Origin of the sequence: Dyadobacter pollutisoli (assembly GCF_026625565.1) — a bacterium.
Classification (GTDB): Bacteria; Bacteroidota; Bacteroidia; order Cytophagales; family Spirosomataceae; genus Dyadobacter; species Dyadobacter pollutisoli.
The window spans coordinates 7,207,713-7,265,383 of sequence record NZ_CP112998.1 but is presented as its reverse complement, the minus strand read 5'-3'; the positions used below and the strand labels follow the sequence as shown (position 1 = coordinate 7,265,383).

Here is a 57,671-nt window from a genome sequence, read left to right as displayed (position 1 = left end):
TTTTAAATGAAATGACTTTGGCCTCGTCAATGCCTCGTATCCAACGGTTGACAATGTACATCCTCTTCCTGAATTCTTAACTCCTGTCCAAGCCAGGGCAGGATCCAGGTAATCGCAGCGGTTCATAAACCATGTGCCCGTTTCAACCTGCTCACCTATTTGCAAAGCAGCATCGATATCAGTCGTCCAAATAGATGCAGTAAGCCCGTACTGGCTGTCATTCATCAGCTGAATAGCCTCCTCGTCACCGCTCACAGGCATTATACCCACCACCGGCGCGAAAGTTTCCTCCGTCATTACTTCCATCGAATGATTGACATTGACCAAAACCTGCGGGGCCAGATAAGGAGTGCCTGACTGGTGTGAAGGAAAAAGCTGAGTATCAATAAGGGCAGTTGCGCCTTGTGCTATCGCCTCGTCAATTTGTTTTTGGGCAAATGCGGCTGCAGAAGTCCTCACCATCGGGCCCAATGTAGTCTCGCTATTGGTCGGGTCGCCTAATGTGTAAGTTTTGGTCAGTTCAGCAAAAGCGCTCACAAACTCCTCATACACATTCTGATGCACATAAATACGTTCAATTCCGCAGCACGATTGCCCCGAGTTAAAGAACGAGCCATCTACCAGATTTTCAACAGCATCTGCCAGGTTAGCGTCCGCACGGACATAGGCAGGGTCTTTGCCTCCCAATTCCAGACCACCAATGATAAATCTCTCGTTAATAGCCTTCTGCACCGCATGCCCGCCTTCCACAGAACCGGTAAAAGCTACATAATCAATGCGTTGGTCGCCAATAACCTGCGCTACCTGATCGTGGCTCAAATGCAGATACTGAAAAACACCTTCTGGCAAACCTGCATATTCAAAAGCCGCCGCATAACGTTCAGCACACAACGGGGTTTGCTGCGCATGTTTCAGTATCACCGCATTTCCCGACATAATTGCAGGGATAACCGAGTTCACTGAAGTCAGGTAGGGGTAATTCCAGGGAGCTACCACGAATACTACGCCCAATGGATCGCGGCGGATAAAACGCTTAAAACCCGGAATTTCGTCCACTTCAACGTCCGCCAAAGCCTTACCTGCGACGGAGATCATATAATTGGCACGTTCCTGAAAACCTTTACGGATTTCATTGGCGGTGTAACGTACCGGGCGTCCCATTTGCCAGGTCAGTTCCAGGCCAATTTCGTCAGCATTGTTTAAGAAATATTCGAGTGCTTTCCGGCATACCGCCTCACGCTCGGCCAACGAAGTTTTACGCCACTCCTTCTGTGCAGCTACTGCCTTATTTAATGCTGTTTCAACCGCTGCGGCATCAGCCAGCGTACGTTCAACGTACACCGAGCCGTCAATCGGACTGATCGTTTTTTGAGTCGACATAGTTTTTGGGAGAAGAAATGAGATTTCTTCTTGCTCTAAATTAAAGTGGTGTTACGTATGCAGAAGTGATACCTCCGTCAACCAAAAAGTCTGTTCCGGTAACAAATGACGACTCGTCCGACGCCAGGAACAATGCTGCATAAGCCATTTCTTTTGCCTCACCGAACCTGCCCATAGGAATGTGAACGAGGCGGCGTTGTTTCTTTTCTTCGGTGTTCAAAAATTTCATCAGCAGTTCGGTACGCAATGGCCCCGGGCATAATGCATTCACACGGATGTTCTCACGTGCGTGAATGATCGCGAGTTCACGTGTGAGAGCAAGCACGGCACCTTTACTCGCGGTATACGCCACCTGCGGAGTAGCCGCGCCGAGGATCGCTACGAACGAAGCCGTATTGATAATAGACCCGCCGCCTGCACGCTGCAATGCCGGTATGCCATATTTGCACCCTAGAAATACACCTTTCGCATTGATGTTCATAGTCAGGTCCCAGATCGCCTCTTCGGTAGTCATGGCGTTGTCATCGTCGCTGTGCATGATACCTGCGTTGTTGAAAATGATGTTCAACTTTCCGAACTTCTCTTCTGCAAACGCCACGGCCGCCTCGTTGTCGGCAGCTTTGGAAACATCAGAATGCAGAAAAAATGCTTCCCCGCCATTTTTGACAATTTCATCTGCCGTTTCCTGCCCGGCGGCATCATTTACATCAGTTACCACAATTTTGGCTCCTTCTTTTGCAAACAAAAGTGCTGTCTCGCGGCCAATTCCGCCACTACCACCAGTGATAAGGGCAACTTTATTTTCTAAACGCATCGGGTTTGTTTATTAACGGTTAATATGATTTATAGTAATTTGAGTTCGGTATTAGTTAAATTGACAAAGTGGAAATCGTCGGATAAAACCGCAAATTGGCGCTCATTTAATAGCATCCTACATTCGCACAAACAGGTGGCCCCGCTGGGGCCAAACATCCGATGATCAATCTTGCATTCTAGATACAGGGAGCCGCTCTGCGGCTAGCATTTTGCTCCGGAGGAGCATCCTAACCTTCATCTACAAAATCAAACAAATATTTTTCGTCAAATTCAATCTCGAATTTCTTTAAAAAATCAATGTATTCTTGTTGAAATTTCCTCTTCCGGTGATGCTCTTCCTGATTCAAAATGTATTTGACAACCGAGTCAATGTGCAAATGGGAATATGAGAACACACCGAATCCTTTCTGCCATTCAAATTTATACTTTGTCCATTGTTTTGCATTAATGAATTCGTTGCTTTCAACCTTAATTTCTTTAATGAATTCTGAAATTGAGTACGCAGGTTTAAACCCAACAAAAATGTGTACATGATCTGGCAGACAATGGACTGCCAGCATCTTCGCTTTTCGGTTTTGAACAAGGCCAGTGATGTATTTGTGCAATTCTTCTTTATGTTCCTTTGGAATTAGAGATTGTCTGTTTTTAACCGAAAAAACAAATTGCAGGTAAATTTTCGAATAAGTGTCTGCCATATTTTTTGATGATTAGTGTGTGACATTGAAATTATATAACAAGGAACCTTATCCGGCGTCTGTTGCAACATCTGCATTGCAATAAACAGGCGGCCCCGCCAGGGCCCAATACGAATAAATCAATTCCCCAATTCTACAAACAGGGAGCCGCTCTGCGGCTTGCATTTTGCTCCGGAGGAGCAACCTGTTTGTAGAAAAACGGTATGGTTTATGGATTTTTTGGCCCCGGCGGGGCCGCCTGTTTGTAAAACATCTCCCCGTTCTCCCATTCATATCTGTTCAAAATACCGCCTTCTTTCCCAATCCGTCACCGTAGTGTCGTAGGCTCTTTGTTCGGTTTTGAAAAAATGGGTATAATGGGCTACTACTTCGCTGCCGAATGTGTTTTTTGCAAATTCGCTATGCTCGAACAAAGCCGTCGCCTCGGCTAATGTATAGGGTACTCTCGGCAAATGCGCGGCGGCGTAAATGTCCCCGATGAAACATTCCGGCGGTTCAATTTTATTCTTAATTCCATCCAAACCCGAGCCCAGGGAAGCAGCAAAGGCCAGGTATGGATTACAATCCGCACCCGGAATCCTGCATTCAATGCGTAGGCTTGCCCCACTTCCCACCACCCGAAAACCCGCCGTACGATTATCATAGCTCCACGCAAGCCGCGTTGGCGCCCAGGAACCATCCACGAAACGCTTATATGAATTCACCGTCGGGGCGTAAAAAGGCATGACGTCAGGCACATGCTTGATCCAGCCACCCAAAAACCAACGAAACAGATCCGACCCTTTCACCGGGCCAAACTGCTGATCGCCTGCAAAAGCATTCTCTCCGTCCTTCCACAAACTCATATGAATGTGACTGCTGGAACCGGCCTGGTCGGTCGCGAACTTCGCCATGAATGTCACCGACAATCCCATCGCGTCAGCCACTTCCTTCATACATTGCTTGTAAACAATGTGGTTATCGGCCATAGGAAGCACTTCCGAATATTTTACATTCAATTCGTGCTGCCCCAACCCCCATTCTCCCTTGGAAGTTTCAACCGGTATACCCGAATTTTTCAGGTGTCTGCGGACTGCCGAAGTATACTTTTCATTCCGCGTTCCCTGCATAATATGGTAGTCTTCCAGGTAATATCCGGCAGGTGTCAAATTCTGGTAGCCCTGCTGAAATGCTTGCTTGTAGCTGTTTTCCAACAAGTAGTACTCCAATTCAGAAGCCGCAAAACATTGCATTCCGTCTGTTTCCAGGGCTGCAAGCTGTTTTTTGAGGATTGACCTTGGCGCAATGGATTCCAATGCATGCGATTTCTCATTATGCAGATCGCAAATGACGAGCGCTGTTTTTTCCAGCCAGTCGGCAATGCGTAATGTATTTAAATCGGGTACCAGATGAAAATCCCCGTAGCCCAGCTCCCAGTTGGCATACTCATAACCTGGTACCGGCTCCATGGCCATGTCCGTAGTCAGCAAATAATTGCATCCGTGCGTCCCGGATTTAAGTACCGATTCCAAAAAATAATCAGCGTCCACCCGCTTTCCCATGAGCCGCCCATAGTGGTCTGTGAAAGCGACAACAATGGTTTCGATCAAGCCCTCTCCAATTTTGGATTGAAGTTCTTCTTGGGTAAGGAATCCTTTTTTACTCATCAGAAAGGGTTAGTTTACAAGATTTATGTTAGCGCAATTTGTCTATTTTGGTATTCATCGGGAATTTCAGCAACACCTTTTTGCCAGATGCTTTTTCCAAAACCGGTGTCAGGATTTTCCTTGCATTCTCCTTTGTTTGATCTAATATTCCCATGTCCAGGGCTGATTTCTGGATCTGTTTTTCAGCCTGTTTGTATGCTTCCTGAACCAGTTTTCCTTCTTCATTGAAAGCGTATTCGGTGTTATAAACCTTTGATTTACTGTGATCTATTTTAAAAACACAAAGCTCAGGATCAGGCATGTGCACCACCAATGTTTCGTCGTCCGAGCTGATGTCCGCGATCACTATTTTGGTTAAATCCACACATCCTATCGCTTCTCCCTGTACAATAAGTACTGCCTTGGCATTGGGAAGCCACATTTTCACGATCTCTTCCTCTACCACATCCTTGAAATTGTACTTAACCAGTTCCAGCTTACCCATCGCGCTGATCTCCTGCAATACTACAGTGTGCATTGTTTCGGTTTTGTCTTCCCCGCTAAGCCAGTCAGGCATCAGGTTGCCGGAACGCAAATTAGTCCACAATGACTGGATACCTGCCAATAAAAAAATCAGAACCAGTAACTTTACCAACCACGAAATCAACCGCATATTATTTTTCAATTAAAGCAACTTCCTCCTCCACTTCCCGCGCCATACGTTGGGCAATGATACTAGCTGCAATGAGCTGCAATGCGTGGTAAAGCATAATAGGCAATAACATAATGCCTGCCTGAGCTCCTGAAAACAGCACTTTTGACATAACGGCACCTTGTACCAGTGATTTTTTAGAGCCACAAAATACAGCAGTTATCCGATCTTCCCGGGTAAATTCTAACAGACCGCCGATGAATGTCAGTAAAAAGTAAATCGCGAAAAACATCGCCAACATTCCCATCCCTAAAAATACAATTTCTTTTATTCCCAAAGAACTAAACAAATGCTCGCCAAAGGATTCACAGAACGAGGTATAGACGATCAGCAAAATGGAAGACTGATCAAAATAACGGATGTACTTTTTATGCTTTTCCGCGAAATGTCCCCACCGACTGTTCAGCACAATACCGGCAAATACCGGAAGTAATACTTGCAACGCCAACTTTCCGACTACCGAAAGCAGATCAAAATGCCCAGGACCGGCTTCCATTACCAATCCCATCCAAAATGGCGTAATAAAAACCCCGATCAGACTGGAAATGCTCGCATTGAAAATAGCTGCGGGAATGTTACCTTTTGCAATGGAAACCATCACGACGGAAGACGAAACTGTGGAAGGAAGCGAAGTCAGAAAAAAGATCGCAAGCCACATTGTTTGACTTTCGTCTGAGACAAACAATGGCCTGAAAGCCAAAGCGATCAACGGAAATAACAGGAATGTCGACAAATGTACCATCAAGTGCAGTTTCCAGTTGCCCAAGCCTGCACGTAGTTTTTCAGGACTGAGCCTTAATCCGTAAAAAAAGAATATGACCGAGACCGTATAAGTCGAAATCGTAGATAATGGAACAGGGCTTTCTTTCATGCCGGGATAAGGCCATAGCCACGCCAAAACGATCATTCCGATCAATGCCAGCATGAAACCGTCCAATCCCGCTTTTTTCGCCGTTTCAAAAATTTTAGTCATCTTTCCCGCATTTAATCATCCTCTTCCCATTGCCAGCTTCATTCTGCATATTAATACTTTACTTTGTAACCCTGACAAAATCGAGCAAATAACCTCTCAAAACCCGTCACATGATCTCCTTTTCGACAAGACAATGGTTGTTAACAGCATTACTAATCCTAAATATTATACCAACAGTGCAAGCACAATGGAAGTTGGTCTGGTCCGACGAATTTGACAAAGATGGTGCTATTGACCCTGCCGTTTGGCGGCCGGAACAAGGTTTTGTCCGAAACCATGAAGCGCAATGGTTCCAGGGCGAGAATGCCTATTGCAAAGGTGGCCTCCTGATTATTGAAGCAAAAAAAGAGAAGAAGAAAAACCCGAATTACGTCGCTGGGAGCAGTAATTGGAAGGAAAACAGAGAATATGCCGAGTACACTTCGGCCAGTATTATTACCCGTGGCAAGAAAAGCTGGCAGTACGGCCGCTTCGAAATGAAGGCCCGCATCGACACGCGGTCGGGTTTGTGGCCTGCATTCTGGACATTAGGCAACAAGGGTGAATGGCCCGACAATGGCGAAATCGACATCATGGAATTTTACCGTAATATGCTTCTTGCCAATTTGGCCTGGGGTTCCGCGGAGCAATATAAGCCTATCTGGAATTCGGTTAAAAAGCCGCTCAGCTCATTCAATGACCCTGAATGGTCCAATAAATTTCACGTCTGGCGAATGGATTGGGATGAAAACTCGATCGGTCTTTATGTCGATGACGTACTTCTTACTTCGCAGGATTTGTCAAAAACCATTAATGTCCGGGACAAGAGCATTCATCCGTTCCGTCATCCACATTATATTTTGCTGGGCATGGCCGTTGCAGGGGACAATGGCGGAGATCCATCCAAAACAACCTTTCCGGCAAAATTTGAAGTTGACTACGTGAGAGTTTATCAGAAACAGTAAAGGCTACCGGCCGATCAGGTCGGGCTTCCTGGATCGTAAATTCTTTCTGATATGCTTAGGGCTTTTCTTCCGTCTGCCCCACCAGATGACAAAACCCGTAACGGGTAAAGTAGCGCAGATCAGGCTGGCAAAGAACATCAGGATCTTTCCCGGAAGGCCCAGAATGGCACCGGTGTGAATATCGTAGTTCATCCGACGCAGTGTTTGTGCAAAATTGGCTTCGCTATACTTGCCGGTATAAGGCCCTTTTGCATCGATTTTTTTCAATGTATGCTGGTCAAAATAGGTATAGTCAACTTTGTAGTAAGTTCCTTCCCTGAAATTGACATAGGAGTAAATCGACTCGGATTTGAGCTGCGGGAATGAAATGTTGAGCCCTAAATGCTTCGGATATTCCCTTTGCAAAATATACCATGCCCGGTCGACAGCTTGCATAGGTTTTGAAACCGTGGAAACAACGGTCGTGTCTGACTTCGGATTGTAATAAACATCCGAACCTTCGCCGCCAGTAGCTGTATACAGCCCCTGAGAAAACCATTGAAAGCCCCAAACAAGACCTGTTACGGCCAATACCACACCAATTGACATGATGTAAAAACCAAATACATTATGCAGATCATAGTTTTTACGACGCCATGCTGCATTCCACTTGATCGAAAATCTTTGTTTCGCGGCGGATTTGTTCTTCGGCCACCACAATACCAGTCCGCTGATCATCATAACCAGAAAAATCAATGTGGCTGATGCTACTACGGGTTGTCCGATGGTTTCCGGAAGCCAGAGATAATAATGTCCGTGGAGTATAAAATGGAAGAAATCTCCGTCTTCATCCCAAACCTTCACTACTTTTCCGGTGTACTGATTAATGTAGACAACGTAGTAGTATTCGGGATCGGCATTATAAAAACCAACCTGCGCATTCCGGTTGGCAAGATCGTAAAGTACGCCGTTCGCTTTTTTTCCGGGGATCGCTTTTTCGGCATTAGCAGCCAGCACCGAAGGAGGCAACATTTTACCGGTGACAGGCCCGTCCACAAACATGTAAGGCTGTGTAAAACTCTTGATTTCCTGTTCAAATGCCAGAATGCAGCCCGTCAGGGAAATAACGATCACAATAACTCCCGAAGCCAGACCCAGGTAAAGATGCAGTTTACCAATCAGTTTTTTCATCCCTTATTACTTCAATTGCTTATTTAGACTCAATTAAAATACTAAGGTAATACGAAGATCACTAACTGCCAAAAGAAAAGCCTGCGCGGGGCAGGCTTTTATAATCAGAAGTCGTAGCGGTAAATGCCTTCCACCTTTGTTGTCGGCGGCATGTGGGTGAGGGTTTTTACCAGCCCATCGTGCAAGCTAAACACCCAACCGTGCAAATGCAGCTCCTGCCCCTGGTTCCACGCGCCTTGTACAATGCTCGTTTGAGCGAGGTTTTGCACCTGTTGGATCACGTTCAGTTCCACTAGTCGGTCGAAGCGTATTTTCTCGTCCTCAATGGCGTCCAGTTCGGAAGCGTATTTGTCGTAAACATCCTTGATATTATGCAGCCAGCGATTGATGAGACCCAGATCCTTATGCATCATCGAGGCTTTTACACCCCCGCATTGGTAATGTCCTACCACGAGTATGTGTCTCACTTTCAATACCTCCACTGCATATTGTAGCACACTGAGCATGTTCATATCGGTATGTACGACCAGGTTAGCGACGTTCCGATGTACAAACATTTCACCCGGCTGCGAGCCCGTCAGATCCTCAGCCGGCACGCGGCTATCGGAGCATCCGATCCAAAGGAAATCGGGTTTCTGGTCTTTCGACAGATTGTCAAAATACGTTTCGTCAACTTCGAGCTGCCGGGCTGCCCACGATTTATTAGCGGTTAATAGGCGGTTAATGAGTTCCATTTTGTAAATGATGGTTGAAGTACCAAAATAATGCAATCTATCACATATTCATTGAAACCGCGGCAATCTTTAAGTAGAAAAAATCCCTAATTTTGCACTCTTAAAATCAGGAATCGGTTTAGAATATAGTGCTATTTACATTACCAGCTAACAGCCATGCGCTGAAAGCTAACAGCCCATATGAAATATAACGAATATAAAAACCTGAGTTATCCGAAAATCGGAGACGAGGTGCTGCAATTCTGGAAAGACCAAAAGATCTTCGAAGCGTCCGTCGAAACCCGTGAGGGGGCTCCTACTTTTACATTTTTTGAAGGCCCTCCTTCCGCTAATGGAACACCGGGGATTCACCACGTGATGGCGCGTGCTATTAAAGATATTTTTTGCCGCTACAAAACGTTGCAAGGGTTTCAGGTGAAACGCAAAGGTGGCTGGGATACGCACGGTCTCCCGGTCGAATTGCAGGTTGAAAAGGAGCTTGGTATCACAAAAGACGACATCGGGAAGACCATTTCCGTTGAAGAATATAATGAAAGGTGCCGCCAGACGGTCATGAAATTCACGGACCAATGGAATGACCTGACCGAAAAAATGGGGTATTGGGTGGATCTTGAAAATCCATACATTACCTACAAAAGCGAGTACATTGAAAGTCTTTGGAACCTGCTCAAAAAGCTGTATGACAAAGATTTGCTCTATAAAGGCTACACGATCCAGCCTTATTCTCCCGCTGCGGGAACCGGCCTTTCGTCTCATGAGCTGAACATGCCGGGAACGTATAAGGATGTAAAGGACACGACAATAGTAGCGATGTTCAAGGTGAAAGACGCGGAGACTTGGCAAATTTTTGAAGACTTACCAAGTCTTGATATCCGCATTCTCGCCTGGACCACAACTCCCTGGACATTGCCTGCAAACTCGGCGCTGACTGTGGGTGCGAACATAAGTTATGTACTGGTAAAAACGTTTAATCCTTACACTTACGAGCCGGTAGCTGTTGTTCTGGCGAAGGACCTTATAGGCAAATATTTTTCAGAAAAAGGTCAGGATGGTGATTTTGACGGCTTTGCGGCCAGTGATAAAAAACTATTGCCCTGGTCAATCCTGAGCGAATTCAAAGGCAAGGATCTGGAAGGCATTGAATATGAACAGCTCATGCCTTATGTTCAGCCTGAGGCACCTGCGTTCCGCGTGATCATCGGCGATTTTGTTACTACCGAAGACGGTACTGGCGTAGTACATACTTCCCCTACTTTTGGTGCGGACGATTTCCGGGTGGCGCAAGCCAATGGAATCCCCGCGATCATGGTAAAAGATGAAACGGGGAAAGAAGTTCCTATTGTTGATCGCAGAGGCCGTTTTGTTAAAGAAATTACCGACTATGCCGGCCGTTTTGTGAAGCCTGAATACTATTCGGACGAGGAGCAAAATGACCCCGAATTCCGCGCGACCGATGTTTTGATCGCTATCAAACTGAAAGAAGAGGGTAAAGCATTTAAAGTAGAAAAATACGAACACCCTTACCCACATTGCTGGCGTACCGACAAACCGGTTCTTTATTATCCGATGGATAGCTGGTTTATCAAAACCACGGCTATGAAAGACAGGCTGGTGGAATTGAACAAAACGATCAACTGGAAACCGGAAAGCACGGGAACCGGACGTTTTGGAAACTGGCTGGAAAATCTGGTGGATTGGAACCTGTCGCGCTCACGTTACTGGGGTACGCCGCTGCCGATCTGGCGCAACGATTATGGTGATGAAATTTGCGTGGGGTCAATCGAAGAATTGAAAGATCTTTTGGAAGAGGCGATCATTTCGGGACATTTAACGAGGGATCAGGCTAGACTTAACTCCGATTACCTGCTAAAACTGGAACACGGAGATTACGATCTGCACCGTCCTTATGTGGATAACATTGTGCTGGTTTCGAAAAAAGGCCATGTGATGCACCGTGAGCCGGACCTGATAGACGTTTGGTTTGACTCAGGAGCAATGCCGTATGCTCAATGGCACTACCCATTTGAAAATCAGGAAATATTTGATCAAAGCTACCCTGCCGATTTTATTTCAGAAGGCGTAGATCAGACACGCGGCTGGTTCTTCACACTGCATGCGATTGCGGGAATGTTGTTTGATTCGGTTGCATTTAAAAATGTAGTGTCAACCGGTTTGGTTTTGGACAAAAATGGAAACAAAATGTCCAAACGCCTTGGCAATGCAGTCGATCCTTTCTCGACACTTGCGCAATACGGCCCCGACGCTACAAGGTGGTACATGATCACCAATGCTGAGCCTTGGGACAACCTGAAATTCAACATTGAAGGAATCGGTGAAGTGCAGCGGAAGTTCTTCGGAACATTGGTTAATACTTACAATTTCTTTGCATTGTATGCCAATCTGGACGGCTATGAGTTCCATGAGGCCAATTCAGTCCCGGTCGAAAAACGTACTGAGCTGGATCGTTGGATTTTGTCAAAACTGAATACATTGATCAAGGAAGTCGGTGAGCAGTTTGATGATTACAATCCTACCAAGGCCGGTCGTCTTGTCCAGGATTTTGTGACCGATCAGCTTTCCAACTGGTATATCCGTTTGAACCGCCGCCGCTTCTGGAATCCTTCGCAGGATCAGGGTACCGGATTGACGGAAGACAAACAGGCTGCATACGAAACTTTGCAACATTGCCTTGTTACAGTAGCGCAACTGATGTCGCCAATCGCTCCTTTCTTCGGTGAATGGTTATATAAAAACCTCACTGATATCGACCGTGAGGCTTCGGTTAGAAACAACACTGCTTTCAAATACGATTCGGTACACCTTACTTACTGGCCGAAAATCGAAGGCGGCGTAGTAGACGCAGACCTGGAAGAGTCAATGGAACTGGCGCAGACGATCAGCTCACTTGTTCATTCGATCCGCAAAGGTCACAAGATCAAGGTGCGTCAGCCGCTATCCAAGATCCTGATCCCGGTTTTAAGTGATCATACCAAACGCCAGATCGAGCAGGTAACTTCCATCATTTTGACAGAGGTAAATGTGAAAGCGGTGGAGTTTGTTCATGATGACAGCGGTATTCTCAAAAAGAAAATCAAGCCTAACTTCAAGACGTTGGGTCCGAAGTTCGGGCCAAAAATGAAGGAAGTAGCGGCAGCAATTTCGGCCATGACTGAGGCCGAGATCAAAGAAATAGAGCAAAAAGGCAACATTATCCTGAATGGTGTACTAGATATCTCCGTCAGCGATGTGGAGATCATTGCCGAAGACGTACCAGGATGGTTGGTAGCAAGCGAAGGAGGTTTGACCGTCGCACTGGATACTACCATTACAAACGATCTCAGGCTGGAAGGCATCGCCCGTGACTTCGTGAACCGCGTTCAAAACCTTCGTAAAGACAGCGGTTTTGACGTTACGGACAAGATTAAGATCACATTACAAAACAATGACGGCCTGCTCGCCAATGCTATTACCGCCAACAAAGACTATATCTGCCAGGAGGTACAGGCACTGGATCTGAGCCTGGTAAGCGACCTAAACGGTGAGGCTACGGAGATTGAAATGGATGAGTTTTTATTGAAGGTTAAGATTGAGGTGGTTTAATGGGGCAGTACGAGGCGTATCCCACCCAAAGCAACGACGACAACACCCGCTTTCAGTTCCAAAGTATAGGAAAGCGGGGTGTTTTCGTTAAAGTATTATATTTTACGCCTTTAACAGCCGAGATTTACAATTTATCATTGGTAGACTATGATAAAATCACGGGTAGTTATAGCGATTTAACTGTAACAGACAACGGTGACATGGCGGAAGTCCTGGTTACTGTAATATCTGCTATTCATAAGTTTCTTGATTCAACCCCTGGCAATAAAGTCTATTTCGAAGGGAGCACACGGGCTAGAACCCGATTGTATCAAATTTCTATATCAAAAGTTTATGATCCGGTGGAATCTGATTTGCTTATTAGTGGCCTTCGAGATGATCAATGGTTTCCGTTTGAGCCTAATATCAATTTTGAAGGTTTTTTAATAGAGAAAAAGGCTTAACTTTATATAAACAGTCTTCGCAAAAATGAAAGTTTTAGATAAGAAGTCAGGGAAAACCGACAACATCACTTACGACCCAAAGCTAGATAACCTTCCAGTACCTAAAATTGTATTAGAAAAAACAGAAAGGGCTCGCAAGTTTCTTGAAAAGCATCCCATTCCTGAACAGATGCTGAGGAAATAAAAACCTTATGCAATTACAAGACTCCACAGCAATAATAACAGGCGGTGCTTCCGGATTAGGGGAAGCTACCGCCCGTTTGTTTTTAGGACAAGGTGCAAATGTTGTTGTACTCGATTTGAATGAAGTTGCCGGGGAAAAGCTGGAACGCGAATTTCCGGTTCGGCTGAAATTCGTTAAAACAGATGTTTCAAGTGAGCCGGATGTTCAGCGCGCTGTCGATGAAGCCATTCTGACTTTTCAGTCCATTCAAATTGTTATCAACTGCGCCGGCATTGCACCAGCCAGAAAAATCGTGGGCAAAACCGACGGTATTTACGGCCCACATTCTCTCGAAGATTTTGAAAAAACAATCCGTGTTAATCTGGTTGGAACATTCAACGTAATGCGGCTGGCCGCATTTGCCATGGAAAAAAATATGCCGAATGATGAAGGTGAGCGCGGTGTAATCATCAACACAGCCTCAGTAGCGGCTTACGACGGACAAATGGGACAAGTCGCCTACGCTGCTAGCAAAGGCGGTATCGTGAGCATGACATTACCCGTCGCCCGCGACCTGGCCAAATCAGGTATCCGCGTCATGGCGATTGCTCCGGGGTTATTTGAAACTCCATTGATGCTAGGGCTTCCCGAAGAAGCGCGTTTGTCGCTCGGTCAGCAGGTACCTTTTCCTTCCCGGCTCGGACGCCCCTCTGAATATGCTTTGCTTGCAAAATCCATTGTCGAGAATCCAATGCTGAATGGCGAAGTGATCCGCCTGGACGGTGCGATCAGAATGGCTCCCAGGTAGCTCACTATGAGTTATTTGTATTATCTTTATGGCAATGGAAATATTTCGAAACATATCTAAAAAGCAGTCAATAGTGCATTGGCTGTTTATGGCGATACTGTCGTCAGGAATATTTCTTTCTCAGGAAGTCAGTTATGATGACCGGAAAGCGGATGCAGCCCCTATCGCTGAAAAGCATGCTGATCATGCTTCCCGCGACCGCTCTGTCTATAATTTTTGTGCGCTACCTGCTCGCAATGTTCAATTCAAAGCCCATACCAGGAATGTTCAATTTGCCTGCATTTCGGCTATCTCAAAGAGGCACGACGATCTTGTAGTTCAAAATACCCTTTCATTTTCGGTTAAACTGGTTACGATAAGAACCGGTATGATCCAGCACCTTCTGTACAGAACATTCACCACCGAGGAGCCACTCATCTTCCATTCCTGATTTAATTTAGTCAGGCTCACCCACTTTGCTGTTCAATCACGACGGAGCATAATTCTATGCATTCAATCCGCCCTATTCTTCAATCCCAAATGGAAGATGAAATTCAATATTGTATTAAAAAATATCCGGAAATGGCTCTGGCGTCTGGCTGTTTCCTATATGCTGGGCTTTGCCAGCGCCATTGATCAGGATGTCAAATCGATCGATGATTCTTGTTTTAAAATCGAACAAACGATCCCAGACAAGAAAGGTTAAGTTTGAATGAAAATTCAAACCATTCTGATTCCCAAATCATTATATATTTTAAACTCATCGTTGTCCGCCGGCTGATCAGTGATAATCACAGACAACTGGTCAGTCGGGCAGACATAGTAAGCCTCCGCCGTTCCAAGCTTCTCCGTGGTAGCAAGCGCAATCACTTCCTTCGACGCTCCGATCATTGCCCGTTTTACCTCACTTTCCTCATAATGTGGGCCGGTGACGCCCAACTCAGTATGAATGCTGCAGATCCCCAACAGGCAAATATCCGCCCTGAATTTCTTGAAAAACTGAACCGTATCGCTTCCAATCGTCACAAAGGAGTTTTTCAATAATCTACCTCCCGCAAATAGCACTTCTACATGCTCATGTTCTTCGAGCAATGAGGCGATGGGGAAACTATTCGTAATGACGGTCAGCCGGAGATCTTTCGGCAACATTTGCGCAATGAGCATGGCAGAAGTACCACCGTCAAACAAAACGACCTGATCGTCTTTCAGAAAGCCAAGCGCCTTTTTTGCAATAATTTGCTTTTGGTCATTATCATACAGCATCCGGTCACGAAAATGGTGCGGTCCGGGCGAATGCGGAACAGCCCCACCTCTGACTGATTTTAACAGTCCCTGATCTGCCAGCTCCTTAATATCCCTCCGAATCGTGTCCTCAGACACATTCAACAAGGTACTCAGGCCCGCCAGATACACCTTTTGATCTATTCCTAATTGTTTAAGTATGATCTGGAAGCGTTCCTCTTTTAACATAATGCGCTTTTTGTTTTCTGCAAAGTTATTAAATCGCCAACCAAAATATTGCATTTAATTGCAAATATTAGCTATATTTGTTGCAAATAACTGCAAATTAAAGCATCATTCAAAATGACCCGAAAATCAATAGCTATCGACATGGATAATGTGATTGTCGATATCGAAACCAACTGGATCGCATGGTATCATAATGAATTTGGGATACAAGTGACCAAAGAAGCAATGCACGGTATCCCCGAAGACCAGGCTTTCCCGGATCCGTTGGCAGCCAGGAGTTTGATATACAAGCCCGGCTTTTTTCGTAACGCTCCGCTGATTCCCGGCGCCCAGGAAGCATTGCTGAAGTTACAGGAGAACTTTGATGTATTTATCGTTTCGGCAGCAATGGAATTTCCAAACTCACTGTCTGAAAAATACGACTGGCTTGCCGAACATTTTCCATTCATTCACTGGAAAAATATCGTTTTCTGCGGCGATAAAAGAGTCATCAACACAGACTACCTGATTGATGATCACCTTAAAAACCTGGATTTCTGTCAGGGAACACCCATCCTCTTCACTGCCGGCCACAATCGGGGAATCGACAAATACCGCCGTGTGAATAACTGGGATGAAGCACTGGAATTGTTAGCTGCAGAGTAAGCATTGCTAAAACTAAGGCTTACTTGGACGGAAAAACAATATTGTTTTGCTAACTTTAAGATACTTTGGTAGTTAATTTTATCCTTGTAAAACTATGGTTTCATTAAATATTTCTATTAATCAGCTGGTAGATGTTATCAGGGGGTTGGACGAAATCGAGAAAATACAAGTCAAACGTGCTCTTGAAAATGAATTCTTCGTTTCCGATGAAACCAGGGAAGAGTTACTTAGTAGAAAGCAAGCTTTCCAGGATGGAAAAATAACATCACGCTCTTGGGAGGAAATAAAAAGTGAACATGGGTCTTTATAATGTTCGCCTTTTAAAACCTGCTGAAATAGAGTTTTCTGAAGCCTTCGATTGGTATGATGAAAAACAAAAGGGATTAGGTAACCGATTTCTGAAAGAGGTATCAAAATACCTTGATTCAATTGCTGACAATCCACTCAAATTCGCAGCAAAATATGACAATGAGCTGCATTTCGCCCCTCTAAAAATCTTTCCCTTCGTCATCGCGTACTGGGTTGACAGCGACACTGTATTTGTCGTATCCATCTTTCACACCAGTCGAAATCCGAAAAAGTTCTTGACTTAGCATCAAGAACTTTCCTTCACCCGCTCTTTCAATTGCAGCAATTCGTCGCGTAGTCGGGCGGCTTCCAGGAAGTCGAGGTCCCTGGCTGCGGACTCCATTTTGCGCTGCGTTTCGGCAATGAGTTTTTGCAGATCGGTTTTACCCATGTACTGCACCACCGGATCAGCTGCAATGCGGACTTCACTAGGCTCGACGTACACTTTGCGTACTTTCGAGTCGGCCACGGAAGTTTGCTCCATAATGGCTTCCTTGGATTTCAGAATCGTCCTAGGCGTAATTCCATTCTCAATATTATACTCAATCTGAATGCTCCGGCGACGGTTGGTTTCGTCAATAGCCAGCTGCATAGAACCGGTCATCACATCGGCGTACATAATTACCTTTCCGCGATCATTACGCGCTGCGCGGCCAATCGTCTGGATCATGGAGCGGGTATCCCGCAAGAACCCTTCCTTGTCGGCATCCATAATCGCTACCAGCGAAACTTCGGGTAAATCGAGACCTTCGCGTAGCAAGTTTACACCCACCAGAACGTCAAAAACACCCAGCCGGAGCTCTCGCAGGATCTCCACGCGGTCCAGCGTCTTCACTTCGGAATGGATGTACCGGCATTTGATACCGACCCGGTCAAGGTACTTGCTCAGCTCCTCTGCCATTCTTTTGGTCAAAGTGGTGATGAGCACCCTGTCCCCCATTGCAATTCTCTTGTTGATTTCTTCCAAAAGATCATCAATCTGGTTCAGGCTTGGCCGTACTTCGATTTCCGGATCGAGCAGTCCGGTAGGCCGGATGATCTGCTCTACAACTACCCCTTCTGATTTACGCAGTTCATAGTCCGCAGGCGTAGCGCTCACAAAAATCGTTTGAGGTGTCATATCCTCAAATTCCTGAAATGTCAGCGGGCGGTTATCCAATGCGGAAGGTAGCCGGAAACCATATTCTACCAATGCTTCTTTTCTGGAACGGTCGCCTCCCCACATCGCGCGGATCTGAGGCATGGTTACGTGGCTTTCGTCCACTACCATTAAGAAATCCTCAGGAAAATAATCCAGCAGGCAGAATGGTCGTTGTCCCGGATTCCGGCGATCAAAGTATCGTGAGTAGTTTTCGATACCGGAGCAGTAACCCAGTTCCCGCATCATTTCCATATCAAATTCGGTACGCTCCTTCACCCGCTCTGCCTCTGCCAGCCTTCCCTCCTTTGTAAAATATTTGATCTGCATCGCCAGATCGTCCTGTATCTCTTTGATCGACTGCATTAAAACGTCCCTTCCCGTCACGAACAAGTTCGCCGGGAAGATCGCAATGGCGCGCTCGCTCGAAATTTTCTTACCACTTTCAGGTTCAATGCGTTGAATTTCTTCAATTTCGTCGCCGAAGAAAATGATCCGGTACGCGAAATCGGCGTATCCAGGAAATATATCAACCGTATCGCCTTTTACACGGAAATTACCCCTGTTAAATTCCAGCTCGGTACGGCTGTAAAGAATTTCCACTAGTCGGAACAAGAACTGATTACGACTCACAATGTCCCCCAGCTTGGCACTGACGATACTTTTCTTATACTCATTGGGGTTACCAGCACCATAAATGCACGACACTGACGCCACCACAACCACATCCCGGCGGCCACTCATCAGCGACGAAACAGTATGCAGCCGCAGCTTCTCTATTTCCTGGTTAATCATCAGGTCTTTTTCAATGTAAGTATTGGTGCTGGAAATGAATGCTTCCGGCTGGTAGTAGTCGTAGTAGCTGATAAAGTACTCGACGGCATTGTTAGGAAAAAACTGCTTGAATTCGCCGTAGAGCTGAGCGGCCAGCGTTTTATTATGGCTCAGTACCAGTGTTGGCTTATTTACTTTGGACACAACATTGGCCACCGTAAATGTTTTTCCTGAACCTGTAACACCGAGCAAGGTCTGAGCTGGTTCGCCAGCCTCTATTCCCTGTACAAGTTGCTCGATCGCGTCGGGCTGATCGCCCGTAGGTTGGTAATTAGAAGTCAGTTCAAAATCCATAACAAGTAGTAAAGCAGTACCGTTTGTAACGCATTTCAAAGATATATTAGTTTCTTTGAAATGCGTCCGGTGTAACTTTATGCTTGTTCCTGCAAAACGGCTTTCGCGTTTTCAGCAGCTTTGTTTTCTTTCCAATGCTGCCAGTCAATACCCAGCAGCTTAGTCATACTCTTATCCACGAACGTGTGCCGAACCAGGTTCATTCCGCCACGCACGGCCGTGAAAATAGAGTTATTGGCACGTAAAGCCAGACTGAAACCGCCATCTACATAGCGGATATAGTGCCACCAAAGTGACGGGATAAAAATCGTTTCTCCGTGATGCAGGATCGTTTCATGTCCCACGGCACCTTTCAAGGCTGGAAATCTCTCGTAGTCAGGATCAAGGGGATCTACCTTGCTCATTACAGTGAACGGGTGATGGTACAGGCGTCTGCTCTCTTCCGGCGAGAACAATATTACCTGCTTTCTGGTCTGAAATTGGGTCAGGAATACATTGGAGCAATCCATATCGTAATGGAGATTGGTAATGGAACCCTGCCCCCCGAAAAATACAAATTTGTATGATTTCAAAAATCCGTCCATAATGGTTGGAAAACGGATATCGTCTGCCAGCTCTGGGATCTTTTTGAAAATATCAAACAAGAAAATACGAAGGTCTGTGGGCCCTTTTTCAATGAGCGACAAATAGTCCCCGAACTTCATTGTTTTGGCTATCTGAAAATATTTATCCGCGTCGTGGATATGATTATCAACCAAAGGAACATCAAGGCTGCCGTGATTTTCTCTCAGCCATTCAAAAGTCCACTTTTGTGCCGCAGGCCAGTCTTTTGCCAAATCCGTAAAAACAACTGGACGGCTTGGCTTTAAATAATTCTCAATAAATTCTTCGCGGGTAAGTCCGCTACGCTTCTCTATGGGCACTAATTTCATAATAGAAACTGAGTAGTAAGGTAATCGACTATGTTATTAATACTGTTAAATAATAGATTAACAGCGACAATCATGAAACAATTCAGACCGTCATAAATGCTATCAAATGTATTAAAGAGATTTCAAAAATATAAATTTAAGAACACATAATAAAAATTTATCTTTAAAATATATAGATCAAGTAGATTAACAAATATCCCCGAATTGAATTGAAAAACGAAGTTCAGGAATAAGCTTTTCGCAAGCAATCTGTTATCTTCAAGCCAGGTCACAATAGCATATGGACTGTCCGTCATGAAATATTTCACTATTTCTCCATCTCCTGCGCTAGCCCGGTACGTCCGGTCCTTTTGGGTTCTTGAACATGAAGTATCCGTGGGGCAACCGTACATTCACCGTACTATGGCCGACGGTTGCGCGGAACTGATCTTTCATTACAAAGGCCGGTTCGATGAACTTTTGGCCAATGATAAAACCGAGTTATCGTTCAATTCAGGAGTTCACGGGCAATCGCAATCTTTCCGCCGGTTCCTTATCCGCGAAGACTTCGGGATTTTCGGGGTGTACCTTTATCCTTTCGCTGTACCAGTGCTTTTTGGCATTCCATCGACTGAAATCAGTAATGAAATGCCGGATATTGTGACGTTTCTTGGAAACACAGGAGCCGAACTGGAAGAAAAAATGATGCTGGCCGCAGGTACCTCGGAAAGGGTCAGGGTTATGTCGGAGTTCCTGGAAAATTGCCTTCGTAAAAATCAGCCTTCCGAACCCGCCGTGTTTTCAGTCATTAACCAGATCATCCAAAGCAATGGTATTGCCAGCGTGCCGGAACTTGCGGCAAGCAGTTTTCTTTCTACCAGGCAGTTTGAGAGAAAATTCAAGGCGTTTTCAGGTTTTAGTCCCAAACTTTTCTCGCGTATCATCCGGTTTCAGTCCGCATTGAATGCCTATGGTGATAAAGAAAAATCGCTGACCGAAATCGCTTATGAATGCGGCTACTACGATCAGTCCCATTTTATTCATGATTTCAAAGCATTCTCCGGCGACCATCCCAGGTTCTACTTTTCAGGAAGAACTGAGGGTACCGGCTACCGCGATGTATAATGTCGTGTTTTTCCAATTTTGAGGTATAGGCTGCCGGTACCTTTGCTTAAACTTAAAACAAAAAATTATGAGCAATGTAAAAGTCCCAAACGGCCATCAAACATTAATGCCTTACTTAATGCTGACAGGTGCCGCAAAATTTAAAGAATTCACAATCAATGTATTCGGTGGCGAAATTGTTTCGACACATTTACAGGAGGATGACCCGGCCCTGATCAAACATTCGGAAGTAAAGATCGGCGACAGTACTATTATGTTTTGCGATGCCCGCGCCGAATGGCCTGCGCAACCGGCAAATATGTTTATTTACGTAGCAAATGCCGACGACACTTATGAAAAAGCATTGTCGGAAGGCGCAACCAAAGTAATGGAACCTGCCGACCAGGATTACGGTCGGAGCTGCGGGGTAACCGACCCCTGCGGCAATGTGTGGTGGATAACTTCTGTTCTATGATTAATTACGATAATAAGGTTTTTATTCCGCTTGCTAATTCTGAAAATGGTGAAGTGGATCTGCAAATGCAGTTTTTGTATAAGCAAACGGGTAATATCGTCACTTCAACTTATTCGGGGGGCAGGATAGTCACCGGACATTTGATTGCCCTGGTCGATGATCAGGGCAATCTCGATATGCGTTATCATCAGGTCAATGACAAAGGCGAGATCACAACCGGCGTTTGTTATTCGACTCCTGAGCAACTTCCGAACGGGAAACTTCGTATGCATGAGAAATGGCGATGGACTTCCGGGGATTTGTCGGAAGGAGAATCGCTTTTGGAGGAAAAATAACGTTATATTGTTTTGTTCAAAAACCGGCTCCAATGCGACACATTATCAAAATTGCCCTGTCTGTTTTCATCTTTGCTGGATGGGGCAATACTTTTGCTCAAACTTCAAAGATCGTCTCCGGCAGCACTAAATTCAGTGTAAAATTCATATTGGGTACCTGCGAAGGAAGCTTTGAAGCACCGAGAGGCTCTGCGGTTTTTGACGAAAAAAATCCGTCCGCAGCTTCTTTTGATGTGAAAATTGCCGCGGCTACATTCAAGACCAACAGTAATTCAAGGGACAAAGACCTGAAAAGTGAAAAGTACTTTTACGTCGAAAAGTATCCCGATATTCATTTCAAGTCTTCGAAGGTGGAGAAGAAAGACGGCAAGTTCCAAACCACCGGTACACTCACGATGCGCGACGTATCGAAGACTGTAACATTGCCTTTTGAAGCCAAAAAAAATGCTGACGGTACTTACACCCTTTCCAGTACATTCGATGTAAACCGCCTGGATTACAAAATCGGTGAGAAAGACTGGAAGCTCAAAGACATTGTCACCGTCTCGCTCGCCGCTGTCATTAAATAGACCGATTCCCCATTACCAATCCCGTTTTCATCTCTCATTACTCCGTTCTTTTCAGGATTAATTGATAAAAACTTATCCATTTCTTTGTATTTAGTCTAAATAATAGATTCATTTGTAACTCTATTTAAATTTATTCTAAATAAATGAAGATTCGTTTATTTTCGCTACTATTATTTATAACCACGGCAGCCCTGGCCCAGGAAGAAATGTCGAGAAAGGATTCTGTCAGGATCAATAATCTCAATGAAGTGGTGGTGACTGCTACCCGGACTGAAAAGCTGCTTTCACAAATTCCTGTTCCGGTTACCCAGATCTCTTCTGCTGAAATCAGGAATCGCGGAATGGTACGACTGAATGAGATACTTGCAGAACAAACCGGCCTGACCATTGTCACTGACCATGGGAAAGGCATTCAAATGCAGGGATTTTCACCAGAGTACACGATGATCATGATCGATGGCGAACCGGTAATCGGACGCACATCAGGTACACTTGAACTTTCGCGCATTGCTACTACCAATATTGATAAAATTGAAATTGTAAAAGGCCCTTCTTCCTCTTTATACGGTAGCGAAGCCATGGCTGGTGTGATCAATATCATTACCCAGAAACAGAAAGACGGATTTTCATCTTCATTATCAGCCCGATATGGCACCAATAACAATACGGATCTGTCAGTTGAAAGTGGGTTCAGAAAGAATAAGTTTGACATCGGCGGCTTTGCAAATCGCAACAGCAGCAGTGGTTATGCACTGCGCCCTGAAACCGGTACTAAAACCGTTTCGCCATTTGAAGCTTACACATTTAACCTGAGAAGCGGCTACCAGCTGACTCCTAAGTCGGATCTTCGGGTTTCGGTCCGCTATTTTGACAGTGAACAGGATGACCGATATTTCACCAACGACCGGTTCGCGTCGGGGAAAGGTAAAGAGAGAAACCTAAGCATAGCGCCTTCGTACCGGATCAGGTTTAATGAAAAGTTGAACTCCTCGGCCCGGCTTTACTATTCGTCTTACAAAACGAAGTCGCTCTATAATTACGAAGATAACCATACACTGTTCGATCAGACATTTTTCGATCAGACATTTACACGGGGCGAATTGCAGACGGACTATGCCGTCGTCCCCGGCTTGAAAGTGACGGCGGGCGCTGGTGCTGTACATGAGACCGTGGAGGCTACACGCTACGAGGACCTGCAATCGTTCAACTCCGGCTACGGCTACGTGCAGGCGGACTGGCAACCATTGACAAGGCTTAGTATCATCGTCGGCGGACGTTTTGATGCCCACAGCGAGTACAAATCACAATTCAGCCCCAAGCTAGCAGCCAGCTACAAGGTGACCGATCGTTTTATGATCCTTGCCTCAGCAGGAAAAGGATATAAAGCACCGGATTTCAGGCAATTGTATCTCAACTTTACCAATACGGCAGTCGGCTATTCGGTTTTCGGGTACATTGGCGTGGCCGACAGACTTAAAGAATTGCAGAATGTAGGACTCATCGAAAGGGTGCTCATTGATCCCACCACATTGCAGAGCCTGAATGCCGAAAGCTCCACCTCGTTCAATACAGGATTCAGATATGCACCGGTGCCCAGGCTGAGCATTACATTCAATGCTTTTCGGAATAATATCAAAAACCTCATCAGCACACAACCCATTGCGCTCAAAACCAATGGATTGTTTGTCTACTCCTACTTCAATCTCAACAGCGTTGTCACACAGGGAGCTGAGACTGAGATCACTTATTCCTTTGCCAAAAATTTCGAAGTAGCGCTCGGCGTGCAATATCTGGACGCTTTTGATCAGGCAGAAAAAGACAAGATCAAGGCAGGGGAAGTTTACACGAAAGACGAAAACAACCGCACCAGATTGGTCAGAATGAGCGAGTACGGCGGATTATACAACCGGTCGAAATGGATGGTCAATGCAAGAATTTCCTATAACAACACAGAAAAAGGCTTTACAGCCTCTATCCGTTCGATTTACCGAGGCAAGTACGGCATCAGCGACATTGACGGAAACGGTATCCTGAACGCCGACAGCGAATATGTGAATGGATACAATGTGCTCAATGCTTCCGTTTCCAAAAGCTTTTACAAAAACAGGCTGAGATTACAGATAACGGCCGAAAACCTGCTCAATTACAAAGATATAGCCTCCGTCAGCAACCTTCCCGGACGACTTCTCTACGGAGGTGTGAGCTTCAATTTCAATAAATAACTTTTATAATCAACCAATCACAATGAAAAATCTAAGAGTACCTGTACTTACATTCCTTGCTGCATCCATGCTATTTTTGACAGCTTGCGGCGATGACAATGAAAATGGGCCAGTAGTGGTTCCAGACCTCACGATCAGCGAAGTAAAAGACCTGGACGGATCAGCAGAATCGAAGAAAGATTCAGCATTTTACAGTCTTTCCCTGAACAAAGAAGTGACCTCTTCTGAGCAATGGGACATTAAATTTAAAGGAACAACCATTTCGGTAAGCGGAACGGCGCAACTGGTACAACTATCCAACGGACAGCTCTTCGATACTTATACAACCGCCCCAGCTTCCGGATTTGTGAAGGACGATATCAAAGGTTCAGGGTCGTGGTATAACTACACCGCTACTACGGAACCGCAGCATGCTATCATTCCGGTACCGGGCAAAATTATCGTTTTGAAAACAACAGACGGCAAATATGCCAAGATAGAAATGCTTAGCTATTACAAGGGAAATCCAAGTACCACCTCAGAATCGTTCAAAGACCTCACAACCCGCCCAGCCGCAAAAACTTACACATTCAGATTTGCATACCAGGCTGACGGCAGCACAAATTTGAAATAAAAATGATGATAGACTGGCAGATGATCACGGCCAGTCTATCTCACATACTTCCAGTTTCTTATCTTACCCTCCGCCAGCCATTCCAGCGCGGTTTCCATTCTTTTGTCTCTTGTCGCCTCGCTTTTGGCATCGGTAATCCATTCCACATATTCCTTTTTCTGCGAGTAACTGAAATTGGTAAACGTTTTCAGCGCGTCGGCATTCGATTGTAATGCTTCTGCAAAATATTCGGGAACCACCAGTTCTTTATTCGTTGCAGGCTTAGGTTCCTTGGTTTGTTTTACGCCACTGTCTATCAGCTGCATTGCCTCCCTGATAAATCCTATCAGGTAATTTTCTTTCGGCAAGTCATCCAGGCTGGTGATCCTGCCCAGTTGTCCCATGGAAGTCTTTTCATCCCCGGACGCCAGCAAATTATGCGGATCCGTCAGCTTGGAACCCAGCCAGAAACCAAATGCACAATGCTGCTTGAACGATGCCATGCTGCAAAGAATGCTCCCCTTGTACTCGAAATGTGGAAAACTCCATTTCATCGTTTCCGTCGCTTCCGGGCAGGTGGTGTGCACAATCTCCCGCAGATAAGTCAATATTGGGATTGCAAAATCAGCAGACTTCAAAATGTAGGTATCTATCCGGGGATCAGTATGGTTCATTAGGTAGGCATTGTTATTTTTCCAAAATCGCCTTTAAGTTATTCAATCCGTCCTGAAAATCCTTTCCTACCGATTTTTCCATGCCCATAAAAGGCAACATGACGTTCATGGGTATAGGCATAGCGCCGGTAAAGCCCCAGCGTACTTTCGTTGAAGTGGAATCAATGACTTCCGTAACCATGTAAGCATCGTTGGTACTTTCAAATGGTTTCAAAAACCTGAGTTCTGTATTGACCCGCTCTCCTTCCTCGATTTTGGTAATCTCCTGTTCGCCCTTCCCTACGTCATCGTTTCCGTCCCACATGGAAGTGAAACCTACTGTACCGTCGGTACCCGTGAAGCTTTTCTTCATATTGGGATCACGGCTCGCCCACACACTCCAGTTATCCTGGTTTTTCAGGGATTTGAGGTATGCAAAGACCTCTGCCTTAGGTTTGTTGATAACGATTTCCTTTTCAACAGCATAGTCTTTCGGCATGAGGAAGGCAGCAATCAGGACCAATGCGATCAGTCCAAGCAAAATGTAGAGCACTTTTTTCATTGAGGGATTATTTTGAGGTGAATAACTAAACTTATACTTAACTTCATCAAGATCTTCAATCGTTTCCATATTCACCATACCGGCTTTTTCCAGTACCCGTATGGAAGCGACGTTATTGACATTCACAAAGGCAATGACGCTTTTGGCATTTAATGTCCCTTTTGCAAAATTTATTAATCCGGTCGCTATTTCAGTTGCTATTCCCTTGCCCCAATGCTCCTCCATCACCCGGTAACCAATCTCATATTCGGCACCGACCTTATCCAGCTTCGCTGCCCCTATCAATTCCCCAGTCGCCTCTTCCTCAATCAGGTATCGGCCCAGGTAGGTGTTAGGTCCATATTCAGCTAAAAACCTTCGAAGCATATCGTCAGATTCGGGCCGGGTTAGCGGGTACCCGGTCACATATTTCATGACCTGCGCATTGTTGCTCAGCCTGAAATATTTGTCGCCGTCCGCTGCCGTCATCTTCGTCAACATAAACCTCCCCGCTTTGATCTTCTTGCCGTTCATTGACCTTTTGCTTTTACCTTCTCAATCTTAACTCATTGAAAGGTAAAGTTCCGTCGAAAAACGCTGAATAAAGCGATTTTAATTGCAAATAATCCGCTGAGTCAAAATTTAAACTAAATATAGATTTTTTATCAAATAAGTTACGTCAATTCTCCAACGAAAAATTTGCGGATTGTTATCCCAAGTCGGCCTTATGGCAAAATATTCTTCTATTTTTTTAACGTTAACAGACATTAACATTTACCAAAACTTGCTTTCTACATTTGAATTATTACATTTGAGTTATTGCGTGTTTCTATTAAGATTCCGTTCTAATAGTTTCAATCATTCTTGAATTCATTATAAAAGTATGAATTTTTTAATGACCTGGTTTAAATCAGCATCATGACAAAAAGGACTTTTGTATTGTTTTGCTGCCTTGCACAATCCATGGCATTTCTGCTGTTCTCACAGCAGCAAACTTCTGCGTGCAAGCTTGATCTGGGAACGAACAGGTTTTCTCCCTTTGTCATTGAGATGGCCGAGACGTCTGATCATTTTGTACTGGTCGACGATTCGATCTGCAAAAATGAGACGATAGTAAGGGCCGATGACTTTGAATGGAAGGAAAACCTTTCCGACCTCCTGCGTCATCGCCATTCTACTTATCGGTTTCTGACACTTGTCCACCAGATTTCGCCTGATTACGTCATTCAGCGTATTCCGAAAGTGGTCCGGGAGTCGATAACACTGCTTTCTGTTACCAGGGGTGTTGTCACACGTCCTGATTATTACAGCTTTCTTCATCGCCTTTGCCCCTTTTGAAAATCGCCGCAAGCGTTCTTTAAATCTCATTTTCCGTAGCTAACGGACAAGACCCTGTGCACTTTGTACATTGTTTTGCCCGACATGGCTGCACGATTTTACTGCCCGTTCCACGCGCAGCTTAAAGACTATTCCTATACCCAATAAATATTCTCACCCATTTTTTATCTACTCATCATGAAAAATTTTCAGTGGTCATTCTTATTGATTATCAGCATTTTCACATACGGATGTGCTTCCAAAAGTGAAGGTATCTCCGAAAGCAGGGATAGCATACTCACCATTCCGGTAACCGAACTGAGACCTCAGAAAACCGAGCTGCTGCGGGAGTATGTAGGAGACATTCACGCCATTAGGAATGTCGAAATCTACGCCCGGGTAAAAGGTTACCTGGAAGAAGTTTACGTGGATGAAGGAAAAGAAGTCAAAAAAGGACAGACGCTTTTCAGGATCAATAATGAGGAGTATGAAGCACAGCTTGCAAAGGCAAAGGCCAACCTGCAAAGTGCTATCGCTGAGGCAAAAGGCGCCGAACTTGAACTGAAAAGAGTTCGGTTACTGGTTGAAAAAAATGTAATTACGAAAACGGAAGTAGAATTGGCGGAAGCCAAACTGGCCGCCGTGAATGCGAAAATTGAAGAGGCGCGTTCCGAGAAATCCAATGCCGCCATTCAACTTGCCCATACTGAGATCAAAGCTCCGTTTGACGGCATCATTGACAGGATTCCGTTTAAAATGGGTAGTCTGATCAATGAAGGAACGCTGCTGACGACATTGTCGGATACTAAAACGGTATTTGCTTATTTCAATGTCTCAGAAAATGAATACCTGGAATATGTGAGAGCAAGAGGGAAAGCCGCTGAAAAGGAAGCGATCGTTGAGCTGGAACTTTCCGACGGTACGTTTTTTAAACACAAAGGCGCCATTGAAACGATGGAAGGCGCTTTCGATGAAGGAACAGGCTCCATTGCCTTTCGGGCACGTTTTTCCAATCCTGAAAAACTGCTGAAACACGGTTCAACAGGAACCATCAGACTTACCAATACTGTCGATAATGCGATCCTCATTCCACAGAAAGCCACTTTTGAGATTCAGGACAAAAGCTTTGTGTATGTGGTAAACAAAAACAACCAGATCAAAACCAGGAGCTTTGTTCCCAAATCACGGTTCTCGACTTACTATGTGGTCAAATCCGGGCTGGAATCAGGCGAAACAATTGTATGTGAAGGAATTCAGGGGCTGAAAGATGGCGCTACTATTTCGCCAAAAACCATTTCTATGGACAGCCTTAAAATCAACAACGCTAACAAAATAGAACTTAGCGCGCGATAAGAGGCTAATAAATCGCTCACCTGATCACTACATTATGTTTAAGATTTTCATAGAACGGCCAGTGCTTTCATTGGTCATATCGGTTTTCATTACCCTGCTGGGACTTTTGGCATTCAAAGACTTACCGGTTTCCCAGTTCCCGGACATTGTCCCTCCCTCCGTTGTAGTTACCGCAACTTATACCGGTGCCAACTCAGAGGTTTGCGTTGACGCCGTGGCAGTACCGCTCGAAAAAGCAATCAATGGTGTGCCGGGCATGACTTACATGACCAGCGTTTCGGGTAACGACGGGGTTACGACCATTACCATTTCATTCAATGTCGGTGTAGATCCCGATCTGGCGGCGGTAAACGTCCAAAACCGCGTCCAGACTGTGATTGATGAGCTTCCGGAAGAAGTAATCAAAGCGGGAGTTACCACCGAAAAAGAGGTGAACAGTATGCTCATGTACCTCGACATTATGAGCACCGATTCGTCGGCGGCAGAGGATTTTGTTTACAACTTCGCAGACATTAATATCCTCAAAGAACTGAAAAGAATCGACGGAGTAGGTCGTGCCCAAATCATGGGAAGCAAAGATTACTCCATGAGGATCTGGCTGAAACCCGACCGCATGATGAGCTATAATGTCTCGGCAGACGAGGTAGTAAAAGCCATTCGTGACCAGAATGTCGTAGCTGCCCCTGGGAAAACCGGTGTTAGCTCAGGTCGGGAGGTACAGGTGCTGCAATATGTATTGAAATATACCGGAAAATTATTCGAACCGGCTCAATACGAGAACATTGTACTACGCTCGAACCCCGACGGGTCCATGCTGAAATTGAAGGATGTAGCAGATGTAGAATTTGGTACCCTCGAATACGATATGGCTTCCAAATCCAATGGTAAGCCGTCTGCGTCCATTATGATCAAGCAGCGGCCGGGATCTAATGCACAGGAAGTCATCAAAAATATCAAAACCAAAGTCGCGGAATTGAAGAAAACGACATTCCCGCCGGGCATGGATTACTTTGTTTCCTACGACGTTTCGCGGTTCCTGGACGCGTCCATACATGAAGTAGTACGCACACTGATCGAAGCATTTATTCTGGTAATCATCATTGTATACCTGTTTTTGCAAGATTTCCGGTCCACAGTTATCCCGGCACTGGCTGTGCCGGTCGCACTGGTCGGCACATTCGCTTTTATGCAGATGTTTGGTTTTTCCATCAACCTGCTGACTTTGTTCGCATTGGTACTGGCTATCGGGATCGTCGTCGATAATGCTATTGTCGTCGTCGAGGCCGTGCACGCCAAGATGGCCGAAAAGCATATCGGAGCGCGGGAGGCAACATTGGAATCGATGAAAGAAATGAGCGGTGCGATCATTGCCATTACATTGGTTATGTCAGCGGTTTTTGTTCCCGTGGCATTCATGTCTGGTCCGGTTGGGATCTTCTATCGGCAGTTTTCCATTACACTCGCCATTTCCATTGTCATATCGGGTATTAATGCATTGACATTGACGCCTGCCCTTTGTGCATTGATGTTAAAAAACACCCATGGCGAGGCCTCCAAGAACACACTTTTGGATCGGTTTTTCAAAGGTTTCAACAATGGATACGACGGTATTTCCAGCAAATACAGGAAGCTGCTTTCGCTCATTATCAATCGGAGAGTTGTAACAGTTGGCCTTCTGATCGCCTTTTGTGTGGGTACTTATGGCATTAATACAATCCTCCCCACGGGCTTTATTCCAACAGAAGATCAGGGCGTTATCAATGTGAATGTGACAACACCAGTAGCTGCTACTGTGGAAAGAACGGAGGCAGTACTGGACGAAATTCAAAAAGTAGCACAGTCGCTTGAACCCGTCGAATCGGTTTCCAGCCTCTCGGGTTACAGCCTCATCACCGAGTCCGCCGGCTCATCATACGGTATGGCGATGATCAACCTGAAACCATGGGACCAAAGAAAAGCATCGGTACAGGACATTATTGCCGAAATGGAGGAAAGGACCAGGCACATTACCGATGCCGATATCCAGTTCTTCCCTCCTCCTACCGTCCCTGGTTTTGGTAATTCAAGTGGTTTTGAGCTGCGGGTACAAGACCGGTCCGGAAGTGATGACCTTCAAAAAACGGCTGACATTACCAACAAATTCGTCAAGGACCTGATGGATTCGCCCGAAATCGCAAGCGCATTCAGCAGCTTTGATGCGAGTTTCCCCCAGTATATGATCCATGTGGATGCAGATATGGCCTCCAAAAAGGGAGTATCAGTAGACGCTGCCATGAGTACGCTGCAGACGTTGATAGGAAGCTTATACGCCTCTAATTTTATCCGTTTCGGACAAATGTATAAAGTAATGGTCCAGGCTGACCCAAGTTTCAGAAGAAGCCCCGAGGATATCCTGAAACTCTATGTCAAAAACACTCGCGACGAAATGGTGCCTTTTTCAACATTCATCAGACTGGAAAGGGTTTACGGGCCTGAGCTGCTCACACGCTATAATATGTACACGTCCGCGATGATCAATGGTGACGCCGCGCCAGGGTACAGCTCAGGTGATGCGATCAAGGCCGTTGAAAGAATTGCCGCGAAAAGTCTCCCAAAAGGTTTTACCTATGAATGGTCAGGAATGACACGGGAAGAAATCCTCTCCGGCGACCAGGCCATTTACATTTTCGGTATTTGTTTACTCTTCGTTTACCTGCTTCTGGCGGCGCAATATGAAAGTCTTGTACTGCCACTACCCGTTATCCTATCGTTGCCCACCGGGATTTTCGGAGCCTTCCTTGCATTGAAATTAATGGGTCTGGAAAACAACATTTATGCCCAGGTTTCGCTGGTCATGCTCATTGGTCTGTTAGGTAAAAACGCTATCCTGATCGTCGAATACGCCATTATCCGGCAAAAAGAGGGACGTTCGGTCATAGAAGCCGCGCTGGAAGGGGCCACCGAAAGGCTTCGCCCGATCCTGATGACTTCTTTCGCTTTTATAGCGGGGCTTATTCCCCTGGTAATGGCCTCCGGCGCGGGCGCCATTGGTAACCGATCCATCGGTACGGCCGCAGCTGGTGGTATGCTGATCGGAACGCTTTTCGGGGTTATTATCATTCCGGGGCTCTACGTCCTTTTTGCCAGCGCAACCAATCCGAAGAAACCGAAAACAATCGTAGCAGAACAAGAAGAAGCGGTCCTTGACTAAACCCTCGCCATCTGAGACAAATTCTCACCAAGACTATCATTGAATGAAAACATATAAAAAGCTTAACTACCTCCTCGTTCCCGGAATAATCCTGCTCGCTTCCGGCTGTAAGCTCACGCAACCGGTAGAGCAGCCCAAACGAATAGATACGCCGAAAACGTTTCTGGCTCAGACAGATACCACAGGTATCGGAGCAATCCGGTGGAGAACTTTTTTCAGAGACAATCATTTGACTGCCCTTATCGATACCGCGCTTCAAAATAACCTTGACCTGAAAGTAGCAGTTCAGCGGATTGAAATGGCCCGTTCCAACATACTGATCGCCCAGGGCGCCTTGCTGCCATCGGTATCGGGCGATATTTCGGGTGGAGGCAGGAAGTTCGGGGACTACACCATGGACGGTGTCGGTAACTACGACACAAACTTTTCCGAGAACATCGACAATGACCGTAAACTGCCCGCTCCTTTTATGCCAGACTATTTTGCAGGACTACGAAGCTCTTGGGAAATTGATATTTGGGGGAAATTAAAAACACAGAAAAAAGCGGCATACAACCGTCTTTTGGCATCAGAGAAAGCGCGACATGCCATCGTGACCGGCCTCATCGCACAAATAGCCACCTCGTACTATCAATTAATGGCGCTGGACACGGAACTGGATATTATCCGTAAGAACATTGCATTGCAGCAATCGGCGGTTGAAACCATTAAAATTCAAAAAGAAGGTGGAAGGGCAAATGAGCTTGGTGTACAGCAACTTACCGCCCAACTTTTGAATACCCAAAGCCTTGAATTTGATGTTCAGCAACAAGTGATCGCGACGGAGAATAATCTGAATACACTACTGGGTCGTTTTCCGCAACCCATAATGCGCGGAACAACATCGGAACAAACCCTGCCATCAGGGGTTCAGGCGGGAATTCCTGCTAATATGCTAAAAAGACGCCCCGACGTGCAGCAATCTCAATTGGAGCTGCTTGCTTATTATTCCGATCAGCAGGCGGCTCGGCTGGCATTTTTACCCTCTCTGAACATTACCGCTTTTTTAGGATTTAATTCATTCAAAAGCAGTCTCTTGTTTTCGCCTGGTTCCATCGCTTACAGTGCATTAGGCGGCCTCACAGGTCCACTATTGAACCGTAAAGCGTTAAAAGCTGGGCAAAAAAGGTCCGAAGCTGCGAGCCTGGAAGCTTTGTACACCTATAATAAAACTGTCATTACAGGTTTTCAGGAAGTCAGTACAAGCCTTAAAAAACTGGAAAACACCAAAAGAATTGGTGACTTGAAAAAGCAGGAAGTAGAAGTGCTGCAACAGGCGGTGACCACTTCCAAAGACCTTTTCCTGACCGGTTATGCCTCATATCTGGAAGTAATTACCGCACAGCGGAGTGTTTTACAAGAAGAATTGAATCTTACCAATGTACAAAAAGAACAGTTTCTGGCACTAATCGAATTATACCGGGCACTCGGTGGTGGCTGGGAATAACATTGAAGCAATAAAAAAAGCACGGATCGCTAAATCCGTGCTTTCATTTTATCAATCGAATCTCTTATTTCTTCTTGGTACCAGCCAAACTTGGCTCTTTGGAAATTACGATCAGGTCAGCCAGCATACGACCGGTTTCCGTCAGGTAAATGTCCTTCTTCTTTTTGACATCCTTTGGAGCTTCCGCCACTTTTGAATCCGCTTCGTCTTCTTCATCGACATCGCTGTCTTCACCAAGTTGCTTCATTGCAGCTCTTTTCTTCTCAGCCACATCACGTTCAACCTTACGTTTTGACTCTTGCAGAGAAACAATTTTGTTCTCACGCGCCTCCTTGAACTCGTCCAGCGTTTTTACCAGCGTTTTCAATTCCTCATCCGATTTCAAACGTTGATTGTATTTACTTTTCAGCTGATCTATCACTTTCGCATTCACATTGTTGGTCATGTCGTAGCGCGAAGAAGCGATCTGGTCCCATGGCAGAGCGCTAGGCTGCGAACCTTCGCCATATTCATTTACTTTAAATGCAGTTGGCAGTTCCAGGTCAGGCATAACTCCTTTCAGCTGAGTACTGCTACCATTGATCCGGTAAAACTTTGCAACGGTCAGTTTCACCTGTCCCAGTTGATCCGTTTCTTTTGGAACCCACTGGTTGAGATCGATCAATGTTTGAACCGTACCTTTACCGTAAGTTTGCTCGCCTACGATAATTCCACGTTTGTAATCCTGTATCGCAGCAGCGAAAATTTCCGATGCCGAAGCGCTGAAACGGTTCACCATTACCGCCATTGGGCCATCGTATGCGATGGTAGGATCATTGTCCGACTGAACCTCAATCTCTCCCTGACCTTCCTTGACCTGAACCACAGGGCCTCTGTTGATAAATAAGCCAGTAAGCGAAACAGCCTCTGTCAGTGAACCTCCTCCATTATTACGAAGGTCGATCACGATACCGTCCACATTCGAAGCCTGCAAATCCGTGATCAGTTTCTGAACATCGCGAGTAGTACTTGAAAACTCTTTTTCTTTATGTTGTGCCCCTTCAAAATCACGATAGAACAATGGAATATCGATCACACCGATCTTGAATTCTTTATTAGCATTGTTGATCGACACGATCTCGCTTTTAGCACGTTGCTCTTCTAGTTTGATTTTCTCACGAACCAGTCTGTACTCTTTTGGAGGCGTTCCGGGAAGTGCATCAGCGGAAATAACCTGCAAACGTACCACAGTTGACTTAGGCCCTTTGATCAGTTTCACGGCATCGTCTACAAACCAGCCTACGATATCAACCATTTTACCTTCGTCACCTTGTGCAACTGCAATGATCTTATCTTCTTTTTTCAATTGCTTGCCTTTGAAAGCAGGACCGCCTGGAATGACTTCCACGATCTTAATGTAGTTGTCTTCCTCGCGTAAAAGCGCCCCGATACCTTCCAGTGACTGGCTCATTTCCTGTTTGAAACGGTCAGCCGAAGTAGGCGCCATGTAGCTTGTATGCGGGTCCAAAGATTCTGCGTACGCATTCATAAACATCTGGAACACCTGCTCGGTGCGAATGCGTCCCAAAGCGCGGTCACGGTTTTTGTAACGATCACGCAATGTGGTAACAACGGAAGTATCCGCTTTTCCGGACAATTTGAGATCCAGCGCTTCGCTTTTCAAATATTTACGCCAGGTATCATTCAATTCCTGTGTGTTACTCGCCCACGTCGCTTTTTCACGGTCCGTGTTCATGGATTCATCAGCTGAGAAGTCAAACGGCTTTGGCTCCTTTAATAATGTCTGGATAAAATCACTTCTTTCTTTGTAGCGTTTTCTGAAAACATTATAGATCTGGAAAGGAACGTCCAGTTCTCTCTTTTGCAAATAGTCATCGAAAGAGTCCTTATTTTTCTCAAATTCCTTGATATCCTCAGCCAGGTAATAAAGCTTACCGTGGTCGATGGCATCAATGTATTTATCAAAGATTGCTTCTGACAGAGAGTCGTTCAGCTTTGTTTTCCTGTAATGATAGCTCGATAAAATACGCGTGGACAGCTCCTCAGCTTTGTACTGAGCCGGTACCGGCTTGATATCATCCTCCATCGAAGTTTCAACGGAAGGCACAGCCGTGGCCTTATCCTGCACAGGGCCCCGCTGCCAACCGAGCAACACAACCGGAATAAGAGTGATTAAGTACTTTTTCATTGTTGAATTTTACTATTTAACAATTTCTAATAATTCAACCTCAAATACCAAAGCCGAGTAAGCTGGAATCTGAGGGCCCGCCGCACGTTCTCCGTAGGCCAGTGAATAGGGAATGAACAATTTCCATTTAGATCCTACCGGCATCAGCTGCAGCGCCTCTGTCCATCCTTTAATTACACCATTTACCGGAAATTCAACCGGCTCTCCTCTGTCCACAGAACTGTCAAAAACCGTTCCATTGGTCAGCGTACCGTGGTAATGCGTCTTCACTTTATCGGTAGCGGCAGGCTTGGGGCCGTCGCTGGCTTTGATCACTTCGTACTGTAAACCGCTCGCTGTGGTAGTAACCCCGGTCCTTTTCTTGTTTTCTTCCAAAAACTTTTCCCCTTCTACACGTACAACTGCACCCTTTTCTTCCATTGCTTTTTGAAAATAATCACCGATAAATTTGTTGGCTTCTTCCGCTGAAAACGTAGTCTTATCCCCTTTCAATGAGGCATTAATAGTTTTTGTAAGGATTTCAGTATTGATATTGCTTATTCCTTGTGAAGATAACGAATTTGAAAAACTAACTCCAATCGCCGCAGACAAAGAATCCATCTGATTTTTGAGTACAGTTGCAGTCGGTGCTGCTTTTACTGGTGCGGCGGTTGTTTTCTTTACGGTTGCCGTAGGTTTTGCTGTTTTTTTAATAGTCTGTGCTGTGCTTTGTGCTGTTACCAAAACTCCTAATACTAAGACTGCTACAATGGTTTTTTCTAATCTGTACATTATACTGATGGATGGTCGATAAGTTTAATTTTGAATACGTAAGTGATATTAACGAACTCAATTACAACAAAAACACAAATAGTACCTAAAAAAGTTTTAGAAATGTTATTTCCGGATGATAAGCGGTAATTTCACGATTGAGCAATCCATGCAGATCATTAACTTGGAAAAATCTAATTTTATATGACAGGTTTTAATCGAAACATTCTTTTTTAACCAAAATAAAACTCTACCTTTGCGGCAGTTTTCAAAAACTTACTACTATACTCTAAATAAGTCAAATATACTATGGTATCTGTTAGACCGGATGAAGTTTCGGCCATCCTGCGCGAACAACTTGCAGGAGCTAGATCAGAAGCAGAGCTCGAAGAAGTAGGAACAGTCCTTCAGGTTGGTGACGGTGTTGCCCGCATTTATGGCCTTTCCCAGGTACAGGCAGGTGAGCTGCTTGTTTTCGAGAATGGCCTTAAAGCCCTTGCTCTTAACCTTGAGGAAGACAATGTCGGCGCCGTTTTGCTCGGTGATTTCAGCGACATTAAAGAAGGAGCCACTGTAAAGCGTACCAAAGAGATCGCTTCGGTGAAAGTTGGTGACGGAATTATTGGCCGTGTGGTTAACACCCTGGCTGAGCCGATCGACGGTAACGGCCCGATCCTTGGAGAACTTTATGAAATGCCAATCGAGCGTAAAGCTCCTGGGGTAATTTTCCGCCAGCCGGTTACAGAACCTCTTCAGACTGGTATTAAAGCGATCGATGCGATGATACCCATCGGACGCGGACAACGTGAGTTGATCATTGGTGACCGTCAGACTGGTAAAACAGCCGTTGCGATTGACACCATTATCAATCAAAAAGAATATTTCGACAAAGGCGAACCGGTATTTTGTATCTACGTAGCCTGCGGACAGAAAGCTTCTACCATTAAAGGAATTGAAGCTACACTTCGTCGCTACGGTGCAATGGACTACACTGTTATCGTTGCTGCGGGTGCATCAGATCCATCACCAATGCAATTTTACGCGCCATTCACAGGTGCTGCGATCGGTGAGTTCTTCCGTGATACCGGCCGTCCTGCGCTGGTTATTTATGATGACCTTTCAAAACAAGCGGTTTCATACCGCGAAGTTTCCCTTCTTCTTCGTCGCCCTCCGGGACGTGAAGCTTATCCGGGAGACGTATTTTATCTGCATAGCCGCCTTTTGGAGCGCGCTGCAAAAATCATCGCAGATGATACTATTGCCAAAAACATGAACGATCTTCCTCCATCATTAAAGGGAATCGTGAAAGGCGGTGGTTCATTAACTGCACTTCCGATCATTGAAACACAAGCGGGTGACGTTTCTGCCTATATCCCTACCAACGTAATTTCGATTACCGACGGTCAGATATTCCTTGAGTCCAACCTGTTCAACTCTGGTATCCGTCCTGCGATCAACGTAGGTATCTCGGTATCACGTGTGGGAGGTAATGCTCAGATCAAATCCATGAAGAAAGTTTCGGGTACCCTGAAACTGGATCAGGCACAGTTCCGTGAATTGGAAGCTTTTGCAAAATTCGGTTCTGACCTGGATGCTGCTACCAAGCTTGCGATCGACCGTGGACGTCGTAACCAGGAAGTTTTGAAACAACCTCAGTACGCACCGGTTCCTGTTGAACAGCAAGTAGCAACTGTTTACGCTTCTACCAAAGGCTTGCTGGATCTAGTGGATGTAAACCGTGTGAAGGAATTTGAAAAAGATTTCCTTACTGTTTTGAGCGGTCAGTACAAAGAAACTTTATTGGCATTGCGTGCAGGAAAACTGGACAATAGCGTCACTGACGTGATCGAAAAAGTTGCGCGTGAAGTTGCTGTAAAATATCGTTAATCACTATGGCGAGCTTAAAAGAAGTCCGTAACAGGATCGTATCCGTTAATTCCACACAGCAGATCACCAAAGCCATGAAAATGGTTGCAGCCGCAAAGCTGCGCAGGGCCCAGGACAACATCATGCAAATGAGACCTTATGCCCAGAAATTAGGTGAGATGCTTACTACTGTTTCATCAGGAGCAGAAAGTGCGGTTGACAGCCCATTGAAAACGGTTCGCCCGATTGACAAGGTCTTGATAGTAGTTGTTACTTCGGACCGTGGATTATGTGGTGCTTTCAATACCAATATCGTTAAAGCAACATTGCTGCTGATCGAACAAAAATATGCTCAGCAGGCAGCAAAAGGAAATGTGGAGATATTCGCAATAGGAAAGAAAGGCGCTGAATCTCTTGCAAAAAGAGGTTTTGTGGTGAATAAAACCTATATGGATATTTTCGGAAGACTGAACTTCGTGAATGTTAAGCAGGCTGCGGAAGAAGTCATGAAAGCATTTTCAGATGGTCGCTACGACGCTGTGGATTTGGTTTACAACGAATTTAAAAACGTTGCAACGCAGATCATTCACACAGATCGTTACCTGCCGATTGCTACAGAAGACAAAACAAAAAGAACAAAAAAGGCTGAGGTTAACTATATTTTCGAGCCGACTGAGGAAGAGATTCTTGCTGAATTGATCCCGAAATCGTTGAAAATTCAACTTTACCGCGCTGTTTTGGAATCCAATGCATCAGAACAAGGTGCTCGTATGACGGCCATGGATAAAGCTACTGAGAATGCTCAGGATCTTTTGAAAGAACTGAAACTGGTTTACAACCGGACTCGTCAGGCTGCGATTACGAAGGAGATTCTCGAAATTGTCGGTGGAGCAGAAGCTTTGAAAAACTAAGTTTTACCTCGGTATCAAATATAAAACGAGCGGATTGTGATAATCCGCTCGTTTTTTGTTGTTATTAACTTATTTAAAATTACAATATTGGCACGTGATATCTGTTCAAACTTTAAACCATCACATAACTACATGTCGAAATTAACTCATCTAAAAGCGCTGGTCATTGTTCTCCTTGCCGGAGTCATGCATTCGGTTGCCGCGCAGGGCCTGGACGAAATAATCGACAAGCACATTAAGGCAATGGGCGGCGCTGATAAACTGGCGAAACTCGAAAGCCTGAAAATCACTGCTGAGATGGATGTGATGAACATGAAAGTCCCCATTACTACCATTATCATCCAGAACAAAGGCTTCCGTAGCGAAACTACGGTACAAGGTATGACCGTGGTGCAGGCGGTAAACGGAAATACCGGCTGGACGATTAACCCGATGACCGGACAGACAAAAGCCACCGCATTACCCGAAGAAGCTGTGAAATCGATGGCCGCAGAAACCGACCTGACTGGACTTTTCAAATACAAGGAAAAAGGCTACGTCCTGACCCTCGACGGCGAGGACGAAGTGGCTGGTGCAAAGGTTTACAAAGTAACCATGACATTGAAAAATGGCATCCAGCGGATCAACTACATTTCGAAGGATACTTTTTATATTCTCAAAATCATCGTTCACCTGAAAATGAATGGACAGGACATCATGTCAGAAAACACGCAGTCGGATTTCAGGCAAGTGGAGGGTATTTACTATCCATTCACCTCCGAAGTTTCGACGTCCGCTATGCCCGGGACAAAGATGACATTGAAAATTACCGACCTTACTGTCAATCCAAAGATTGACCCTGCCATTTTTAATATGCCCGAATAGAGCTAATAAAGGCCATTTTTAAAATCCCGGAAAAATTTTCCGGGATTTTTTTATGCTAACGAAACTATTTTTTACAAATAGATGTATATACATTAAATGTCATTACATATATAAAACAAATAAAGATATGGCTACTACAAAATGGGTAATTGACCCAACACATTCCGAAATTCAGTTTAAAGTAAAACACCTTGTTATCTCTACAGTAACAGGTTCATTCAAGGCTTTTGAAGGTGGCGTTGAAACAGATACAGAAGATTTTGATGGTGCAACAGTGCATTTTTCAGCAGATGTTGACAGCATCGATACAAATCAGGCACAACGTGACCAACATTTGAAATCGGCAGATTTCTTTGATGCAGAAAACCACCCTAAACTTTCATTTAGCGGAAAATTGAGCAAAAAAGGAGATGACAGCTATAAATTAAATGGCGACCTGACAGTTAAAAACGTGACCAAAGCAATCGAGTTCGCAGTAGAGTACGGCGGAAATATGACTGACTTTTATGGTAACAACAAATCAGGTTTTGAGATCTCTGGTAAAATAAATCGTAAGGAATTTGGCTTGGAGTGGAGCGCGGTAACTGAGGCAGGTGGTGTGGTAGTAGGTGATGACGTGAAATTGATAGCCAATGTGCAGGTAGTGAAACAATAAGATTAAGTAAACCAATTCTCAGAAGGAAGCGTGGATATTTTTATCCCGCTTTTTTTGTTTATACACGGTTCCATTAATACATTCATGATATTGCCGGAATGACGGGCGGGTGTGCAGCGGTTACCTATTAATTGCAGCAGATAAGGGCAAAACCTCGTTGTATCGTCATCTAATTATTACATTTGATCAAAAAAGACTTTTACATTGATTATTGAAACACGTGCTTATGCCCGGGCCGGGTTACTAGGCAATCCTTCTGACGGTTTTTTTGGGAAAACGATCGCTATTTCGGTTAGAAACTTCGGTGCTTCCATTTCATTATACGAATCTCCCGAGCTGCATATTGAGTCTCAGCCACAGGACGTGAGCACGTTCCGGAGCATTTTCCATCTCCGTGATTCGGTGAGTATGCTGGGCTACAATGGCGGGATTCCCCTTATCAAAGCAGGTATTAAGAAGTTCGGGGACTATTGTGAAGACAACAAAATTCGTCTTCCTAATCGCAATTTTACGGTTCGCTACCGCTCTTCCATTCCACGTCAGGTGGGTATGTCGGGTTCCAGTGCTATTGTGGTAGCATTATTCAGGGCATTAATGCAGTTTTATAAAGTTGAGATCCCGATCGAGATTTTGCCTCAGTTGGTGATGGTAACCGAAACCGAAGAACTGGGCATTACCGCCGGCTTGCAGGATCGTGTGATCCAGTGCTACGAGGGCTGTGTTTATATGGATTTTGATAAAACCATGATCGAGCAAAAAGGCCATGGCAAGTACGAACGCATTAATCCCGACTTATTACCTAAACTTTATGTCGCTTACAATACCAATTTGAGCAAAGTTTCAGGAAAGGTACACAGCGATGTTCGGGCCAGGTACGACAGGGGCGAAAGTGACGTGATTGACGTACTGGGACAGATCGCAAAGAAGGCAGAAGATGGCCGCAGTGCATTGCTGGAAGGAAGATCTGACGACTTGCATCAATTAATGAATGAAAATTTTGACCTGAGATGCCAGATTTACAATGTCCCAGAGTCCAATAAAAGACTGATCAATGCAGCTCGGGCTTGTGGTGCATCGGCCAAATTCGCAGGCTCGGGCGGAACGATCATTGGTATTTACCGTGATGACGATATGCTGAACCAGCTGTTTGTACAATTGAAAAAACACAACGCAAGGGTTATTAAGCCATTTGTGGTTTAGGGGCAATCGGCGGTCGGCTATCGGCATTCGATGACAACACGCATTCGATGGTCAACGGTCAAAAAAGTCAAACGAACAATCAAAAGTTAAAAAAACAATAGTGCCGACGGCCGATTGCCGAAAGCCGAAGTTCTCAACCATTTAACCTGCCGAAGGCTGACAGCCGACGGCCGAAAGCCACTTATGATCCGTAAAGCTGTAATACCTGCTGCCGGGCTTGGTACCCGATTTTTACCGGCAACCAAATCAATGCCCAAAGAAATGCTTCCTATCATTGATATTCCTACCATTCAATATGTGGTTCAGGAGGCTGTCGATTCGGGAATTGAGGATATTCTGATTATTTCCGGAAAAGGGAAACGTGCTATTGAAGACCATTTTGACCGTAATGTTGAACTGGAGAGCCGTCTGGAAGAGAAGGAAGATTTAATGTGGTTCAATGAAATGCGCCGACTGGCCGACATGGCTAATGTCCATTTTGTGCGCCAGAAAGAAGCGAATGGCTTGGGCGATGCCATTTATTACGCACGTCACCACGTAGGTAACGAACCTTTTGCAGTACTGCTAGGCGACACCATTATGGATTCCGTAATCCCGGTCACGCAGCAACTGATGGACACTTATGAGCAGTATGGCGGCTCGGTGATCGCGGTGGAAGAGGTGCCAGCCAACAAAGTAAACCGCTACGGAATTGTGGGCGGAACGTCGCTGAGTGACACCATTATTGAACTAAACACACTGGTTGAAAAACCTGCGATCGATCTGGCACCGTCCAATCTGGCCATTGCGGGCCGGTACATTCTGACTCCCGAGATCTTCAATACCATTGAGCAAACGCCAAAAGGAAAAAACAACGAGATCCAGTTGACCGATTCATTGTTGCTGCTTTTGAAACGTGAAAATATTTACGCTCACCACATTGAAGGCAAGCGCCACGACATTGGCGATAAGCTTGACTACCTGAAAACTACCGTTGAATTTGCGTTAAAAAGAAAAGAATTCGCAGAGCCGTTCCGCAAATTCCTCATCGATATTTTGAATAAGTAACCTTCAATGTAAGCCATCACCAATCCGGTTATGGCTTACATTTTTATTTTTACTTGTTCAGATTTTAGTCTTTTCTGGGCTCATAATCTATTCTGACAATTCGCTTTCCATTGTCTTCTATCGGCCCGACTGAGACCTTTTCTACATTCATACTTTTCTCTTCAAGCTCCTTCTCAGCCTTCTTTTTGCTTTTCACTTTTTTCCCATTGAGATAATAGGTCACGCTATCGTCGGGAAAACTGAATGCATTAAAATAGGGCGACACGACAACATCCCTTTTGATTCTCAGCCACTCACCACCCGCAGGGCTGACGTAGTCGACAGTTTCGGCCTTATTACCTCTGATCTGATCATAAGTAGGAAAATTGTCATCCTTCTTCTTAGTTTGGGCAAAAGATATATTTTGCACGAAAAGAACGAGCATTAAACCTAATAGTATTCCGGATAACTTTGTCATACGAGCTGAATTGCATTAATTCCTAAACATCAATGATAGTTAAAAATACAACGCTGCTGCTGATTTACCTGTTGCTGTTTGTAAAAGCAGGCACCGCGCAAAATTTCTACGTATCTCCAAATGGTAACGATACGAATGTGGGTACATTACAGCGACCATTGAAAACAGTTGACAAAGCACTGTCCCGCATTAATGCCGACAACAGTCCCCAAGCCGCGATATTTCTCCGCGAAGGCAGCTACTATCTTGAAAAACCAATCCGCATTACCTCTGCACTATTGGAAGGAAAATTGCTTTCCATTCAGGCTTATCAAAAAGAAGAAGTGGTATTGAGCGCCGGAAAACTTATTCAGCCGCAATGGGAGAAACATGAAGGCAATATCCTGAAAGCTAAAATTGATAAAGCCGGATTTGAAATGCTTTTTGTGAATGGTCAGCAGCTGCCTATGGCCCGTTATCCAAATTATGACACGGCCTCAAGGGTTTTCAATGGTACTGCAGAGGATGCCATTGCTCCGTCCCGGGTAGCTACCTGGAAAAATCCTGCGGGCGGATACCTACATGCGCTACATCAGGGCGAGTGGGGAAGTTTTCATTATAGGATCAAAGGTGCTAAGAATAATGAGCCGGAGCTGGAAGGTGGTTGGCAAAATAACCGTCCTTCTCCCCTGCATCCCAAACAACGTTTTGTCGAAAATATTTTTGAAGAGCTGGACGCACCGGGTGAATGGTTTTACGATCCTTCAACCCAACTGCTTTATCTATATCCGCCCAAAGGTGTGGATGTAAAACCTGCCAGAATCGAGGTTTCAAATCTAAAACATATCATTGAACTGCGTGGTACTGCCGAAAAGCCGTTAAGGAATGTCACGATCAAAGGCATCCGGTTCGAACATACCGAACGTACCATTATGGAACATTATGAACCATTGCTGCGAAGCGACTGGATGATTTACCGGGGTGGAGCTGTGGTGATGGAGAACACTGAAAATTGCCAGGTTAAAGAGTCCGAATTTACGAATCTGGGAGGTAATGCGGTGATGATTACGGGTTATAATGTCAAATCAGGCGTGACGGGTTCGCATATTTATAACATCGGGTCGAGCGCTATTTGCTTTGTGGGAGATTCTTCTGCTGTCCGTTCCGCAGCATTTGGTTACGATAATTTTGTTCCTTTTGCCAAAATGGATAAAACGCCGGGCCCCAAGAATAACCATTACCCATTGCAATGCTTCGCTGAGGACAACCTCATCCATAACATTGGTAAAATTGAAAAACAATGTACTGGCGTCCAGATTGAAATGGCTTCTGAAATCCATGTGAGCCATAATACAATTTATAAGGTTCCGCGCGCGGGCATCAACATTGGCGATGGCGCCTGGGGAGGACATTTGATCGAGCATAATGATGTATTTGAAACCGTACTCGAAACTGGTGATCATGGCGCGTTCAACTCATGGGGACGCGACCGTTTCTGGCATCCCAACCGTAAAACGATGGATAGCCTGGCAGCGGCTCACCCGGAACTGATATTACTGGATGCGCAAAAACCTGTGGTGATCCGTAATAACCGCTTCCGCTGCGATCACGGCTGGGACGTTGACCTTGACGACGGCAGCAGCAACTACCACATTTATAACAATGTATTGCTGAGCGGTGGTTTGAAGTTTCGTGAGGGCTTTCAAAGGATTGCTGAGAACAACATTATGATCAACAATTCATTTCACCCCCACGTCTGGTTCAAAAACAGCGGCGACATTTTCAGGAAAAATATCGTGATGCGGCCATACTTTCCAATTTTGGTAAAAGACTGGGGTAAGGAAGTGGATTATAACCTGTTCCCAAATCAAACAGATCTTGCCAGTGCGCGTGCCAGTCGTACGGATATGCATAGCCGGTTTGGAGACGCGGCATTTATCAATCCTGAAAAAGGGGATTACAGGGTAAAAGAATCCAGTGCAGCTTTGCTATTGGGATTTAAAAACTTCCCAATGGACCAGTTTGGTGTCCGAATTGAGAAACTGAAAGCAATGGCTGCGAAAGTATCCTTTCCTGTATTACTCAATGCGGAGCTTGAAAATAATATGCAGGAAATGACCTGGCTGGGAGCCAAAATCCGGAATGTACAAGGGCTGGGTGACCGTTCTGCATTCGGACTTCCCGACGAAAAAGGTATTGTGATCGTGGATATTCCAGAAAGCAGCATACTATCCAAAAGCGGTCTACAGAACAATGATGTGATTGTCGAGGCCAATAAAGAAAAGGCTGACAATGTGGTAAGGCTCGAAGCGATCCGCCAGCAGGTCAACTGGACTGGGCAAATGGAGGTGGAGGTTTTAAGGAATCAGAAGACGGTTAAACTGAAAATCAATTTGAAATAACATTAAAAAATATTCTGCGTGTCCAGCATCGTGATTTTGACTGTGGAAATGGTACTGCGCTGTTTTTTCAAAATGGTAAATTCGTAGTGCTTCGTTTTCATTTTTTCGCCCACAGCAGGTATCCTGCCAAATTTCCAGATCAGGTAACCGGCGAGTGTTTCGTACTCTCCATTTTTGGCAATGTCATGTGGCAGCTTATCATTCAGGTCCGTAATAGAGGCCGACCCCTGTGCTGTGTAGGTATTGTCACTTTCGTTCTTAACAATCGGTACCTCGTTGTCATATTCGTCCTGAATCTCCCCTACCAGTTCTTCCAGAATGTCTTCCATGGTCACGATGCCGTCAACACCGCCATACTCATCAATAATAACGGCCATTTGCTGGCGATTTACCTGGAAATCGCGTAGCAATGCGCCAATGGGTTTGGACGCATGAACCGTTGAAATAGGACGGGTTAATTCCGAGAGAACGATTTCTTTCCCCTGTCGCATTTTCAACAAAAGATCCTTTAAATGTAATACCCCGACAATGTTGTCCAATGTGTCCTCATAAACCGGAATTCTCGAATAACCCTCTTCAATGATCTTTTCGAGCTTCTCTTCATTGAAATCATTGATATCAATTCCCACTACCTGAGGCCGGGGAATCATGATCTGGCGGGCTATTCTTTCTGAAAAATTGAATGCATTCTTGATAAGGTCGTAGTCCGCGGCTTCGATCATCCCACTTTCCTTCTGCTGTTGTACAAGGTACCGCAATTCATCGCTGCTATGTACCTCGCTGCCATGCGAAGGCGTAATGCCAACACCTTTCAAGATAAAATTGGCGATACCATTCAGCATCCAGACAATGGGCCTGAACACCAGAAAAAAGCCATGCAGTGGATACGACAACAACAATGTAGTAGCCTCAGGTCGCTGGATCGCAATGGATTTGGGTGCCAGCTCACCAAAAACAATGTGTAAAACGGTGATAATAGCAAAAGCGGTAGGTAATGCAATCTGGTGCGCCAGCTCGGGGTCGAGCGAGATACCGACCAGCTCCATTCCTCCTATCAGTATTTTGGAAACCACGGGCTCTCCAATCCATCCCAAACCCAAACTTGCGAGCGTAATACCGAATTGCGTTGCAGCCAGATATCCGTCAAGATTAGCCACGATTTTCTTCGATAAAATGGCCATCTGGTTACCCTCCTGTGCTTTTTGCTCCAACTGGGACGCCCTGATCTTGACGATGGCAAATTCAGCTGCAACAAAAAAACCGTTCAGCAATACGAGCACTAATGTTATTAAAACCTGGATGATCATTATTCTGTATTATTCTAAATCTTCATGTGACTTTTTATCTCCTGCCATCGGGCCTCTCATATGAATAACCAGGCCATTCAGGAAGTTGCGTAAAAGCTGATCACCACAAGGCTTATAATTTTCGTGCCCTTCCTTTCTGAATAAGGCGCCCAGTTCACTGGCTGTAACTTTGAAGTCTACCAAAGCCAGAATCTGGATGATTTCATCATTACGAAGGTGAAGTGCCACCCGAAGCTTTTTTAGAATATCGTTATTAGTCATAGTTCTTTTTAAAAATGTCACGCAAGCACGCAATATCCGGCAAAATTTCAAAATGGCTCCTTTAATCTTCTGCGAACCCTTTGTGGTGAATCGCCATACCATTTTTTAAATGAATGTATAAATGAGGCTGGCTCCGCATATCCCAGAATATAAGTTAGGCTTGATATAGAATATGGGTCATGTCTTAGTAAAAATGAGCATATCTGTTTTTTCAAACCCTCAGTGATTTCCCTGTAAGTTAATTCTTCCTGCACTAACCTTCTCTGTAAAGTTCTGGGTGTCAGATACAATGCATCCGAAATGGACTGAATGTCAGGCAATTTCGGATCTGACATTGAAAGCATGGTAATACGGACTTTGTTAGCAAAACTGTTTCCCGATTGTAGTTGCTCAATCATTTTAAGATATTCGGGTACAAGCATATCCAAATGAAGGTGATTTCTGTCTTTTAGTGCCGCTTTTAGAATGGTCAATTCGAAGGAAACGGAAAAATGCTGGTCCAGAACCCAATCAGCCGGATAACCACTGTGGAAATAAGGAGTTCCGATTCCGATATTTACATCTCGGCCGACCATCATTCTTAGTTCTCGTGATATGATCGTCAAACAATTTTCAATGATAAGTCGATTAATTCGGTCTTCCCGATTGTCAATGCGCAATTCTATCCTGGCTTCTTTTTCTGATATGACCGTCTTGAGTTGTACAATTGGCAAAGCCACTTCCAGGTACGACCTTAAATAATGAAATGCTTCCTCAACCGTAGTAGCTTGCAGCGAAATCTGGTAGATTATTCCAAGCAGTTTCAGCGAGATAAAATTGCCGCATTTGATTCCCAGAAGTTCATCGGTTAGTTGCCGGTCAATTTCTTTCAAAATTTCGTAAAATTCTTCTTGTGTAACCATAGATTCTGGCTCGGTCAAATCTGTCGATGTCGAATCTGGTAATTTGGGCAAGATATCCGCAGCTACACCCCTTATCCTGGCGTAGTCAGTGAAATACCGAAGATGTGAAGAAAGGATATTCATTTTGTCGTGAAATATCAATTTAATTGCTTCCTGCAAATATAGTTTTGTCAGGTAATCAAAATAAACATTCCCATGACAACTTTAAAAAACGTTCTGATCATTAATGCATTGAGTTCCGGCGCCACTGGACTGATCCTCGCCATTTTCCCATCCTACATCGCCGGACTTTTCGGTGCTGCCCAGACCATGCCATTTGTCGCGGTTGGAATTTTTCTGATCATTTTTGCCGCAATCGTTTTCACGCAAGGCCGTAAGAACCCGCCTAGTACGGGTTGGATTAAATTAATTATTGTGCTGGATACTCTTTGGGTGATTGAAAGTTTAATGATCATTGCCGCAGAAATGTTTGGCTTAACTGCTATTGGATATTACTCAATAGGGGCAGTCGCATTTTGGGTGGCACTGATGGCCTTTTTGCAGTTAAAGGGATTAAGACAACTAAATATTGCAGGTTAATCTCCCAGGCATCTGGTAAAAGTGCTATGGTTGTTCGAATTTTCGGACAACCATAGCACTTTGGTGTTAGACAGCTTTCCGACGTTCATTGCGTTTCTAATTTTTAGTAACTTACATTATGAAAAGTGGTCACGCGGATTTGCCGTTACATTATGGAAAGGTACCGATTTGGTTAGCACAACGGATGAGCGCACTGGGCGGTGCGATCGTGGAATCCATTGTAATGGAATACGGCAGGAATGCATTGCTTCAAAAACTGAGTGATCCTTTCTGGTTTCAATCGCTCGGCTGCGTGTTGGGAATGGACTGGCATTCATCGGGGATCACTACTTCTGTGATGGGCGCTTTGAAGGGTTCGGTCAATAAAAAATCTGCCGAGCTTGGCATTTACATCTGTGGCGGGCGGGGCAAATATTCACGGCAGACACCTTCGGAATTAATGGTGATTGCGGAAAAAACCGGCCTGGACGGAAACCTGCTGGTACATAACAGCCGGTTGTCCGCGAAAGTTGATAATACTGCCATTCAGGACGGGTTTCAGCTTTACCTGCATTCATTTGTTCTTTCCATGGAAGGGGATTGGGCGGTGATACAGCAGGGAATGAATACCAATGAGCGTTTGGCCAGACGCTACCACTGGCATTCACCTAGCATCAAATCATTTGTAGAAGAGCCTCATACATTCATTTACGGGCATAATCAGGGAGATATCTTGAACCTTACGGCCAAAGCTGCGGCACCTGCCCGAACCGGAATTTTGGAACTGACCAAAGAAAATCCTGGTCGGATCATGCGGGAAGTGACCAAGCTTGTGATGCCGGGACATCATGATGTACGTGCGGAAGATGTAAACCTGAAAAGGCTTGGCGCGGTATTGGCGTTAGCTCATGACAACCCTGTGAATGATATGGAATCCTTGTTGCTGCTGGAAGGTGTGGGGCCGCGTACCATTCAATCATTGACCCTGGTGAGCGAAATTATCCACGGTACCCCTTCGCGCTTCTCAGATCCGGCGCGGTTTTCTTTCGCACATGGGGGGAAAGACGGACATCCGTTTCCGGTACCCATTACCGTTTACGACGAGTCTATTCTAACATTGGACAGGGCCATTCAAAAAGCCAAAATGGGCGAAAAGGATAAGTCCGAAGCATTGAAAAATTTATCCAAAGTAGCGGTTCAGCTGGAAAAAGATTTTCAGCCAAATAATCGTTTTAATGACATTGTACAGCATGAAAGGGACAATTCCTGGAAATATGAGGGCAGGACTGTGAAAGGCAAAGCCAAAAAGCCCAAAGGATTTGACGGGCAGCTGGAATTGTTTTGACAACTATGCTTAGCTTTTCAGTCTACAAAAAATACTAAGTCAACTGAATTTCAGTAGATTTACACTAACAAGCAAAACTCAATTATGATACTTCGTTCCCAGTCATCGGTGGCACCTAATTCTTTCGAAGAGTTTCTTCGTTGGGAGCCCGTTGATGGTTTCAAATATGAATGGAATGACGGAGAAATTATCAGGTTTGAGAAAATGAAGAAAAAGCATTTGTTTATTATCCGAAAGTTGCAACAGTTGTTTTTTCGAACCATTGCTTTTTCAAAAGGCGCCGCTCTGATTATGGAGCAAGATGTAATGCTCAGCGGAATTCAGATGCGCAGACCCGATCTTGCTTTTTTTACTGGTTCACAAATCGATGATTCTGCCATTTCAGATAAAGAGCCTATTCCCGAATTTTTAATTGAAGTTATTTCGCCAACAGATGATGCGGAAAAGGTTGAAGAAAAGTTAGCAGAGTACTTCCGGTCTACGGTTAAAGTTGTTTGGCACATTTATCCGGACAATGAGGTAGTCTATGTTTATACATCACGTAAAAACGTAAAAATCTGCACAGAAAGTGACATTTGTTCTGCCTCTCCCGTCCTACCCGATTTTGAGTTGACGGTCAAAGAGCTATTTTCTGTTAGCCCTTCGAATTAATTTTCAACTCCGCATTAAAACGTTACCCAATGATTCCCGACCCGTTTCTGGGAATTGTTTTGATTGTAACACATATTCTTATGTGTTACTTTTGGAATTGTATGATCAATAGCTTTCAGCATAAAGGTTTGAGATTGTTTTTTGAGAATAACGATCCCTCCAAGTTGCAACCACACCACATTGAAAAACTAAGAAGAATTCTTTACCGACTGGATGAAGCCAGATCGATTGAAGAATTAGACGTTATTGGCTGGGCTTTGCATCAATTAAAAGGAGACTTACGGGGCTATTGGTCAGTTAAAGTAAATGGAAACTATCGCATCGTCTTTCGTTTTGAGAACGGGAATGCTTTGGATGTTGATTACATAGACTATCATTGATTATGATAAAAAGAGGAATGATGCCGCCACATCCTGGTTCAATGATCAGAGATGTTATCGAGGGCATTAAAGAAGAAACAGGCCAAGATCTCACAATTCGTCAGATAGCGGAAGGATTAGGAATAGCAGCAAAGACGCTTTCTAATATTTTAAATGAGCATCAAGGTGTAAGCTCCGAAATGGCCATTCGTTTATCAGAAGCCTTCGGCTCCACTCCTGAATTTTGGCTGAAACTTCAACGCGATTATGAACTTTGGCATGCTGAAAAGAAAATTAACCGTGCTGAAATTCAACATTTTCTACCATCTCAAAAACAAGGGTTACAATCCGCCTAAATAGCCCATTAACGGGTATAAATGATCTAATGTTAAAGTATCCAGCTCAATGATTTCCAAAAAACAATTAAAGAACCCCTTACTCCTTCTGGCTGCTACCGCTGTTGTGGTGGTGTCCTGCATGAAAATGTCGCCTTCCAGCTCCAAGTTGAGCTCCGATTGGGGCAAAACTTCTAAAACCAACAGCAAAGCGCTGGTCGTGAAAGAAGACCCTGCAACCGGCAAAGCACGGGCCAAAGAAATTCGCGAAAAAACAGCTGTAAAACTAGCTGACGGCTTGAAACTCGACCTTTGGGCTTCCGATTCGCTGGCCCCTGACCCTGTCGCTATTGCGATGGACGATAAAGGCCGCGTATACCTGAACAGAACAAACCGTCAGAAGAACTCGGAGTTTGACATTCGCGGACACCGCAACTGGATGACTGCTTCCATCGGCTTGCAAACCGTAGAAGATCGCCGTGCGTTCTTGCACAGTACTTTCGCGCCGGAAAAAAGCAAGGAAAATAACTGGTTGAAAGATGTCAATGGTGACGGATCTCACGACTGGAAAGACCTTGCTGTCGAAAAGGACGAGGTTTGGCGAATTGAAGACACCGACAATGATGGCGTTGCTGATATCTCAATGAGGATATTAGATGACTTTTTTGATGAGGTTTCCGATGTTGCCGGTGGTCTGCTGATCAGAGCGAAAGATGCATTCGTAACGATCGCTCCTGATGTTTGGAGATTGAGAGACACGAACGGTGACGGCGTATTGGACGAAAAACAATCAATCAGCCATGGATATGGTGTTCACATTGGTTTTAGCGGCCACGGTATGTCCAACCCGATCGAAGGACCTGATGGAAAAATATATTGGAATATCGGTGACATTGGGGCCAACGTGACTACTGCCGAAGGCATCAAACATGAATATCCCAATTCAGGAATTATTGGCCGCGCCAACCCCGACGGCAGTGATTTCGAAGTCTATGCACATGGCTTGCGTAACACCCACGAGTTCGTTTTTGATGAATACGGCAACCTGATCAGCTCGGATAATGACGGTGATCATCCTGGCGAAAGCGAAAGACTGGTTCACGTGGTGGAAGGTTCTGATGCCGGCTGGCGCTCAAACTGGCAGTATGGTAAATATACCGATCCAAAGAACAACAGCTACAAAGTATGGATGGATGAAAAGCTTTACAAACCACGTTGGGAAGGACAGGCTGCGTATATTATCCCTCCTATCCAAAATTTTCATAACGGTCCGACCGGGATGCAATATAATCCGGGTACTGCACTGGGATCGGAATGGAAAAACAAGTTTTTCCTCGTCGAATTTGTTGGTAATCCGGCACGCTCGCCGATCTGGTCATTTGGTTTGAAACCAAAAGGAGCCTCTTTCGTCCTGAATGGCGAAAAAAATATTCTGACTGGTATCCTGCCCACAGGTATCCGTTTCGGTCCGGATGGCGCATTGTATGTAGCTGACTGGATCAATGGCTGGGACACAAAAAATTATGGTAGAGTGTGGAAACTGGACGTTACCGAAGAGAAAAACGACCTGAAAGCACTTCGCATCGAGACTAAGAGACTAATGCAGCTTGACTACGAAAAGCAGGCGGATGACATGCTTTTATCATTGCTTTCCAACCAGGATATGCGTATTCGTCAGAAAGCACAGTTTGAATTGGCTGCAAGAGGAGCAAAAGGCGCTGCGGTACTGAGCAAAGCAATCGCGCAAACCGGTAATCAGCTTGCTCGCATTCATGGTATTTGGGGAATGGGCCAGCTGGCGCGCCAGGACAAGGCCTATGCTAATGTATTGATGACCTTGCTTAAAGATTCTGACGAAGAAATCTCCGTACAAGCTGCCAAAGTACTTGGTGACGCCCGGATCGCAGAATCTGGTCCGATGTTGATACCCATGCTTTCAAGCAAAAACCCACGTATGCAGTTTTTCGGAGCACAGGCTCTGGGACGTGTTGGCTATAAAGAGGCAGTAACGCCACTTTTGAATATGATCAAGGCCAACAATGATGAAGACGTTTATCTGAGACATGCCGCGGTTTTGGCTTTGTCAAGAATCGCAACTGCCGAGCCGATGCTTGCGCTGGCAACCAGCCCTGAAAAGTCACTTCGCATCGCAGCAGTACTGGTATTACGCAAATTAAAGAGTGACAAGATCAGTGTGTTTTTACAGGATAAAGACGAATACATTGTGACAGAGGCTGCCCGTGCTATTAATGATGATCTCTCTATTACCGGAGCTCTTCCTGCGCTTGCTGCGACATTGAATGATAAAAGATTTACATCCGAACCTTTGTTACGTCGCGCTATCAATGCCGCGTTACGTGTCGGCGGTGAGTCTCAGCTGAATGATCTGATTGCATTTGCAAAAAGAACAGATGTTGATAAGAACCTGAGAGCGGAAGCATTAGCAACATTGGGTACCTGGGCAAATCCGTCGGTTATGGACCGTGTGGACGGTCGATACCGTGGCGTTATCGAACGCAATCCGGCAACTGTGAAAAGCAAAATCCAGCCGATCATTAGTGATCTTTTGCAGGATAATGATCCGGCGATACTCATTGCGGCGACGCAAATGCTTACCAATCTGAATGTTTCCGACAACAATGCGGCTCTTGCCAAAATTTTGAGCGAACATAAAGATCCAAAGGTAAGGGCGGCTATCCTGATCGCATTGAATGATCTGAAATATGCGGATATGGAAACCGTCATGAAAAAAGGCATGAACGACCCTGATGCCGATGTTCGTACTGCTGCATTGGGAATGGTAGGAAATGTGACCATGTCCAAAGAGGCTTTGTCAGATATTTCACAGACAATTTTTGACAAAGGTAGTGTACGGGAACAGCAGCAAATGTTGCGCGTACTGGGTACGTTGCCTGTCGCTAAAACAGAAACGATCTTCACTGACCTGATTGGAAAAATGGCCGATAAGAAGCTTCCAAACAGCCTGGCACTGGACCTGGGTGAAGCCGTTGACTCTACAAAATCCACTGCATTGATCGCTAAATTAGCTCCATTGCGCTCGCAGGGAACTACCGTTGCTGATTTCCAGGACGCATTATTTGGTGGAAATGCCCAGCTTGGCCGTCGCTACTTTATGACCAATTCCGCCGCTGAATGCGTTCGCTGTCATTCTATTGGCGGACAGGGCGGAGAAGTAGGGCCTTCACTGTCCAATATTGGTAACGTGCTTTCTCGTGAACAGATTTTGCAGGCATTGGTAGAGCCAAGTGCGAGATTATCGCCCGGATTTGGAATGGTAATGCTTACATTGAAAGACGGGACTTCCGCCGCAGGTATATTAGCGCAGGAAAACGAACATGAACTCGTGCTGAAAACCTCCGAAGCGGAACCATTAAAAATCGCAGTTGCACGGATAGCCAAGCGGGAAAACGTGCCTTCGAGCATGCCTCCGATGGGAACGATCATGTCGAAGCGAGAGATTAGGGATGTCGTCGAGTTTTTATCCGGATTGAAAAAATAAAAAATGCAGATCAGGCCCGGAAGAAATTCCGGGCTTTTTCATTTATTGTGCCAAAGGTTCTCTTGAAGAGAATAAAAACGGTATGTTATCGGCATGATTTTTAAATACATCAACACTAAAATAGGTGAATGGAGTTAGATAAAAAGGAAGCTGATATCGTCAATAAAGCGATACAGTCTTGGGAGGAAGATGCGAGAATTTCAAAGGAACTGGCGCATGAACTGCGGAACAGCTACCAGTTGCGGAACGCCAATGTCGACGCTATTGCAATCTACGCTTTGATCTCCGCCATTTCCTGCGGCTTACTGGCTTTTGGCGCACTGGTGATCGATGAAAAATGGATAGAGTTGCTCAGAAAAAGATGGGGCTTTTCGGAGAATATCGTGGGTATCGGCTTCACATTCATCGCGGCACTTTTTGTGTTTTTTGCTAAAAGACGGCAAAATAAGGCCCCAAACGCACGGATCAGCAATGAGGTTTACAACATTACCATCATTCTAACGGTCGCAATTGCCATTACTTATTGGACCAGAAGCGTGCTAAGTGAAAATTCCAACTACGCAATTCCGCTTCTTATCGCTACTCTGGCTTACGGTTTCGTTGCCGTTTTACTCCGCTCCACACTGATTTGGACAGTTGCTATCATTTCGATGGCGGGCTGGTGGGGTGCTCAAACCTACTTTTGGTCTGGTGGCAGTTTCCGGTTCCTTGGCATGAATTACCCGCTGAGAATGACCTTGTTCGGACTGATCGTTTGGGCATTCTCGTGGGTAATGGACCGGGTAAAATCATTGGAATATCTGGCAGAAGTTACCTACACGATCGGGCTGTTATTGTTTCTGATCGCAGCCTGGACGTTGTCCATGTTCGGAAATTATGATGACCTCACGGGCTGGCAAGCCTTGAAACAAAGCCATTTCTGGTACTGGGCATTGGGTTTCACGATTGTACTGATATTAATGCTGGTTTACGCATTTCAAAATAAACAAGATACATTGCGCGACATGTGCCTGGTTTTCTTTCTTTTAAATATCTACACCCGCTACTTTGAGTATTTCTGGGACCGCACCAATAAGGGACTTTTCTTCGCATTACTGGCTCTTTCCTTTTGGTTTGTGGGAAAGAAGGCCGAGCAATGGCGTAACCGACCGGCGGCATAAAGCGGCTACCAATCGGATAAATTGTAAAAATCTATGCAATTTATCTGGTATTTTGTTTTAAAACAATGCAAATAATCGGTTTTTATGCATTATTTTTGTGCATATTATCCAGAATATGTATTACAGAAAGTCATTTAACGAGTTACAACAGCACCTGACGGAGAAGCAGGCGACTGTGATTACGGGTATGAGGCGAGTTGGGAAATCAACCACCGTCAAACACCTGCTAACCCTCGTACCTCATACGAACAAGCTATATCTCGATTTTGAGCGCATTGAGAACCGGGTTTTATTCAATCAAGATTCCTATAATGATATCGAACGAGGTTTGAGCGCCTTAGGCTTACAACTGGACCAACCGGCTGTGCTAGCTCTTGATGAAATACAGCTGGTACCGAACAGCACAAGTGTTATTAAAAGCCTGTACGACACCTATGGCATTAAGTTCATAGTAACCGGTTCAAGTTCCTTTTATCTGAAAAACCATTTCTCAGAAAGTCTTTCCGGTAGAAAGCAGATATTTGAAATGTTCCCTCTGGATTTCGAGGAGTTTCTTGCGTTTAAGGGGGAAGATGTTGCTACACTGAAAAAAGAGCGGTTAAAGTCTTTCCTTCCCACGTTCTATGATCGTTGGAAAGGATATTATGAAGAATTTTTGGAGTTCGGAGGATTTCCGGAGGTTGTACTTGCCGGTTCCGAGGCATCAAAAACCAACTATCTAAAAGATGTCCTGAATGCATACATTGAACTCGACATTAAATTATTGTCTGATTTTACAGTAAGTGACACGCTTTATAAATTGATACAATTGCTAGCGGCCAGAGTAGGCAGCAGGATAGATTACTCCAAAATAGCCAGCATCATTGGCATCAATAGAAATAAAATCAAAGACTATATGCACTTGCTGGAATACACGTATTTTATCCAGGTCGTAAAACCTTTTACGAACGGAATTGACAAGGAATTGACCAAGCAGCCCAAGTTCTATTTTGCCGATACTGGCCTTTTGCAGGTCCTGAGCAAAGTAAGTAGCGGAGCGGTGTTTGAAAACGCAGTTGCCAATCAACTAGGGAAAATAGGCTCGGTCAATTATTTTGAGAGAAGCTCGGGAACGGAAATAGACTTTATTTTAAACAGAGAAAAGGCCATTGAAGTGAAAGAAACCTGTACACCGCAAGATTTATCAACGCTAACGGACAGAGCCAAAATTTTGCAGATCAATGACGTTGCTTTGATAGGTCGTCATCCCAATTACGGCGGGTTCAAAGATTTTATATGGGGTGGAGCAGTGTATTGACGAATACCGCGAATATTGTTAAGTTTTGATCAAAAACGAATTCATTATCACAATGGGCAACATACGGCCGATCAGGCAAAATGAAATTGACCTGGTACATTTTCTTCTTGAAAAACTGAACCTGAATCCTGCGGATTT

At 44.9% G+C, this 57,671-nt stretch carries 55 protein-coding genes (2 of these 55 cut by a window edge); 36 read left to right on the top strand and 19 right to left on the bottom strand.

The genetic code is table 11. The features are described 5' to 3' along the window. From ON006_RS30225 to ON006_RS30200, 6 genes are all read right to left on the bottom strand, one after another. Positions 1 to 1,380, bottom strand: the 5' portion of a protein-coding gene (locus tag ON006_RS30225; protein WP_244822138.1) for an aldehyde dehydrogenase family protein. Its footprint begins 12 nt before the window's first position; only the first 1,380 of its 1,392 coding nucleotides appear in the window; it begins with the start codon at positions 1,378 to 1,380; its stop codon lies beyond the left edge, outside the window. Positions 1,381 to 1,420: 40 nt separating this feature from the next. Then, the gene (locus ON006_RS30220) at positions 1,421 to 2,194 is read right to left on the bottom strand and encodes a glucose 1-dehydrogenase (protein ID WP_244822139.1); all 774 of its coding nucleotides are present in this window, start codon (positions 2,192 to 2,194) and stop codon (positions 1,421 to 1,423) included. A gap of 229 nt (positions 2,195 to 2,423) precedes the next feature. Further along, positions 2,424 to 2,891, bottom strand: coding sequence for an IS200/IS605 family transposase (gene tnpA / locus ON006_RS30215; protein ID WP_244822140.1), 468 nt, complete (start codon positions 2,889 to 2,891; stop codon positions 2,424 to 2,426). 269 nt (positions 2,892 to 3,160) lie between these two features. After that, on the bottom strand, positions 3,161 to 4,537 hold the full coding sequence (locus ON006_RS30210) for a glutamine synthetase family protein (protein WP_244822141.1): 1,377 nt from the start codon (positions 4,535 to 4,537) through the stop codon (positions 3,161 to 3,163). Positions 4,538 to 4,565: 28 nt separating this feature from the next. Beyond that, a complete protein-coding gene (locus tag ON006_RS30205; protein WP_244822142.1) occupies positions 4,566 to 5,189 on the bottom strand; it encodes a DUF4230 domain-containing protein in 624 nt (207 codons plus the stop codon). A gap of 1 nt (position 5,190) precedes the next feature. Beyond that, positions 5,191 to 6,201 carry a bile acid:sodium symporter family protein gene (locus ON006_RS30200; RefSeq protein ID WP_244822143.1) on the bottom strand — a complete coding sequence of 337 codons (1,011 nt, stop codon included), beginning with the start codon at positions 6,199 to 6,201 and terminating at the stop codon, positions 5,191 to 5,193. A gap of 176 nt (positions 6,202 to 6,377) precedes the next feature. Here ON006_RS30200 and ON006_RS30195 point away from each other — a divergent pair, with 176 nt between their 5' ends. Next, complete coding sequence (locus ON006_RS30195) at positions 6,378 to 7,145, top strand: glycoside hydrolase family 16 protein (RefSeq protein ID WP_267609931.1); 768 nt, start codon at positions 6,378 to 6,380, stop codon at positions 7,143 to 7,145. Positions 7,146 to 7,148: 3 nt separating this feature from the next. Here the strand turns inward: ON006_RS30195 and ON006_RS30190 are convergent, their stop codons facing one another. Continuing rightward, positions 7,149 to 8,315, bottom strand: coding sequence for a PepSY-associated TM helix domain-containing protein (locus ON006_RS30190; protein ID WP_244822145.1), 1,167 nt, complete (start codon positions 8,313 to 8,315; stop codon positions 7,149 to 7,151). A gap of 104 nt (positions 8,316 to 8,419) precedes the next feature. Further along, positions 8,420 to 9,049 (bottom strand): carbonate dehydratase, encoded by a 630-nt coding sequence (can, locus tag ON006_RS30185; RefSeq protein ID WP_244822146.1) that lies wholly within the window; start codon positions 9,047 to 9,049, stop codon positions 8,420 to 8,422. A 180-nt stretch (positions 9,050 to 9,229) separates the two neighbouring features. Here can and ileS point away from each other — a divergent pair, with 180 nt between their 5' ends. The 6 genes from ileS to ON006_RS30155 all read left to right on the top strand — a co-directional run bounded on the left by ileS (position 9,230) and on the right by ON006_RS30155 (position 14,748). Further along, entirely contained in the window at positions 9,230 to 12,649 is a 3,420-nt protein-coding gene (gene ileS, locus ON006_RS30180) for an isoleucine--tRNA ligase (protein ID WP_244822147.1), read from the top strand. After that, the gene (locus ON006_RS30175; RefSeq protein ID WP_244822148.1) at positions 12,649 to 13,092 is read left to right on the top strand and encodes a DUF6934 family protein; all 444 of its coding nucleotides are present in this window, start codon (positions 12,649 to 12,651) and stop codon (positions 13,090 to 13,092) included. The genes ileS and ON006_RS30175 overlap by 1 nt, the downstream gene beginning before the upstream one ends. Positions 13,093 to 13,117: 25 nt before the next feature. Next, entirely contained in the window at positions 13,118 to 13,276 is a 159-nt protein-coding gene (locus tag ON006_RS30170; RefSeq protein WP_244822149.1) for a hypothetical protein, read from the top strand. 7 nt (positions 13,277 to 13,283) lie between these two features. Further along, positions 13,284 to 14,063, top strand: coding sequence for a 3-hydroxyacyl-CoA dehydrogenase (locus tag ON006_RS30165; RefSeq protein ID WP_244822150.1), 780 nt, complete (start codon positions 13,284 to 13,286; stop codon positions 14,061 to 14,063). A gap of 34 nt (positions 14,064 to 14,097) precedes the next feature. After that, the gene (locus tag ON006_RS30160; RefSeq protein WP_244822151.1) at positions 14,098 to 14,493 is read left to right on the top strand and encodes a hypothetical protein; all 396 of its coding nucleotides are present in this window, start codon (positions 14,098 to 14,100) and stop codon (positions 14,491 to 14,493) included. A gap of 96 nt (positions 14,494 to 14,589) precedes the next feature. Continuing rightward, on the top strand, positions 14,590 to 14,748 hold the full coding sequence (locus ON006_RS30155; protein WP_244822152.1) for a hypothetical protein: 159 nt from the start codon (positions 14,590 to 14,592) through the stop codon (positions 14,746 to 14,748). Positions 14,749 to 14,762: 14 nt separating this feature from the next. On the opposite strand, the gene ON006_RS30150 is transcribed toward ON006_RS30155, so the two are convergent. Continuing rightward, complete coding sequence (locus ON006_RS30150; protein ID WP_244822153.1) at positions 14,763 to 15,512, bottom strand: DeoR/GlpR family DNA-binding transcription regulator; 750 nt, start codon at positions 15,510 to 15,512, stop codon at positions 14,763 to 14,765. Positions 15,513 to 15,626: 114 nt separating this feature from the next. Between ON006_RS30150 and ON006_RS30145 the strand changes: the two genes are divergently transcribed. The 3 genes from ON006_RS30145 to ON006_RS30135 all read left to right on the top strand — a co-directional run bounded on the left by ON006_RS30145 (position 15,627) and on the right by ON006_RS30135 (position 16,750). Continuing rightward, the gene (locus ON006_RS30145) at positions 15,627 to 16,157 is read left to right on the top strand and encodes a 5' nucleotidase, NT5C type (RefSeq protein ID WP_244822154.1); all 531 of its coding nucleotides are present in this window, start codon (positions 15,627 to 15,629) and stop codon (positions 16,155 to 16,157) included. A 94-nt stretch (positions 16,158 to 16,251) separates the two neighbouring features. Beyond that, on the top strand, positions 16,252 to 16,467 hold the full coding sequence (locus ON006_RS30140; protein ID WP_244822155.1) for a hypothetical protein: 216 nt from the start codon (positions 16,252 to 16,254) through the stop codon (positions 16,465 to 16,467). Then, a complete protein-coding gene (locus ON006_RS30135; protein WP_244822156.1) occupies positions 16,454 to 16,750 on the top strand; it encodes a type II toxin-antitoxin system RelE/ParE family toxin in 297 nt (98 codons plus the stop codon). Before ON006_RS30140 ends, ON006_RS30135 begins: the two co-directional genes overlap by 14 nt. 2 nt (positions 16,751 to 16,752) lie before the next feature. Here ON006_RS30135 and uvrB read toward each other — a convergent pair whose 3' ends face one another. Together uvrB and ON006_RS30125 are read right to left on the bottom strand one after the other, a co-directional pair. Next, positions 16,753 to 18,771, bottom strand: coding sequence for an excinuclease ABC subunit UvrB (gene uvrB / locus ON006_RS30130; RefSeq protein WP_244822157.1), 2,019 nt, complete (start codon positions 18,769 to 18,771; stop codon positions 16,753 to 16,755). A 77-nt stretch (positions 18,772 to 18,848) separates the two neighbouring features. Next, the gene (locus ON006_RS30125) at positions 18,849 to 19,703 is read right to left on the bottom strand and encodes a cupin-like domain-containing protein (protein WP_244822158.1); all 855 of its coding nucleotides are present in this window, start codon (positions 19,701 to 19,703) and stop codon (positions 18,849 to 18,851) included. A 294-nt stretch (positions 19,704 to 19,997) separates the two neighbouring features. Between ON006_RS30125 and ON006_RS30120 the strand changes: the two genes are divergently transcribed. From ON006_RS30120 to ON006_RS30095, 6 genes are all read left to right on the top strand, one after another. Then, the gene (locus ON006_RS30120; RefSeq protein ID WP_244822159.1) at positions 19,998 to 20,807 is read left to right on the top strand and encodes a DUF6597 domain-containing transcriptional factor; all 810 of its coding nucleotides are present in this window, start codon (positions 19,998 to 20,000) and stop codon (positions 20,805 to 20,807) included. Positions 20,808 to 20,874: 67 nt separating this feature from the next. Beyond that, complete coding sequence (locus ON006_RS30115) at positions 20,875 to 21,261, top strand: VOC family protein (RefSeq protein WP_244822160.1); 387 nt, start codon at positions 20,875 to 20,877, stop codon at positions 21,259 to 21,261. Continuing rightward, the gene (locus ON006_RS30110; protein ID WP_244822161.1) at positions 21,258 to 21,596 is read left to right on the top strand and encodes an avidin-fold protein; all 339 of its coding nucleotides are present in this window, start codon (positions 21,258 to 21,260) and stop codon (positions 21,594 to 21,596) included. Before ON006_RS30115 ends, ON006_RS30110 begins: the two co-directional genes overlap by 4 nt. A 32-nt stretch (positions 21,597 to 21,628) precedes the next feature. Continuing rightward, positions 21,629 to 22,165, top strand: a complete 537-nt coding sequence (locus ON006_RS30105) for a YceI family protein (RefSeq protein WP_244822162.1) — start codon at positions 21,629 to 21,631, stop codon at positions 22,163 to 22,165. 143 nt (positions 22,166 to 22,308) lie between these two features. Further along, on the top strand, positions 22,309 to 24,387 hold the full coding sequence (locus ON006_RS30100; RefSeq protein ID WP_244822163.1) for a TonB-dependent receptor plug domain-containing protein: 2,079 nt from the start codon (positions 22,309 to 22,311) through the stop codon (positions 24,385 to 24,387). Positions 24,388 to 24,409: 22 nt separating this feature from the next. Then, positions 24,410 to 25,000 (top strand): HmuY family protein, encoded by a 591-nt coding sequence (locus ON006_RS30095; protein WP_244822164.1) that lies wholly within the window; start codon positions 24,410 to 24,412, stop codon positions 24,998 to 25,000. Positions 25,001 to 25,035: 35 nt separating this feature from the next. Here the strand turns inward: ON006_RS30095 and ON006_RS30090 are convergent, their stop codons facing one another. Together ON006_RS30090 and ON006_RS30085 are read right to left on the bottom strand one after the other, a co-directional pair. Then, positions 25,036 to 25,653 (bottom strand): YdeI/OmpD-associated family protein, encoded by a 618-nt coding sequence (locus ON006_RS30090; RefSeq protein ID WP_244822165.1) that lies wholly within the window; start codon positions 25,651 to 25,653, stop codon positions 25,036 to 25,038. 13 nt (positions 25,654 to 25,666) lie between these two features. Then, entirely contained in the window at positions 25,667 to 26,707 is a 1,041-nt protein-coding gene (locus ON006_RS30085) for a GNAT family N-acetyltransferase (protein ID WP_244822166.1), read from the bottom strand. Between the two features lie 384 nt (positions 26,708 to 27,091). On the opposite strand from ON006_RS30085, the gene ON006_RS30080 reads away from it, so the two are divergent. From ON006_RS30080 to ON006_RS30065, 4 genes are all read left to right on the top strand, one after another. Further along, positions 27,092 to 27,511, top strand: a complete 420-nt coding sequence (locus ON006_RS30080) for a hypothetical protein (RefSeq protein ID WP_244822167.1) — start codon at positions 27,092 to 27,094, stop codon at positions 27,509 to 27,511. 177 nt (positions 27,512 to 27,688) lie between these two features. After that, positions 27,689 to 28,843, top strand: coding sequence for an efflux RND transporter periplasmic adaptor subunit (locus ON006_RS30075; RefSeq protein WP_244822168.1), 1,155 nt, complete (start codon positions 27,689 to 27,691; stop codon positions 28,841 to 28,843). A gap of 34 nt (positions 28,844 to 28,877) precedes the next feature. Beyond that, the gene (locus tag ON006_RS30070; RefSeq protein ID WP_244822169.1) at positions 28,878 to 32,033 is read left to right on the top strand and encodes an efflux RND transporter permease subunit; all 3,156 of its coding nucleotides are present in this window, start codon (positions 28,878 to 28,880) and stop codon (positions 32,031 to 32,033) included. 43 nt (positions 32,034 to 32,076) lie between these two features. Continuing rightward, entirely contained in the window at positions 32,077 to 33,519 is a 1,443-nt protein-coding gene (locus ON006_RS30065) for an efflux transporter outer membrane subunit (RefSeq protein ID WP_244822170.1), read from the top strand. 64 nt (positions 33,520 to 33,583) lie between these two features. Here the strand turns inward: ON006_RS30065 and ON006_RS30060 are convergent, their stop codons facing one another. Both ON006_RS30060 and bamJ read right to left on the bottom strand, forming a co-directional pair. Next, positions 33,584 to 35,707, bottom strand: coding sequence for a carboxy terminal-processing peptidase (locus ON006_RS30060; RefSeq protein WP_244822171.1), 2,124 nt, complete (start codon positions 35,705 to 35,707; stop codon positions 33,584 to 33,586). Between the two features lie 12 nt (positions 35,708 to 35,719). Beyond that, positions 35,720 to 36,478: a BamJ family beta-barrel-assembly machinery protein gene (gene bamJ, locus ON006_RS30055; protein WP_244822172.1), complete on the bottom strand. Its 759-nt coding sequence runs from the start codon at positions 36,476 to 36,478 to the stop codon at positions 35,720 to 35,722. A 288-nt stretch (positions 36,479 to 36,766) separates the two neighbouring features. Between bamJ and atpA the strand changes: the two genes are divergently transcribed. From atpA to galU, 6 genes are all read left to right on the top strand, one after another. Next, positions 36,767 to 38,344 carry a F0F1 ATP synthase subunit alpha gene (atpA, locus tag ON006_RS30050; protein ID WP_244822173.1) on the top strand — a complete coding sequence of 526 codons (1,578 nt, stop codon included), beginning with the start codon at positions 36,767 to 36,769 and terminating at the stop codon, positions 38,342 to 38,344. Positions 38,345 to 38,349: 5 nt separating this feature from the next. Next, positions 38,350 to 39,234, top strand: coding sequence for an ATP synthase F1 subunit gamma (gene atpG, locus ON006_RS30045; protein WP_244822174.1), 885 nt, complete (start codon positions 38,350 to 38,352; stop codon positions 39,232 to 39,234). A 132-nt stretch (positions 39,235 to 39,366) separates the two neighbouring features. Continuing rightward, on the top strand, positions 39,367 to 40,098 hold the full coding sequence (locus ON006_RS30040; protein ID WP_244822175.1) for an outer membrane lipoprotein-sorting protein: 732 nt from the start codon (positions 39,367 to 39,369) through the stop codon (positions 40,096 to 40,098). A 127-nt stretch (positions 40,099 to 40,225) separates the two neighbouring features. Next, a complete protein-coding gene (locus ON006_RS30035) occupies positions 40,226 to 40,753 on the top strand; it encodes a YceI family protein (RefSeq protein ID WP_244822176.1) in 528 nt (175 codons plus the stop codon). 204 nt (positions 40,754 to 40,957) lie between these two features. Further along, entirely contained in the window at positions 40,958 to 41,953 is a 996-nt protein-coding gene (locus tag ON006_RS30030) for a mevalonate kinase family protein (RefSeq protein WP_244822177.1), read from the top strand. Between the two features lie 183 nt (positions 41,954 to 42,136). Beyond that, positions 42,137 to 43,000 carry a UTP--glucose-1-phosphate uridylyltransferase GalU gene (galU, locus tag ON006_RS30025; RefSeq protein WP_244822178.1) on the top strand — a complete coding sequence of 288 codons (864 nt, stop codon included), beginning with the start codon at positions 42,137 to 42,139 and terminating at the stop codon, positions 42,998 to 43,000. Between the two features lie 64 nt (positions 43,001 to 43,064). On the opposite strand, the gene ON006_RS30020 is transcribed toward galU, so the two are convergent. Beyond that, the gene (locus tag ON006_RS30020) at positions 43,065 to 43,457 is read right to left on the bottom strand and encodes a hypothetical protein (RefSeq protein ID WP_244822179.1); all 393 of its coding nucleotides are present in this window, start codon (positions 43,455 to 43,457) and stop codon (positions 43,065 to 43,067) included. A gap of 32 nt (positions 43,458 to 43,489) precedes the next feature. Here ON006_RS30020 and ON006_RS30015 point away from each other — a divergent pair, with 32 nt between their 5' ends. Beyond that, positions 43,490 to 45,838: a PDZ domain-containing protein gene (locus ON006_RS30015; protein WP_244822180.1), complete on the top strand. Its 2,349-nt coding sequence runs from the start codon at positions 43,490 to 43,492 to the stop codon at positions 45,836 to 45,838. Positions 45,839 to 45,840: 2 nt separating this feature from the next. On the opposite strand, the gene ON006_RS30010 is transcribed toward ON006_RS30015, so the two are convergent. Genes ON006_RS30010 through ON006_RS30000 form a run of 3 tightly spaced genes read right to left on the bottom strand, consistent with a single transcriptional unit; the run spans position 45,841 to position 48,431 of the window. Continuing rightward, positions 45,841 to 47,145 carry a hemolysin family protein gene (locus tag ON006_RS30010; RefSeq protein WP_244822181.1) on the bottom strand — a complete coding sequence of 435 codons (1,305 nt, stop codon included), beginning with the start codon at positions 47,143 to 47,145 and terminating at the stop codon, positions 45,841 to 45,843. Between the two features lie 9 nt (positions 47,146 to 47,154). Next, a complete protein-coding gene (locus ON006_RS30005) occupies positions 47,155 to 47,406 on the bottom strand; it encodes a DUF1456 family protein (RefSeq protein WP_244822182.1) in 252 nt (83 codons plus the stop codon). Between the two features lie 47 nt (positions 47,407 to 47,453). Continuing rightward, positions 47,454 to 48,431: a helix-turn-helix domain-containing protein gene (locus tag ON006_RS30000; protein WP_244822183.1), complete on the bottom strand. Its 978-nt coding sequence runs from the start codon at positions 48,429 to 48,431 to the stop codon at positions 47,454 to 47,456. A 72-nt stretch (positions 48,432 to 48,503) separates the two neighbouring features. On the opposite strand from ON006_RS30000, the gene ON006_RS29995 reads away from it, so the two are divergent. The 9 genes from ON006_RS29995 to ON006_RS29955 form a co-directional block, all read left to right on the top strand. Continuing rightward, the gene (locus ON006_RS29995; protein WP_244822184.1) at positions 48,504 to 48,887 is read left to right on the top strand and encodes a hypothetical protein; all 384 of its coding nucleotides are present in this window, start codon (positions 48,504 to 48,506) and stop codon (positions 48,885 to 48,887) included. 118 nt (positions 48,888 to 49,005) lie between these two features. Continuing rightward, positions 49,006 to 50,211 carry a DUF763 domain-containing protein gene (locus tag ON006_RS29990; protein ID WP_244822185.1) on the top strand — a complete coding sequence of 402 codons (1,206 nt, stop codon included), beginning with the start codon at positions 49,006 to 49,008 and terminating at the stop codon, positions 50,209 to 50,211. Between the two features lie 84 nt (positions 50,212 to 50,295). Next, complete coding sequence (locus ON006_RS29985; protein ID WP_244822186.1) at positions 50,296 to 50,862, top strand: Uma2 family endonuclease; 567 nt, start codon at positions 50,296 to 50,298, stop codon at positions 50,860 to 50,862. A gap of 101 nt (positions 50,863 to 50,963) precedes the next feature. Continuing rightward, a complete protein-coding gene (locus ON006_RS29980; RefSeq protein ID WP_244822187.1) occupies positions 50,964 to 51,242 on the top strand; it encodes a type II toxin-antitoxin system RelE/ParE family toxin in 279 nt (92 codons plus the stop codon). A 2-nt stretch (positions 51,243 to 51,244) separates the two neighbouring features. After that, positions 51,245 to 51,577 (top strand): HigA family addiction module antitoxin, encoded by a 333-nt coding sequence (locus ON006_RS29975; protein ID WP_244822188.1) that lies wholly within the window; start codon positions 51,245 to 51,247, stop codon positions 51,575 to 51,577. Between the two features lie 49 nt (positions 51,578 to 51,626). Beyond that, positions 51,627 to 55,076 carry a DUF7133 domain-containing protein gene (locus tag ON006_RS29970; protein WP_244822189.1) on the top strand — a complete coding sequence of 1,150 codons (3,450 nt, stop codon included), beginning with the start codon at positions 51,627 to 51,629 and terminating at the stop codon, positions 55,074 to 55,076. Between the two features lie 128 nt (positions 55,077 to 55,204). Continuing rightward, entirely contained in the window at positions 55,205 to 56,236 is a 1,032-nt protein-coding gene (locus ON006_RS29965) for a hypothetical protein (RefSeq protein ID WP_244822190.1), read from the top strand. A 115-nt stretch (positions 56,237 to 56,351) separates the two neighbouring features. After that, entirely contained in the window at positions 56,352 to 57,533 is a 1,182-nt protein-coding gene (locus tag ON006_RS29960; RefSeq protein ID WP_244822191.1) for an ATP-binding protein, read from the top strand. A 52-nt stretch (positions 57,534 to 57,585) separates the two neighbouring features. Next, on the top strand, positions 57,586 to 57,671 hold the 5' end (the start) of the coding sequence (locus tag ON006_RS29955; RefSeq protein ID WP_244822192.1) for a DUF6984 family protein. It continues 253 nt past the right edge of the window; 86 of the gene's 339 nt are visible here — the first part of the coding sequence; it begins with the start codon at positions 57,586 to 57,588; the stop codon falls past the right edge of the window.

Coding starts and splice junctions, on each gene's coding strand:
- ON006_RS30220 (WP_244822139.1), bottom strand. CDS start 2,194: ATGCGTTTAGAAAATAAAGTTGCCCTTATCACTGGTGGTAGTGGCGGA.
- tnpA (WP_244822140.1), bottom strand. CDS start 2,891: ATGGCAGACACTTATTCGAAAATTTACCTGCAATTTGTTTTTTCGGTT.
- ON006_RS30210 (WP_244822141.1), bottom strand. CDS start 4,537: ATGAGTAAAAAAGGATTCCTTACCCAAGAAGAACTTCAATCCAAAATT.
- ON006_RS30205 (WP_244822142.1), bottom strand. CDS start 5,189: ATGCGGTTGATTTCGTGGTTGGTAAAGTTACTGGTTCTGATTTTTTTA.
- ON006_RS30200 (WP_244822143.1), bottom strand. CDS start 6,201: ATGACTAAAATTTTTGAAACGGCGAAAAAAGCGGGATTGGACGGTTTC.
- ON006_RS30190 (WP_244822145.1), bottom strand. CDS start 8,315: ATGAAAAAACTGATTGGTAAACTGCATCTTTACCTGGGTCTGGCTTCG.
- can (WP_244822146.1), bottom strand. CDS start 9,049: ATGGAACTCATTAACCGCCTATTAACCGCTAATAAATCGTGGGCAGCC.
- ileS (WP_244822147.1), top strand. CDS start 9,230: ATGAAATATAACGAATATAAAAACCTGAGTTATCCGAAAATCGGAGAC.
- ON006_RS30175 (WP_244822148.1), top strand. CDS start 12,649: ATGGGGCAGTACGAGGCGTATCCCACCCAAAGCAACGACGACAACACC.
- ON006_RS30170 (WP_244822149.1), top strand. CDS start 13,118: ATGAAAGTTTTAGATAAGAAGTCAGGGAAAACCGACAACATCACTTAC.
- ON006_RS30165 (WP_244822150.1), top strand. CDS start 13,284: ATGCAATTACAAGACTCCACAGCAATAATAACAGGCGGTGCTTCCGGA.
- ON006_RS30160 (WP_244822151.1), top strand. CDS start 14,098: ATGGAAATATTTCGAAACATATCTAAAAAGCAGTCAATAGTGCATTGG.
- ON006_RS30155 (WP_244822152.1), top strand. CDS start 14,590: ATGAAATTCAATATTGTATTAAAAAATATCCGGAAATGGCTCTGGCGT.
- ON006_RS30150 (WP_244822153.1), bottom strand. CDS start 15,512: ATGTTAAAAGAGGAACGCTTCCAGATCATACTTAAACAATTAGGAATA.
- ON006_RS30145 (WP_244822154.1), top strand. CDS start 15,627: ATGACCCGAAAATCAATAGCTATCGACATGGATAATGTGATTGTCGAT.
- ON006_RS30140 (WP_244822155.1), top strand. CDS start 16,252: ATGGTTTCATTAAATATTTCTATTAATCAGCTGGTAGATGTTATCAGG.
- ON006_RS30135 (WP_244822156.1), top strand. CDS start 16,454: ATGGGTCTTTATAATGTTCGCCTTTTAAAACCTGCTGAAATAGAGTTT.
- uvrB (WP_244822157.1), bottom strand. CDS start 18,771: ATGGATTTTGAACTGACTTCTAATTACCAACCTACGGGCGATCAGCCC.
- ON006_RS30125 (WP_244822158.1), bottom strand. CDS start 19,703: ATGAAATTAGTGCCCATAGAGAAGCGTAGCGGACTTACCCGCGAAGAA.
- ON006_RS30120 (WP_244822159.1), top strand. CDS start 19,998: ATGAAATATTTCACTATTTCTCCATCTCCTGCGCTAGCCCGGTACGTC.
- ON006_RS30115 (WP_244822160.1), top strand. CDS start 20,875: ATGAGCAATGTAAAAGTCCCAAACGGCCATCAAACATTAATGCCTTAC.
- ON006_RS30110 (WP_244822161.1), top strand. CDS start 21,258: ATGATTAATTACGATAATAAGGTTTTTATTCCGCTTGCTAATTCTGAA.
- ON006_RS30105 (WP_244822162.1), top strand. CDS start 21,629: ATGCGACACATTATCAAAATTGCCCTGTCTGTTTTCATCTTTGCTGGA.
- ON006_RS30100 (WP_244822163.1), top strand. CDS start 22,309: ATGAAGATTCGTTTATTTTCGCTACTATTATTTATAACCACGGCAGCC.
- ON006_RS30095 (WP_244822164.1), top strand. CDS start 24,410: ATGAAAAATCTAAGAGTACCTGTACTTACATTCCTTGCTGCATCCATG.
- ON006_RS30090 (WP_244822165.1), bottom strand. CDS start 25,653: ATGAACCATACTGATCCCCGGATAGATACCTACATTTTGAAGTCTGCT.
- ON006_RS30085 (WP_244822166.1), bottom strand. CDS start 26,707: ATGAACGGCAAGAAGATCAAAGCGGGGAGGTTTATGTTGACGAAGATG.
- ON006_RS30080 (WP_244822167.1), top strand. CDS start 27,092: ATGACAAAAAGGACTTTTGTATTGTTTTGCTGCCTTGCACAATCCATG.
- ON006_RS30075 (WP_244822168.1), top strand. CDS start 27,689: ATGAAAAATTTTCAGTGGTCATTCTTATTGATTATCAGCATTTTCACA.
- ON006_RS30070 (WP_244822169.1), top strand. CDS start 28,878: ATGTTTAAGATTTTCATAGAACGGCCAGTGCTTTCATTGGTCATATCG.
- ON006_RS30065 (WP_244822170.1), top strand. CDS start 32,077: ATGAAAACATATAAAAAGCTTAACTACCTCCTCGTTCCCGGAATAATC.
- ON006_RS30060 (WP_244822171.1), bottom strand. CDS start 35,707: ATGAAAAAGTACTTAATCACTCTTATTCCGGTTGTGTTGCTCGGTTGG.
- bamJ (WP_244822172.1), bottom strand. CDS start 36,478: ATGTACAGATTAGAAAAAACCATTGTAGCAGTCTTAGTATTAGGAGTT.
- atpA (WP_244822173.1), top strand. CDS start 36,767: ATGGTATCTGTTAGACCGGATGAAGTTTCGGCCATCCTGCGCGAACAA.
- atpG (WP_244822174.1), top strand. CDS start 38,350: ATGGCGAGCTTAAAAGAAGTCCGTAACAGGATCGTATCCGTTAATTCC.
- ON006_RS30040 (WP_244822175.1), top strand. CDS start 39,367: ATGTCGAAATTAACTCATCTAAAAGCGCTGGTCATTGTTCTCCTTGCC.
- ON006_RS30035 (WP_244822176.1), top strand. CDS start 40,226: ATGGCTACTACAAAATGGGTAATTGACCCAACACATTCCGAAATTCAG.
- galU (WP_244822178.1), top strand. CDS start 42,137: ATGATCCGTAAAGCTGTAATACCTGCTGCCGGGCTTGGTACCCGATTT.
- ON006_RS30020 (WP_244822179.1), bottom strand. CDS start 43,457: ATGACAAAGTTATCCGGAATACTATTAGGTTTAATGCTCGTTCTTTTC.
- ON006_RS30015 (WP_244822180.1), top strand. CDS start 43,490: ATGATAGTTAAAAATACAACGCTGCTGCTGATTTACCTGTTGCTGTTT.
- ON006_RS30010 (WP_244822181.1), bottom strand. CDS start 47,145: ATGATCATCCAGGTTTTAATAACATTAGTGCTCGTATTGCTGAACGGT.
- ON006_RS30005 (WP_244822182.1), bottom strand. CDS start 47,406: ATGACTAATAACGATATTCTAAAAAAGCTTCGGGTGGCACTTCACCTT.
- ON006_RS30000 (WP_244822183.1), bottom strand. CDS start 48,431: ATGAATATCCTTTCTTCACATCTTCGGTATTTCACTGACTACGCCAGG.
- ON006_RS29995 (WP_244822184.1), top strand. CDS start 48,504: ATGACAACTTTAAAAAACGTTCTGATCATTAATGCATTGAGTTCCGGC.
- ON006_RS29990 (WP_244822185.1), top strand. CDS start 49,006: ATGAAAAGTGGTCACGCGGATTTGCCGTTACATTATGGAAAGGTACCG.
- ON006_RS29985 (WP_244822186.1), top strand. CDS start 50,296: ATGATACTTCGTTCCCAGTCATCGGTGGCACCTAATTCTTTCGAAGAG.
- ON006_RS29980 (WP_244822187.1), top strand. CDS start 50,964: ATGATCAATAGCTTTCAGCATAAAGGTTTGAGATTGTTTTTTGAGAAT.
- ON006_RS29975 (WP_244822188.1), top strand. CDS start 51,245: ATGATAAAAAGAGGAATGATGCCGCCACATCCTGGTTCAATGATCAGA.
- ON006_RS29970 (WP_244822189.1), top strand. CDS start 51,627: ATGATTTCCAAAAAACAATTAAAGAACCCCTTACTCCTTCTGGCTGCT.
- ON006_RS29965 (WP_244822190.1), top strand. CDS start 55,205: ATGGAGTTAGATAAAAAGGAAGCTGATATCGTCAATAAAGCGATACAG.
- ON006_RS29960 (WP_244822191.1), top strand. CDS start 56,352: ATGTATTACAGAAAGTCATTTAACGAGTTACAACAGCACCTGACGGAG.